A 41,071-nucleotide genomic window follows, 5' to 3' on the forward strand; every position below is an offset into this window, starting at 1 on the left:
ATTTAAGTTCTGGCCGTTCAGAGGCTGGTTTGGGCAAACGTTTTATATCGAGCTTACCGTTGGGTAACTTAGGAAAGCGATCAAGATAAACAAACTGAGCGGGCATCATAACAGGCGATAAGTAGTCGCTCAGATACGTTCTCAAATCCCACGCGGTCGGTTTTTTGCTGGTGAGAAGATAGGCTATTAGCCCATCACCCGCCATGTTCACAAGCGCATCTTGTACGCTAGGATGCCTACGTAAGCAAACCTCAATATCACCTAGCTCAATTCTTACACCGCCTACCTTGACCTGACGATCTTTGCGGCCAAGATAGACCATCTCTCCCTCAGCGTTAAATTGACCTAAATCACCGGTACGATGAGCCCTATGTCCTTTATGGATAAAAAATCGTTCTTCGCTCAGGTCAGGAAGGTTGGTATAGCCTCGCGAGACACCAGGGCCTGCAATACAAATCTCTCCAACCTCATTCTCACCCACCTCAGCCCCATTATTATTGAGCAAGAAAAATTCACTGCCTGTTATTGCCTTACCCAAAGTGACGGGAACATCGTTTTGAAGCTCAATAAACGAACAGTTTGCCACCGTTTCTGTTGGGCCATAAAGATTGAAGAGTCTGACGTGTTCATTTTCAGCAAAAGTGCGTTGTTTGAGATCTTCTGCAACCGCTTCACCCGATAAAAAGACCGTATTAGGAAAACTCACTCGAGGATCGACAGATTGTTTATACACCAGCAGTTCTTTCCAAATCGTAGGCACGCAGTAAATCGCTGAGTTTGTGTGAGATGCAAACCAGTCAAACAAAAATTTCGGGTTGTTGAGCGAACCTTCGGGAAGGATATGAAGCGTATCTCCACGCACGAGAGGAGAAAATAGTTGGCTAACCGCAGCGGCAAAACTAAGTGAAGATGTTAAAGGTAACAGTGATTGCGTTTTTGACCACAAGTCGTGATTAAAACAATTGACGTAGTAAGCCAAATTACTGTGTTCAACTTCAACACCTTTAGGCCGCCCAGTCGAACCCGAGGTGTAAAGTGTGTACGCCAAATCAGAACCATCAACCTCAGGCCTTTGCTTGGGAGCAAACTCGGTATTTAGTGTAATACTGTCGATATTTAATATTGTTGATTGATCCAACTGAAGCTTAGATTTGCTATATGATGAGCGATTAGTGATGACTAGAAATGCTTGTGAGTCGTCAATTATCTGAGCGATACGCTGAACAGGTTGAAAAGAAGACAGTGGTACATAACTATAACCTGCTTTCATAATAGCCAATATCACCACAGGTAAATCTATGCCGGGTTTCAAATAAATAGCTATTTTGCCTGAATTTTTATTATCGTAGTTTTCACACAAATAAGCAGCCAAATTATTTGAACGCTCGTCTAACTCAGAAAATGTCAATGTTTCATTTTTATATACAACGGCAATTTTTTCCGGAGTGAGTGATGAATAATTTGAGATAGTTTCAAACACAGGCCTAACATTTATCATGACACTCACCTCTCATAAAATTTATTTACAATTTTATATAAGTAATATTATTTTCTTTCCGACTCATTAGAAAGTTAGCGGTGAAAACTTAGGATTTATTTAAGGAAATCAATTCTAACTATTTGATAGGTTATAAAATTATTTTAAAAAGAAAAATACTCATAAAATTCAAATGATTACAATTACAACAATAAAAACAACACAGTATCCTAATTTAAAATTGACTTACATATGACAAAAGCACTGTTTTTAACTCTATATGTCAAAAAGAAATTTAAATTTCATTTTTAATTATATTTCTTCGTATGAAAAATTTTCAACAATAGGATTGAATCTTAATTAAATATTAAGAAATACAAGCTAGCTTTCTACCTAATAAATTAACAGACAGTAGTGATATTATGAATAATGTAGAGTCTACAAAAAAGTTATCAGAGATAATGATGATGCCTCTCGCTGCAAAAAGCCTTTCTACCCTTGCTGAATTAGGCGTGGCCGATTTACTAAAAGAAGTGCCTTTAGACATAGCGACCATAGCAAACGCATGTAACGCAGATAAAACGATCCTCCTCAATATGTTTAAAATTGTTGAGCTGTTTGGTTTTTTCTCAATTAACCCAAACGACGTTATCGAAAATAACACCGGATCTGACCTACTTACCTCCGATCACCCACAATCAATGCGCCACTTCTGTATGCTATTTGGTGAAGAATATTATCGTGGCTATGAAGGATTACGCCACACCTGCCAAACTGGCCAATCTGGCTTCAAAAATGTCTATAACCAAACCTTATATCAATACCTAGATAACACACCCGACAGAGCCTCGGTTTATGATTTGGCCATGCGTGATTTCTCACGCCCCGTTGGTACTCTGCTCGCAAGAACATTTCCTGAGGTATTCAATCAAGCGAAAAGTGTGATTGATATCGGAGGTGGAAGTGGCGTGATCTCTACCGAGCTAGTAAAACAATATCAACATCTTACAGCCTGTATTTTCGACAGGGAGGACGTGTGCCAACGCAGCGCTAAATCCATCCCCGCAGAACTAAAAACGCGTATCCAAACTTACAGTGGCGATTTTTTTAAGCACATTCCAGAAGGTTATGACATCTACCTACTAAAGAACGTATTGCACAACTGGAATGAGCCATCATGTGGCGAGATTCTTAATAACATTGCCCAATCCCTAGAAAATGGCCGCTTATTGATCATAGAGCCTTTAGTCGAGCGTGAAGAGTCATCACCAAGGCTCCTTTTCAACGCGCTGTTTCAATCTGTGATATGTGAAGATGGTACCTATCAGCGAAGCTTAAGCAGTCTAGAAACTCTGTTTTCACAATCTGGATTGAAAATGGTCCAGACAAACAAACTTGCAACTGGGCATACTGTCATCGAGCTCAGCAAAATCCAGTAACTCCATCACCAAAATCAACGCCGCTTAGATTCTATCCATGTTTTATCCTGCCAGGGTCTAAGTGCCACTTTACATTCTAAGTCTATTCGAGTACTCAAAAAACAAATCAATCATTAACTAACCCGCTATAGCTCAATAGTAACTTGTGAGACGACACGTGGAAAACGATCACCCCCTTACCTCGATTTCATTGTTCTCATTGTCATTCCTTGACATGCATTCATATTCATAAAAATTTGCAACAAGTATGATTATTACCACCTAGTTTTTTGATTAAAGATAGAACCGGTTGTTCAATAAGGAGTCAAAAATGCAGGTAAGCAAAACAACACAACGATCCATTCTCGCCACCCTCATCAGCAGTACACTACTCACAGGATGTTTCTGGGATGATCCACGTCGAGGTGCTAATTACGTCAGTGATAAAGTAGACAGAGAGCGGCTAATCGGTCATCTCGTCACACTCGAAGGCTTAGCCTCTAAAACCACAGATGGTAAGTCCATTACCAGAGCCGCAGGCACTCAAGGTTATCAAAACTCAACGGAGTTTATTATTGCAACCTTAAAAGAGCGTGGTTTCATTGTCACGACTCAAGAGTTTGACTTTAGAACTTGGCAAGAACTCGCTGGCTCGAAAGCGAAAGTGGATGGAACCGATCTTATCAGTGTCAAAGACGCCCCCGATGGCATTGAGCCTGATTTTGCATTGATGTCGTATTCAGGAAATTCAAATGGCCAGCTCGATGGCATGCTCGCCTTTGTCACCCCTGATTTTAGGTTTGATGCTCCAGATTACGATAGTACTGATGGCTGTGAAACAGACGATTTTTCCGGTAAGGATCTCACTGGCAAAGTCGCCGTCATTCAGCGTGGTGGATGTGCATTTGATACCAAGGCCTTTAATGCCCAAAGTGCAGGCGCAAAAGCGGTGATCGTCTTTAACCAAGGTAATGACGAAGGAAGAAAATCCGTTGTCAGCGGAACCTTAGGCAGCACAACTCAAGTCACAATACCCGTACTCGGGGCTCGCTTTGCACTAGGACAAGATTGGTACAATAAAACTCAGTCTGGTCAAGTCGCAGCAAGTCTGACCGTCAATACCAAAGATGAAGATGTCGTAACACAAAATATTCTTGCCGAGACTCCAATTGGTAACCCAGAGCAAATCGTGATGCTTGGCGCGCACCTTGACTCCGTCCCTGAAGGGCCAGGAATCAACGACAATGGTTCAGGCAGCTCAGGTCTACTTGAATACGCCATCACGTTATCGGAACTTGAAGTACCAGTGAAAAACAAAGTTCGCTTTGCTTGGTGGGCAGCCGAAGAGGCAGGACTTGTTGGCTCTGAGTATTACACTGAGAACTTATTTGCCCCGATTTACAATAAGGCCCAACAACAAATCCTCGATGAGCTAGGACTGAAAGACCCCAGTGAATTAACGCCGGATCAAGTGGAGTTGGTGGAAGCAAGATACACTCATATCAACCGAGTTAAGATGTATCTAAACTTCGATATGATTGGCTCTCCCAACTACATTTATGGTGTGATGGATGGTGACTTATCCGATACCAAAGACAGTCCAGATAATGCCTATAAGGGCGATTTCAAACCCCCATATGGTACCTCCGATATCGAATCCATCTTTCATGAGTTTTTTACCGACAAGGAAGAATCCACCATACCTCAGGCATTATCCAAACGCTCAGACTACGCTGGCTTTGCTGACTGGGGAATCGCTTTTGGTGGCCTGTTTACGGGCGCTGAAAAAGTAAAAACCGCCGAAGAAGTCGAGAAGTTTGGCGGCGAAATCGATGTGGCTTACGACAAGTGCTACCACCAAGCCTGTGATGATGTGAATAACATCAACCAATCTGCGATTTACAAAAATACTCAAGCGATGGCGTATACCACAACCTACTATGCGTTAAGCGAGCAGTTGTTCCCTGATAAAGAGGACGAAGCTAAGCCAAATGCAATGGCAAACACACTCACATCGCAACCCAAGGTAAAACTGCGTATTGGCGAGAAACTCAAAGCGGCAGAAAGCACGTCTGACCATGATCATTTCCATGGCGATTTTGATCAAGATAGGCAATAGCACAGACATCCACCCCACAAAAGCTCTCGATTGGGAGCTTTTGTTTATTTCTGGGTACCGTCTAAATTCACCATCTCGATTCAGTGGATGTGAAAGAGGTTTGGACATTTCTGTGCTCGCGATTTTATCGCTAATTGGTGAATGTCGGGTAACAATTTACATGGTTTAATACTGCATTAAGGGGGAAACAGCGCTACGGTCCAATCTAACCCATTGTGCGGCAGACACCAGAATCCGATTCAAACCAAAACCGCCAAGCGTTGTTAATCTGCTTAAATGATATATATGTCCGTGTTCAAATTCTTCGCTTAATCTGGAACTATTATCAGTCCTAATTGTTCTAGTAACTGCTCTTGTTGCCAATTACATATTTTCACACCTGTGAGATCTACTTTTCTTGGATTTAGTCCATATAATTCAGAGTGACTAAGGTCGCAGCCTTGCACTCCAAACTGCTCCCAACAGTCTTCCGAGAATACACCTCGACTGAGGTCCGATCCTTTAAATGAAGTACCTCTTAAGTTTGCACCAATCCAGCGGTTTTCGAATAAATCACACTTTTCTAGGATCTGTTTCTCAAAGTTCACATAGGATAGATTGCAGCCTGTGATGTACGCAGAGCAAAAGTACATGTTATGAGATACTTGATTCACGAAGCTAGCTTGAGAAAAATTAGCTCCTTTTAGATCACATCCCCTCAGTTCAAGACCGAAACAATTTGCCCCAATAAAACACGACATAGCAAGCTTACATTCCTTGAATGACGCATCTCTAAGATCGGAGTATGAGAAATCGCACCCTTCTAACTCTCCTTGTTCAATAAAGTTACAGTCTACGAACTGAGCATCTCGTAGATTAGCGCGCTTAAAGCTACAACCATAGAACTTGCAGTTAGAAAAAGTGTATCCACTAAAATCTTGGTTGGCAAAATCCATGTGAGAATAAGATTGATCGGTTTCTTTCATTTTCCAGCCTCTTTAATACCTTGAATTGAAGACTATCATTTACGAGAAACTTCTCAAGCAAAACAAAGCCAGATAAAACAACCACTTAAAACCATGAGAAATAGACAAAATAAGGCATCAAATTGGCTCTCTAGGGGGGCCATTTTCAGGCCATTGCACGCGCCAGTAGAAAAAAATTTTTGGACTCATTGCAAGCCACTCAGAGATAGAGCGATTTCGATAGAGACCAATTCCAACGATCAGCCAAACTACCAGTTCAGCTGGAAGTTTTCTCCTTCTTATACTTACTTTGTTGGTTTGCTCCAGTGCCTGCTCAATCCACTCTAACGGCAGCTCTTTTTGGAAGATGGACAACGCTTCAGGAGTGGTAAGTAATTCTTTATCAATTAGCCAGTTAGACAGCATAAAAAATGACCCGATTAAAAAGAAGGGGGGCATTTTCGTAGGATCGTTTTCTGTCAACTGTTCAGCTTGTTAACTGATTGGGAGCTTTTAATTACGCTCTGACCATTCTGAGCGCAATAATCCATATTTTACCGAGTCATAGTACTCACCATCGTAGTAACGGACTTTTCTCAGCCTCGCTTCTTGTTGGAAACCCAGTTTCAAAGCCAAAGACATCAGTGTACAACGCAATACCGCAGCCCCGCGCACCACCTTAAACACAAAACGCAACACATAGACAAAATGCCAAGCGTTGTGAATCACTCTTAAACAGATTGTATGTGTGCTTAGCATCCATCACTTCAGACTAAGGTTTACTGGCTCTCTTCATAAATCGGTCCACCATATCTTCAGCCATCCAACCGTGAGCAGCTACTAGAGCTAATAGCAAACAATCCTTCATAGCAAACGGCTTTGCCGCCAAAACGTCGGCATATGTTCCAATGACAATAAGTGTACCAATTAGAACTGTGGCCCAAACTCTTTCTCGGGAAACGGCATTACTACCTCGATCCTTTATAAACAAGTAATATGCGAAATTAAATGAGAGAGTGACCGTAGATGCCCAGAATAGGGAAATTAGCTGAGCATCCGATATCTGAACAACTGTAAATCCAAGATTAATGTCCATTATCAGTCCCTACAATTTCTTTTATTATTACCTGTATTGAATCGCTTTTCCCTTCGACTCCTCCATAAATCCAAAGTGGGCCTATGTCTGATGTTTCTAGATCATTGACTGATTCAACTTGATACCAAACGTTAGTCCCCGAAAAGCCGCCGTAAGTTTTTTTACCAATGATTTTAACCTGTTCGTTTAGCACTGTACTTTCAATCTCTTTCCCCACGAAGAGATTGAATAGACCATGAGGGGGAGCTGACCTTATAGGTGACGGGCTTACAATTATTCCTACAGCATTCAATGAAACCGCATCTCGGTCTAATTTTACTTCTGCATATAAAAAACCGGAGTATAACAACGCACTAGCAAACGTAATAAGTTTCATATGTCCTCCTATCCTTCTTAAGGGTAGTCAAAAATTAGAGACTCTAAATATGATACTTCCACAGAGTAAAATGTGATGGGGTTAGATCTTGCCTTTTGCCAATCATTAGCTTTTCTATATCATATCTAGCCGATGATCTTTGCTCAAACTTCGACATGTAACCCAGAATGGGGCAGCTTCGTGCCAGTCTAAGTCAACCTAGCAAGTCAATGGACAAAAGTCATTTAGGAAATGGTGAAATAGTAGTAAATAATGGATAACTAGAAGTATTGCAAACCGCTTATTGAATGCTAGCGCACAGGTTTACATACGCTAGCAGGTTGTTGTGCGACAAGAAAACGAATGACAATCTATTCACACAGACTAGAGTCTAAAACATACGTCCGACTTGAGGATTTCAAAGTCACTTCTCTCTTTGTTGGGCATTCGACATAGTTGTTGCCTCTGATTTCTTGCCTTAGCATAGAGTCAAAGTAGTGACCTAACACAGCAAAAACCAATGCTCCAAATAACATTAATCTAAGTGTTAATTTTGGTAGTTGTACATTTAAAAATATATTGAGTAGTGCCATTGGTATACAAGGAAGAAAAAAGCCAAATAGTACAAATGAAGATGTATTGTTAAAGTATCCCGATACTTTAATGATGGGCTCAATACCTACGCTTTTTACTAAATTGCTGAAGTCATAAACACCAAAAGCGCACCATAGCGTTATGGCGATAAAGAATAGCAAAGCAGAAAGCTTCTTCAGTAAGTCTGTCATATTAATCAATTAACTCTTCTACTGCTTCTTTCATTGGTTCGGTAAACTTATATTCATCGTCTAAGTCTGAAATATAACCACCAATCTTGAAGGCGGAATAAGCAAACAAGCCCAGCCCAACGGCAACTGGTAAAGAAAAACCAAAGAGCAATCCTAGTGCCGCGCGTGAGCCGAGTAAAATACCTTGAGCGACGACACCTGCAACAACCCCCTTGGCCACGTCAGCAGAATATTGACCGACAACTTCCCCCAAGGTTTTTTCATCATGCAGTATGTAATCTACGGCATTAACTGCACCACTAAACACAAGTTCTACATAGATGTTGCCTTTCAAAAAATTAATATTGCCTTTAACGGTGTTCAGAGCGTAGCCGATTTTTAGCATTTGAGGTGTCGCTTCCTGCCAGCGAATACCGAGATCTAAATATCGAGGTTTGTAGTTCTCAACCACAATATTTGTTACTCCATTGATATTGACTGCTTTAGCCGTTACTCCCCACCCACCAAGCTCTTTGGCGACTTCATAGGCTCCTTTTAAGCCCATACTAACGCCTGTGTAGTCTTTGCCTGTAGAAAGTTCTCCGTGAGTGTCTTTCACGAGCAAATCTAAATACTCGTTTGCTTCTTCAACTGTCATAACAGCAATGCTGACATTGGTCTGTTTAGATGTATCCCACCGATATTCTTTCGCTTGCTCTTGTAACTCCTTATGCCACTCTTTTTCAGTAAGATCGTAGGCCTGTTGTGCAGCGGCACGCTCTGCAAGAACACGTTCTCTATTTTCAGCCCAACGTTGATAATCCTTAGCGGTGTAAGTTAATTCCGCTCTGCGCTCTTGACGTTGCCGCTCTGCTCTTTCTCTTGTGGTTTCTTGCCTTTCTTCGGGGGCATATGGGAAAGATTCATACCGCATTTAAGTTCACTCACACAAAAATAAGGTCAATGGTATCAATAATTTCAGTAAGTTATAATCTCCAACAAGGCATTTTTATACATTAGTCAGCCAAATAGTTATTTTGACTATCAAAACGCTCGAAGTGACATTTTTAGTCGCTATTTTTGAGAAGAACACTGATTGAGTGGGATGCACTTACGAATGGACATTTCTGTGCTAGCTTCTGGAGCTATTATCAGTCCTAATTGCTCTTATTGCTATATTTGGGGAACCAAAGTTCGTGATATGTATTTTTGTCAATTGAATCGACTTGTGAGCCAACTACTACTCGATGCACCTAATTTACACCTATTGACAACATTGTAAAATAGCTAATGGTTAACTAATATAAGTGAACTTAGTTTCATATCAATAGGAGATTTCCAATGCCAACATTGGGTGTAGCTGAATTTTCTAGAATCGTCGTGACAACTGGAAAACCAAAACAATCGAGAGTTAGAAATATTTCTACACGTAAAGAATACAACCCAGCTCATGACTACTACGGTCCTTTACGCAACTCTATAAAACACCTATTTACGGGAGGAAGACATATTTCTCATTTATACACTATATGCAACCGCCAATCCGGAACAAAAAAGATAAAATATGAATCCATTGTAAACTTATTTAAAGACTGGCAATCAGGGAAAGCCATAACCGCATTTACACCACCGAGAGAACTTTACGACTTTTCTCAAACAAGTATTACTTGTAACCCAGAATTACATGTAAATCTAAATGGGCAAGCCAGATTAGTAAAATTACATTTCAACTCTACTGACAAAATGACGCAGGAAAGAGCAAACATTATATGCACCGTTATGAAAGAAGCTATAAATGATGATGGATTCGAACACTCTGTATTAGATCTATCGACAGGTCGAGAGCTATTTTTTAATGGTGATTATGAAAAAACTTACGACCGTATTAACAGAGAAATCAAACTACTCGAAGGCTTCTGGGTAGAAGCCGATAAATAGTAAATACTGGCACAGATGCCTGCTAGTTCGAACCAATTTTATTAGGGTGAATAAACTCGGGACACTTTTCTAGGAACTGATTGCAATCCCCTGCCTAAATGCTTGCTGACTTCTTAACGTATTGCTCTTTGCCCTGTTTCCATTTTTCTAATGAGCAAGGTTACTCTGTATATTATCCAATAATGATACCAATATCACATTAAAATATAACAAAATCAATCATTTATATATATCAGTCAACTTGATTATGGGGACGATAAAGTCAATAATTGCCTAAATTTGTCAAGCGAGAATTTAAAGGAATAAATAATGATCCTATACGAAGTCAACCTTACCATTGCCAATGAGATTTTTAACCAATATATGGCTTGGCTAAGGCCACACATACAAGAAATGCTCAACTTCGAAGGGTTTATTAAAGCGGATATTTACGAAAATGCAGAGCAAGAAGGCGATAAGACGACAATAGTTGCTGCATATTACGTCAACAATCTAGACAACCTTCAACGTTACCTCAGTGAAATGTCAGCCAGCATGAGAGCGGATGGTATTAAACGGTTTGGGGATAAATGTGTTGCCACAAGAAGAATACTGACCCTGACCGAAAGCTATGTCGCTGACTAAGATGCTATAGATATCGAGACAATACCCATATCGCCATAGAATGCTATAAACGGGTTAGAAAGATAGGTACTGACAATAAAAAAGGCAGATCACCCTGCCTTTATATGGTCTTAAAATTCTATCGCTTAGCGCTGGCGACGAGCATCAACCGCATCGGCAAGTTGGCGAAGTACTTTTTCAGTATCTTGCCAGCCAATGCACGCATCAGTGATTGACTGTCCGTAGGTTGCCGCTTTACCATCAACCAAATCCTGACGACCTTCAACCAAGTGTGATTCAATCATCACCCCGAAGATCGCATCTTCACCAGATGCAATTTGGCCCGCCACATCTTCAGCAACCACCATTTGACGCTGGTACTGCTTAGAGCTATTCGCATGGCTAAAGTCAATCATCACTTTCTGACGCAAACCAGATGCCTCTAGCTGAGACTTAATCTCGCTCACATGTTCTGCACTATAGTTAGGCTCTTTACCGCCGCGCAGAATAATATGACAATCCGAGTTTCCAGCCGTTTCGACAATCGCAGAGTGACCATACTTAGTCACTGACAAGAAGTGGTGAGACGCACTTGCACTTCGAATCGCATCAGAAGCAATTTTAATGTTTCCATCGGTACCATTCTTAAAGCCAACAGGACAAGAAAGACCAGATGCAAGTTCACGGTGAACTTGAGATTCGGTTGTGCGCGCGCCAATCGCGCCCCAGCTGATAAGGTCTGCAACGTACTGAGGCGTGATCATATCAAGGAATTCGCTTGCGGTTGGCAGGCCAAGATCCGTCAAATCAAGCAGCAATTTGCGTCCAATGCGCAAGCCATCATTGATTTTGAAAGTATCATTCATGTAAGGGTCATTAATGAGCCCTTTCCAACCCACCGTGGTACGAGGTTTTTCAAAGTAAACTCGCATGACCACTTCAAGTCTATCACCGAGTTCATCACGCAATACTTTTAACCGTTTTCCATATTCGATCGCCGCTTGAGGATCATGAATCGAACATGGGCCAACAATCACAAGCAATCTATCATCTTCACCGCTAAGAATTTTTGAGATATCTTGACGAGATTGGAAGGTTGTAGAAGACGCAGTCTCTGTAGCAGGAAATTTCTCTAAAACCGCTACTGGTGGTAATAATTCTTTAACTTTACTAATTCGTACATCATCAGTCTGGAACATTGCTTACGTCTTCCTATTTATTGTAGCTAGAGTCGTGCACTTCAAATATGATGCACTTAAATACTCAGTTATTTTCTTGGGCTTTGGTGTAACTTATCTATCAAAAACGAAGCTTGCAACCATTTTTTTTAATAAAATGCAATATAGTTTCTGTCTTTGAATTGTACAGAGCGCGTAAACTAAAGGTTACATTTGGAAAAATATGAATTAACACAATATTTTACCGACAACTTCGTTCACGGTTAGGTACAATTTCGCTATGATGTTGGTAAGGTACCAATACAACAATATGCACAGTTGGTTTTTGCATGAATGCGATTGAATTCATAGATGTGGGTAAGCAATACGGTGAGCTTGAAGCTCTTTGCGATATTAGACTGTCGGTAAAAAAAGGCGAAACCTTGGTCATTTGCGGTCCCTCTGGAGCAGGCAAGTCGACTCTTTTGAGGGCGTTAAATGGGCTTGAAAGCATTTCTCGCGGCGAGATAAAAGTTTTTGGTCAACCGATTGCTAAAGCTCTACCGGAAAAAGTCGCTATGGTGTTCCAGCACTTTCACCTGTTTCCACACCTCAGTATTGTTGATAATTTGATACATGCCCCGATTCGTGCATTGAAACTGTCTAGACGAGATGCCATTGCAGCGGCTATGAGAGTGCTCAATCAGGTTGGTATTGCCGATCAAGCAGACAAATATCCACCTCAACTTTCTACTGGACAACAACAACGTGTGGCGATCGCCCGCTCACTCTGTATGCAACCTGATTTACTCTTATTCGATGAGCCGACCTCCACCGACACCACACAAGAGGTGATGAAGGTGATGACAGACATTGCAAAATCTGACATAACTATGGTCTGTGTTACTCATGAAATCGATTTTGCTCGAAAAATTGCCGATCGAATAGTATTCATGGATAAGGGTAAAGTGGTTGAAATTGCACCTCCAGAGCAGTTATTGACCAACCCCCAGCATCCAAAAACTCAGCATTTCCTTGAGCAGCTGCTAAGTTACCAATGATACTAAAAGCGTTTAAACCCATTCTCTCTGCCATTGTACAAATTCTTGCCTTGATGCTTATCTTAGGCTGGGTGCTAGACTCAGGCGCAAAAGCAATGAATTATCAATGGCAATGGCACCGAGTTCCTGATTTCATACTATTTTATGAGCAAGAGCAATGGTGGCCTGCCGAGCTGCTCGACGGTCTCTTCGTCACCATAAAAATTTCGCTAATCAGCCTATTCTTCACTTTATTGATTGGCATCGCCACAGCATTGCTAAGACTTTCAGATTCCATCGTCGGCAGAACACTCGCAACCCTCTATATTGAATTTATTCGCAATACGCCACTTCTGGTACAAATCTACCTGCTCTACTTTGTCTTTGGACCGGTATTGGGATTAGACCGAATGACCACTGCAATTCTTGCGCTGTCTATTTTCCAAGGTGCCTATACGGCTGAAATTTTTCGTGGTGGTTTGAATAGTATACCAAGAGGTCAATTTGAAGCGTCCTTTTCTCTTGGCTTGGGCACTTTTGTGACCTATTACAAAGTGATTTTTCCACAATTGCTGCAACGCACCTTGCCCCCTTTGACCAATGAGGTAGTATCTTTGGTGAAAAACTCATCGATAGTGAGCGTCATGGCGATCTTCGATTTGACCACAGAAGGGCGAAACATTGTTTCTGAAACGGCGATGCCGTTTGAGATTTGGTTTACCGTCGCAGCAATATATTTGGCGCTTACGCTCTCATTATCGGGTATTTCTGTCTGGTTGGAATACAGGCTAAGCGCTAGCTGGCAGACATCAAGGTAGGAAAAAAATGAACATGTTTATACATCACAAACTTTCTCTGCATACTGTGTGGTTAACACTGGCCGCGATATGTGCTTTGACGGCTTCGTATACCCAAGCAAGCGATACGCCAAACTTAGATGAAATTAACCAAAGGGGCACTCTGCGTGTCGGTATGTCAACATTTGTACCTTGGGCAATGCGCAACAAGCAGGGAGATTTAATCGGGTTTGAAATCGATGTTGCCAAACGTTTAGCGGCTGACTCCGGCTGGAAAATTGAATTTGTTCCTACCGCTTGGGATGGCATTATCCCCGCTCTTTTGGCTAAAAAGTTTGATGTCATCATTGGTGGAATGAGTGTTACCGACGAGCGTTCCAAAAGCGTACTGTTTACCGCCCCCTACTCGCATTCTGGAGTACAAGTCGCGGCAAACAAACACCTCGCTTCAGGCTTGTCGAAAATCAGTGACTTTAATTCACGACGCATTAAAATTGCGGCACGAAGGGGCGCATATACTGTTCAAGTTGCCCGAGAGGCTTTTCCAAAAGCGAAAATTCTTCAATTTGATGACGATGCTCAGGCGTTTCAGGAAGTGCTCAACGGTAATGCTCATGCTGTCATTGCATCGAGTCCCAAGCCAGAGCATGAAGTAGTTAAACACGCCAACACCTTATTTATTCCCTTTAGCGAACGTTTATCCAAAGGAAATGAAGCATTTGCTGTTCGCTTAGGCGAGACAGACAAGCAAGCTTTCTTTGATCATTGGATCAATGACAGAATTGAAGACGGTTGGCTTGAGCAACGTTATGAATACTGGTTCTCAACATTAGACTGGCAGCAACAAGTGACGAATTGACACTGCATCAAGTCGTTGAATACCTAATATAGAACGAGGATGAGATGTTAAGTGGATACCACCAAAACCCTAAGATCCGAACCTAAAGCTAAGTCTTACCTAAAGCTCAATAAGCTCGACCTAGCACTTTTAATGCTTATTGCTGTAGCGGGAGTTTGGCTTTATCACAGTTCTTCTGTTGGCGTCCACTACACCTGGCGCTGGGAAGAAGCCTTAACGCTTATATTCACCCCCCAATCTGATGGCAGCTTACCCTATTTCTTTCAAGGTGTGATTGCGACACTGAGGCTCAGCTTATGGGGGATATTGTTCGCGATTCCTGTCGGTGTATTAGTCGGTATCTCTAGGCACTCATCCATTTATGTACTGCGCTCGACCGCCAATATATACATCTTACTCATTCGCAATATTCCACCTCTTGTCTTTGTATTTATATTTTATTTTTTTATTTCTAATCAACTGATCCCAAACTTGGGTTTAGATGACATCCTGCGTAATTCACCAGAAAACGCTCACTATTGGCAGAGATTACTATTTGGCCCCAAACCATTATGGGAAAATTTGCTCTCTGGTGTTTTATGCATCAGCATTTTGTCTTCAGCCTATATTGCTGAAATCGTTCGATCCGGACTCGCAAGCATACCCAAAGGACAATGGGAAGCTGCCGATGCGCTGGGACTATCAACATGGGTCAAATACCGGTTTATCATAGCGCCGCAAGTGCTCGCAACCATTACCCCTGCATTGGCCGGACAAGCAATTTCCTTAGTGAAAGATACGTCTATTGTTTCTCTTATTTCGATTCAAGAGATGACATTTGTTGGTACTGAGGTCGCGAATTCTTCAGGACTGATCTTTGAAATATGGCTCATTGTGGGCGCTGTCTATCTGATGTTTTGCGCGGTACTCTCCGCTTTATTTAGAAAGCTTGAGTACCGCACTCTCAAACACCAAAAAGCCCGCTAGTCCATTGTTAAAATGGCTCAAGTTAGACAAAATAGTGCTCAGCTAGCAACGCTGAGAATAAAAGCATTAAGTGCCATATAGAAAATTTAAACGTTGCCATAGCTTGTGTGGCTGAAGTTTCATACTTTAGCTTCCAAGCATGATAAATGAACAAAACCGATAAAATAGTGGCACAAAGCAAATAGAAAACACCTGCCATACCCACTAAAACAGGCATCAAACAAACCACAAATAGTAAAATGGTATAGAGCAAAATCGAGGTTTTGGTATAGTCATCCCCATGAGTGACTGGCAGCATAGGGATATCTGCTTTGGCATAATCGTCTTTACGATGAATGGCCAACGCCCAGAAGTGTGGCGGCGTCCATATAAAAATGATCATAACTAAAAGCCATGCATTGGCGTGCAATTCACCGGTCACAGCCGTCCAACCAAGCAAAGGTGGCATAGCACCCGCCATCCCTGCAATCACAATATTTTGTGGCGTTTCTCGCTTGAGATACATGGTGTATATCACAGCGTAACCAAGCAGACTGGCGAAAGTCAGCCAAGCAGTGAGAGTATTCACCCCCACATATAACACTAAAAATCCAGCGGCCCCTAAACCACTCGCAAAGGTTAATACACTGCGGGTATTCAACTCTCCAGACGGTAATGGACGTCGATAAGTTCGAGCCATAATGGCATCAATTCGTCGATCAATTAAATGGTTAAATGCCGCAGCGGACCCAGCCATAAAAGCAATTCCGATCAAGCCCAATACGGCTTCTCTTATTGGCAATGTGTTTGGTACCGCTAAACACATACCCACTAGAGCAGTGAGCAGCATCAACGCCACGACTTTAGGTTTAGTCAGCGTTAAATAAACACGCCACAACGAGCGGTCTGGATAAGATACACGACTGATGGAATTGTTCATGACTCACTCTCCTTACCAAGCAGATTAGGAACTTTAAGATCATCGGTAACGTCTTTCTGCCACAACTGGTAATTAACATATAAAATAGAAATCAGTAATAATGCAGCAACCAAGTTGTGTGCGACGGCGACAAATAGTGGCAAGCCAAATACAACGTTGGTGACTCCCAGTCCTATCTGCAACGCTAATAAAATAGAGACTCTCAACGCAGACCGTTTCAAACTGGCCATTTTTGTCAGCAATAAAGACGTAATTAAACACACAGACACCAAGGTTAGAAGTACTGCACCCAACCTATGGGTAACATGAATTGTCATACGAGCCCCATAATCGAGCGTGCCATATTCATAGCTTGGCTGCTCTGGTTGAATAAGCGTAAAGGCACCTTCAAAATCGAGATGTGTCCGCCAATTCCCATCGCAGATTGGCAGATCCGTGCACATCAAGGCGGCATAGTTTGAAGATGTCCATCCTCCGAGAGCAATTTGAATGACAACCAAACATAATGCAGCTGAAGCCAGCCACTTTATACCTCTTGCTTCCGAGAAAAGCTCGACTTTAGCACTTAATTGCCAATGGATAAGCGCCAGTAAACAAAACAGTGTAAAACCACCAAGAAGATGCCCCATAACCACAATAGGCATTAGCTTCATCGTCACTGTCCACATACCAAGTAAGGCTTGAAATACCACCACAACTGACAACGCAATTGGCAAACGATTTGGTACTGCGTCGTGTCTTAGCGCTTTAATCACAATTACCAATACCAGTAGACCTAAACTGCCGGCAAAATAGCGGTGAATCATCTCTAGCCATGCCTTGTTAGCCTCAATTGTTAGCTCAGGATATAAAGCATTCGCAAGCGCTATTTCGTGGTGCTCATTTGGTACGGTGAAATGCCCATAACACCCTGGCCAATCTGGGCACCCTAGCCCAGCATCAGCCAATCGCGTATAAGCTCCTAGCATAATAACAATAAACGTTATGACTAAAGCTAAACGAACTAAATTGGTCAATCCCATAACCAAACTCCTTCCCTGTGATTCCACGCTCTAAATCGGGCTTATTTGTCAGAATAAATATGAGAATAAAAAACTCGCCAGTTAGCCTACTCTCGATAATTTCAGTAGTTTTCTTAAATCCGCCAAAACATCTTTGTTTTGGTTGATTAAATCATCCTTGCTTTCAACCAAAGGATAACGCATGACCAATTGGCCCAAAGGGTCAACGATCACCAATTCAAAATCAGACACTAACTGGTGAAAAGCGTCGTTGACTTCTATTGATTGAAAGGAATTTGTCTCTAGCACCGTTCTGTCACTGAGATCAGAAACTAAAAGTACAGGCGTCACGCGAGCTTGATATTTGCCAAGAGCTATGTGGCTTTGTCCAAGTAAGTAAATTTGCTGATGGCAAAATTCATTACATTGTGGAGGAACTAAGTATCCAAGTTGCCATTGTCGCCCTGCGTATGGGTTGACGATGCCTAAACCTTGATAACTCTGTCTTGGCTCAATCAGCTGACCTTTGTTTGTAACACCCGACTCGTACCAGTTATTGACGAGAAAGATTTTTGCAATCAGAGCGGGTAAAACAAAAAGTGCAATCAAGGCTACAAAAATTATCCGACTTCGCACGACCTTACTCATCATATTTTCTCCCTACTTATCAATAATCTGTATGCAACCCAACCGCCCAAAATGAGTAATACTGATGCCATACTGAACCACTGAACGGCATACCCCAGATGTTTCTTTGCGCTAAGAGGCACAGGTTGCCAAGGCTGAGGATAGGGCCAATCAGAACTCATCGGCTGAAGGACATAGGGCTCAATATTTTCTTCCCAAATCTGACCAATCTGCTCAATGTTTAGGTTTTGAACTCGATGGGGGCTTGCAGTCTCCATATAGAGCCTGTCACTTAAGGGGTTAACAGAACGTTGATACAATCTTGCAACAACATAGATGGGTTCGTTGATCCAGACCACATCAGGTAATTGGTCACGCTGGGCTTTTGCCGGAACAAATCCTCTTTCGAGAAATACCTTCAATCCGCTTCTTGATGTCATCAATTGATAAGCTAAGTAACCCACTTTTCCCTGAAAAACTTGATTGTCGAGTAATAAATACCTTCCCTCTAAAGGCGTTAAATCGGCGCTCACTTTAGCCCCAGTTAAATACTCAAATTCTACCGCGTGTAACTCGTCTATTTTTATGGCAGGGGCCTGCTCCCTTACTTGCAACAACTGCTCGATAGCCGCTTTTTGTTCTGATCTCGATAACTGCCAAAAACCTAGGTTGACCAAAATGCAAAACACGGCCAAAGTTAATAGCAATACAACCCACATAGAATATCTTTTCAGCGGCATTGGTAAGGAAAACTTCATGGTATTCATTTTTAAATCGTTATTAGTACTGCTACTACTCTTTGTCATCATAAATCTCGCGAAAGCGATGTTTGAAATGGTAAAAGGACCTCAATCAGACGACCAAGAACACTCAGACGGAGATAAACCTATGAGCCACTACCTCGGTAGACGAGTATTTCTTTCGGCTCTTGCCGTCGTACTATTAATAGCGGCTCTACTCTCTGGCCTAATAGAGCCAAATTCACGGCCCTACTAGTCGCGGTTAAAGCACATAGACAAAAATAAACAGACTCAACCAAACCACATCAACAAAGTGCCAGTACCAGCTTCCAGCTTGAAATGCAAAGTGGTCTTTGGGCGTGAAGTGATCCTTCGCGATGCGAGCAAGCAATACGATAAGAATCGTCGTACCCAAAAAGACGTGCATGCCATGAAAGCCTGTTAATAAGAAAAAGGTATTCCCATAAACCCCTGACTGTAGGGTGAGATCTAATTCATGGTAAGCATGAGCATACTCAACACCTTGGAAGTAAAGGAAAAAGCCAGCAAGCACGATAGTCAGTTCAAGCCAGACAATCAACGCCATACGTTTGTTCTGCTCCAAGCTAATATGAGCCATGTGCAAAGTAATCGACGAAAGCAATAAAATAATCGTGTTCGCCAAAGGAATACCTTGCCAACCCATAGATTGAGTTTCTGTTCCATCTGGCGTTGTCGTCAAGGGCCAGAGTGCTTCGAATGTTGGCCATAACACTTCATGAGTCATAGCGTTATTGCTTGCTCCTCCAAGCCAAGGCACAGCGACCATCCGGGCATAAAACAGAGCGCCGAAAAATGCGCCGAAGAACATTACTTCAGAAAAGATAAACCAGCTCATCCCTTGTCTAAATGAACGCGATATTTGATCAGAATACTTGCCTGTCATCGACTCCGTAATCACACTGCTAAACCAACCCGCAAACATGTAAAGTAGAAACAGGAAACCAGAGAGCAGCACCAGCTTACCAAAAATACTTCCCGCACCACCTTCAGCCATATTTTGTACGGTCAAGCCGGCACCTACTGCAATAAGAAATAAGGAAACAGCACCAACAATTGGCCAACTACTTTGTGCTGGAACATAATAGGATTGTTTTTTTGAACTCATGGCTTTGCTCCTTGTTGTATGAGAGTGCCACTCGGTTCAACTCTGGCCAGTTCTGCAGGCTGAGGAACCTTATCTGTAATATCATAGAGGGTGTACGACAACGTTAATGTGTTTATCGAGTCTGGTATGTCTGGCTCAATGTAAAAAATAAGCGGCATCTCTGCGGTAGCTAAACTATCAAGAGGTTGATGGTTAAAGCAAAAGCACTCGATTTTGTTAAAGTACGAAGCAGCGATTCCAGGTGCAATGGAAGGCACCGCTTGACCGACGATCGCCGCCGATGATTGGTTTTTGGCGGTAAATGCCGTCTGGATGACTTGACCAGGATGCACATCCAAATATTGCTGTTGTGGCTCAAACACCCAAGGAATTCCTTTGTTGAGATGAGCCATAAATTCAACTCTCACTAACCGTGATGTGTCTGGCATCATGCCTTGAGGCTGCAAAGACGCTTGACTATTGGTCTTACCATTAATCCCTAAAGTGTCACACATGATGTCGTAAAGAGGCACGAGGGCAAACCCAAAGCCAAACATAACTAATACAGCAGCAACGAGCTTTAGAGTCAGTTTGTTATTTGATTGCGCTTGTTCATCCATCCTAGACCCTTAGTCCACTTTTGGTGGAGTCGAGAAGGTATGATGAGGAGCGGGGCTTGGGACTGTCCATTCCAAACCTTCCGCTCTGTCCCATACTTTTGCCTCAGCTTTTTCGCCTCCACGGATACATTTAATGACCACCCAGAGGAAAATAAGCTGTGACAAACCAAATGCAAAACCACCAATCGACACAATCTGATTGATGTCGGCAAACTGAATTGCATAATCCGGTATACGCCTAGGCATGCCAGCTAACCCAACAAAGTGCATCGGAAAGAACAACACATTAACTGAAATCACTGAGCACCAAAAATGCCATAAGCTCAACCGGTTGTCATACATATGACCGGTCCATTTAGGTAACCAGTAATACGCGGCCGCCATAATTGAGAATACCGCTCCTGACACAAGCACATAGTGGAAATGTGCTACCACAAAATAGGTGTCATGATATTGGAAATCAGCTGGAACAATGGCCAGCATCAGGCCGGAAAAACCGCCAATCGTAAACAAGATTATGAAGGCAATGGTAAATAACATCGGTGTTTCAAAGGTCATAGCACCGCGCCACATGGTCGCGACCCAGTTAAACACTTTTACTCCAGTAGGGACCGCAATAAGCATGGTGCAATACATAAAGAAGAGTTCAGCAAAGACAGGCATCCCCGTCGTAAACATGTGGTGAGCCCACACGAGGAATGACAACAAGGCAATACTACATGTCGCGTAAACCATTGAATGGTAGCCAAAGAGCTTTTTACCACTGAATGCAGGAACAATTGCCGACACAATACCAAAAGATGGCAGAATCATTATGTAAACTTCTGGATGACCAAAGAACCAAAAGATGTGCTGGAACATCACAGGATCTCCTCCTCCAGCCGCCTCAAAAAATGACGTTCCAAAGTACTTATCCGTAAGAACCATAGTGACAGCACCTGCCAACACCGGCATGACGGCGATAAGAAGAAACGCCGTAATTAGCCAAGTCCAAACGAACATTGGCATCTTAAACCAAGTCATTCCAGGTGCGCGCAAATTGACGATGGTCACAATAACGTTAATCGCCCCCATAATGGAGCTAATCCCCATAATATGGACTGAAAATACAAATAAAGCGGTACTATCTGGGCCATAGGTTGTGGACAGGGGGGCGTAAAATGTCCAGCCAAAATTAGGCCCTCCCCCTTGAGTAAATAACGAGCTAAGTAGAATTAAAAAGGCAAAGGGTAAGATCCAAAAGCTGAGGTTATTCATCCTTGGCAAAGCCATATCTGGCGCACCAATCATTAAGGGAATCATCCAGTTGGCCAAGCCAGTAAAAGCTGGCATCACTGCCCCAAATACCATAACCAAACCATGAACTGTAGTCATTTGGTTGAAAAACTCAGGTTCCACTAATTGCAGCCCTGGCTGGAAAAGCTCAGCACGAATAATCATCGCCATTGCACCGCCAGTCAGAAACATAATAAAGCTAAACCAAAGGTAAAGGGTCCCGATATCTTTATGGTTAGTGGAATATAACCAGCGAGTAATGCCTTTCGGCGCGTCATGATGATCATGATCGTCGATGGCAATCGCACTGTTTGCGCCGGCAAGTTCTCCGTCCGTCGCTGGTGCTGATTTTACGCTTTCGGTAGTCAAAGACTCAGGTTTGGACGTTTTCATTGTCCCTCCTTGGAAGCTTTATATGCATTCACGTCGGATGCTTGTATAAGATCACCCGTATTGTTTCCCAATCCATTTCGTTGGTATGTCGCCACAGCTGCAATTTCTTTATCTGTGAGCTGATTTGCAAACGACTGCATCGCCGTACCTGGGCGACCATTTACAATCACACCAATATGACCACTAATATCACCAGTAACCACTTTACTGCCCGTTATCGCAGGAAATGCCCCTGGAATGCCTGCACCACTGGCTTGGTGACAAACAGCACATCTATCAACATAGATCTTTTCACCAATAGACATGAGTTCTTCTTTAGATAGTGATGCCGTGAGCGATTCCGCGGCCTCTTGCTTGGCTTTCTCTATTTCGGCCTTCTTCGCTACTAGCCAAGCGTCAAATTCACTCTCTTCCATTGCTTGGACAACAATTGGCATGAAACCATGAGCTCTGCCACACAGCTCCGCACATTGGCCTCTGTAGATACCGGGTTTGTCGATACGGGTCCATGCTTCATTAATAAATCCTGGAACCGTATCTTTTTTCACCGCAAAATCTGGCACCCACCAAGAATGGATCACATCATCAGACGTCATCAAAAATCGAACTTTACGATTGATTGGTAAGACAAGGGGGTTATCAACTTCGAGAAGGTAATGAGCGCCTTTGTCTTCAATACCATCAATCTCTTTTTGACTGGTTGCAAGCAAGCTATAGAATTCTATGTTTTCACCGAAATAACTGTAATGCCATTTCCATTGAGAGCCTGTAATTTTGACCGTCAAATCTGATTGGGAAGTGTCTTCCATTGCAACCAGAGTGCGAGTCGCGGGGATCGCCATTAGAACCAAAATAACAATCGGAATCACAGTCCAAATAATCTCAACTCGGGTACTTTCGTGGAAGTTTGCTGCGACGGCGCCTTTCGACTTTCTATGGTGGTACATAGAGTAAAACATCACTCCAAACACCACCACCGCTATCGCACAGCAAATATAAAAGATAAGCATATGTAAATCATATACTTGACCACTTATACCCGTCACACCTTGGGTCATATTGAGTGAGGGTTGCTCAGCACTCACTTTGGCAGCAAAACCAAACAACAACACAGTGATTAGTTGCCACAGTATTACCTGTAATCTTCTCAAAAGATCTCTCCTCTTTCTTGAGGCATCATCCATGACGATTTAACCAACACGCCTACTGCTTAATGGCGCAAAAAAGTCCTAATGGGCAAATGGGTTGAGGAAATACGTTCTAAACCGTAAATTTGATTAAATTTGTTATAGTTATGTTATCAAAAGCTAGTTGGCGTTTTAGGAATATGCAAGAAAGTGCTACTGGAAATGTCGACTATTTTGGCCGATTAAAGTTAACCTTGATCACAATATCTAATTTAACGATTGCTCTCTCGCAAATGATAACCAGTTTCACATACTATCAAATGATTATCTGCCAAATTTCATTCAAGGCCTCAGTTATCAGGGTAAATAAATTATGATGCAGCAAGTGACCCATTGGTTGGAAAGAGATCCCGACCCACGTACACGTCAAGAACTGAAAAAATTGATAGAACAACACAACGATTTAGAAATTGCCAACCGTTTTAGTCAGAGGTTGGAATTTGGCACAGCAGGATTGAGGGGCAAGGTAGGCGCAGGCCCCAATCGAATGAATCGACTCGTGATTCAAGAAACCGCTGCAGGATTAGGCCATTACTTAATTAAAAATATTGAACAAGCCAAACATCGTGGGGTTGTAATTGGTTATGATGGTCGCATTGATTCCAAGCAATTTGCTCACGACACTGCGTCTGTTCTAACCGCGCTAGGTATCCGAGTATATCTGACTCACGATGTTGCCGCGACGCCTATCGTGGCGTTTGGAGTGAAGTACCTAAATGCCGCAGCCGCTGTTGTGGTCACCGCTAGTCACAATCCACCTGAATACAACGGCTTTAAGGTCTACTGGGAAAATGGGGCTCAAATTATTCCGCCCCATGATTCTGGGATTGCCGAGGAGATTAGTTGCGCGGCAAGTATGCCAATCCCGTCAATTCCCCTAAAAAAAGCAGAACAGGATGCTCTTCTATTATGGCTAACTGAGGAATATTATCAGACTTATCGTCAAGCGGTTAACCACAATCCTGCCCTAATTTCACCCACCAAACCAGAGCCCATCTCTATTGCCTATACTGCCATGCATGGCGTAGGAGCTAACATGGCGAAAGCCTTACTGAGCGATGCGGGTTTCACCTCGGTGTATAGCGTAAAAGAACAAGAAATGCCCGATGGGACATTTCCGACGGTAAACTTCCCTAATCCGGAAGAAACGGGAGCAATGGACATGGTCATCGCCCTTGCTAAGGAAAATAACGCCGATATTGCCTGCGCCAATGACCCTGATGCTGACCGTTTTGCAGTTGCAGCCTTAAAACATGATGGCAATTATCAGATGCTGACTGGAGATCAAGTCGGGACTTTATTTGCTGATTATCTGTTAAATAAAACTCAAGCATCGAAGCAACTCGTTGGTAACACAGTCGTTTCGTCCAGCCTATTAGAAAAAATTGCCCACTCTCACAATGCAAATTACTACCAAACCTTAACAGGATTCAAGTGGTTAACCAATGTTGCGATGAAAAATGAAACAACTGACAAACCGTTTCTTTTTGCCTACGAGGAAGCACTTGGTTACACCATAGGAAACACCGTTTGGGATAAAGATGGGTTATCAGCGTTAGTGGCTTTTTCCCAGCTAACCGCAGAATTGAAGAGTCAGGGTAAAACCCTTTGGGACCAACTCGAAAATATTTACCGTCAATATGGCATGTATATCAATTCACAGCACAGTACTGGATTAGATCCTAATGCTCCTCCAATTGGAGATAAACTCCGTGCTGAACAACCTACTCATATTGCTGGTAGACAGGTGACAGAAATAGACGATCTTCAACGTTCCATACGCTATTATGCCGATGGTAGAACCTCTACAATAGATCTTCCTCCTAGTGATGTGTTGATCTACCGATTAGCTGGTGGTGCCAAAGTTATTGTAAGGCCATCAGGCACCGAGCCCAAGCTAAAATGTTACTACGAGGTGGTAGAGGCGTTTAATGCACAGGACACCCTTTCTTCAGCAGAAAATCGTGCCGAGCTTGCCCTTGATGTACTCATTAGTGAGCATCAAACAAGCCTCGGACATTAGGAGGGGTCTCTTTAGTAGCCAAAATGCACATCGATGGCGGGGTGAGATGCCCCGCCGGTAGCAAACTATCTATCCCATCACATCGCACTATCTCAAACCGGCATTCGATTAACAAAATCAAACAAATAGTTTTAGCATGGCTATACTTATCATTAACCATAGACATCGTATTCACTACAAATGAAATCACAAACTTACTACTGCCTTATGTTATTTTTCTTGGCCTCAAATGCCTTGGCTAATGCTGACCAATTGTCAGGCTCCCATTTAAATGTCTGCGGAGACTCGATTGACTGGGAACCCTATACCTATGTGCAAGACGAAGAGGTAAAAGGTTTTGACCTCGATGCTCTCAATGAAATATTGCCAAAAGAACGCATCACTTTCGACTTCACCATGTCCTCTTGGTCCCGATGCTTAAAAGGGACCAAATCCGGCGACTTTCAGCTCGCCGTAAGCGCCACCTACTCAGATGAGCGCGCAAAAGATTTCCTCTATACGACTTGGTATTATGCAACAACGCCTTCTTATGTGTTTAAAAAATCAAAATTTGCTAAGGGCCTTAAAATCACACAAGGCTCAGATTTAGAAGCGTATAAAGTGTGCGGAATCTTTGGCTACAACTACAGCGACTTTGGATTAAAAACGATAAATCAAACCGCGCATAGCATGCACGAACTGGTCGAAGAGCTAAATGCAGACAAATGTGATGTCATCATTGTATGGAAAGAGATCCTAAATGGTATAAAAAGCATTTGGGGTATTGACTATCTGGGTGACAGTTTAGCAATAGAACTTGTGCCAAACATGTCTAAACACAAGTTCCATATGCTAGTGTCGAAAAAGTACAAATATAAAGATCAGCTCAAACAATTACTCGACGAAGGGCTAGTAAAATATCAATCTAAATCCTTCTAGAATCACAACAGACGGCGCCGTAGTCCTGCCTTTTCAAGGATGCGTGTTGATATTTCCTCAACCGACAAGGCAGAGGTGTTAATGTAGGGTATGGCTTCACGTCTGAACAAAGACTCAACACTTGCCAATTCACTGATGCACTGTTCTTCACTGGCATAGTCGCTCCCTGCGAGTCTATTTTCCCTAATTTCATTTAGCCTTTGTGGATCAATAGTTAAACCAAAAAGTTTATGCCTATGAACTTCAAACTCAGGGAGCAGCCTCAAACGGCGAATGTCTTCTTCAATAAAAGGATAATTGACCACTCTCAGCCCAAATTGCATGGCCATATACAAGCTGGTAGGCGTTTTTCCACTGCGGGAAACACCAAGTAAGATAATATCAGCTTCGTCTAAACCTTTCAGTGTGATCCCATCGTCATGAGCTAAGGTGTATTCGATCGCAGCAATACGATCAAAATAAGACGCAGAGTCCTTACTGACACTCCGAGAACGTTGTAACTGTGGTTGAGGGTCCATTTCTATATCACTTTTTACTTGTTCAACGATATCCGCTAGCACATCGTAACTATAGGCTGGTGCCTGCAAAAGCCTCTGTTTAATATCTGGAAGAACAATAGAAAAAAACACCAAGGGTCTAAGACCCGTTGTTTTATAAGACAGTTCAATCTCCCTTAATAAATCGGTGAGTTTGTCCTCGCTCTCAACAAAAGGAAACGTCTTTTCATGAACATTAAGAGGAAATTGGCCAAGTACAACATGCCCCAAGGTCTCACATGTGATAGCCGTCCCGTCAGAAACATAGAATACATCACGACTTTGAATATCAATTTGCATTTTTTATTTAAACTTTAAAATTATTTTGAGTAGGATGGATAGCATAATAATATCGATAATAAAGCATAGCTAACAGTTACGTACCGCACAGCTTTTAAATTTGCTGCGTTTTTTTATGTACAAACGTAAACGTTTGCTCTATTCCTACAAAACTGCAATGTTTCTGGAGAAAGACATGCAAAAGAACACCCTCTGGTTCAATAGCCTAACCATGGCAGACGTCGACAAAGTCGGCGGTAAAAATGCCTCACTTGGAGAAATGGTTTCCAATCTCTCAAACGCTGGAGTTTCAGTGCCCAATGGTTTTGCCACCACCTCTTACGCTTTTAACCAATTCCTAGATTTTGAAGGTCTTGACGAACGGATACACCAATTACTCGATGAACTGAATGTTGAAGATGTCGATGCTCTCAGAAAAACAGGGGCAACTATCCGTCAATGGGTACTCGATGCCCCTTTCCCTGCTGATCTTGAGCAAGATATACGAAATAATTACCAACAGCTGATAGAAGGTAATACCGAATTATCGGTTGCTGTTCGCTCTTCGGCAACCGCAGAAGATTTACCCGATGCATCATTTGCAGGCCAGCAAGAAACCTTTCTTAATGTTAGTGGAATAGACGCAGTACTTGAAGCGACTAAGCATGTTTATGCGTCTTTGTTTAATGACCGGGCGATTTCATATCGAGTCCATCAGGGTTTTGATCACAGAGGTATTTCACTGTCGGCGGGTATCCAGAGAATGGTACGCTCAGACAAAGCCTCCTCCGGCGTAATGTTTACTTTAGATACCGAGTCCGGGTTTGATAAGGTTGTGTTTATCACATCCTCTTGGGGACTCGGTGAAATGGTAGTACAGGGCGCAGTAAATCCTGATGAATTTTACGTTCACAAACCTATGCTTGAAGCGGGCGAGCAAGCGATCGTAAAGAAAACATTCGGCTCTAAGCTGATTAAGATGATCTATTCAGATAACCCTGAGATAGGTAAACAAGTCAGCACTATTGATACCTCTGACCAAGAGAAGCAACAATTTTCTCTCAGTGACAGCGAGATTGTAGAACTAGCCAAACAAGCGATGATCATAGAGAAGCACTACCAGCGTCCAATGGACATTGAATGGGCAAAAGATGGTATTGACGGCAAACTTTATATTGTTCAAGCCAGACCTGAGACCGTGTGCTCACAAAGCGAGCAAAATGTTATTGAGCGCTATGAATTGAGTAACAAAGCAGATGTGTTAGTAGAAGGTCGTGCGATTGGCCAGCGTATCGGCTCTGGCCCTGTTCGCTTAGTCGACTCTTTGGACCAGATGTCTTTGGTTCAAGACGGTGACGTGTTGGTAACCGATATGACGGACCCTGATTGGGAGCCTGTAATGAAAAAGGCCTCAGCAATTATTACCAATCGTGGCGGTCGAACTTGCCATGCTGCTATTATTGCCAGAGAACTCGGTATTCCGGCCATTGTTGGCTGTGGCGATGCAACATCCCGCCTGACTGATGGAAGCCTAGTCACCGTTTCATGTTCTGAAGGTGAAACAGGGTATGTTTACAATGGCAAGCTAGATTTTGATATCAAGCGCTCAACTGTTGATGAGCTTCCAGTACTACCAACCAAAGTAATGATGAATGTGGGTAACCCAGATCGCGCCTTCGATTTTGCCCAGATTCCGAATGAAGGCGTTGGTCTCGCTCGCTTAGAGTTCATCATCAATAAAATGATTGGCATTCACCCCAAAGCCTTACTTAACTTTGATGCTCAAACCGATGAGCTTAAAGCAGAAATTAACGAACGTATCCGTGGCTATAAAGACCCGATCGATTTCTATGTCAGCAAACTCACCGAAGGTATTGCGACCATTGCTGCGGCTTTCTGGCCAAAACGCGTTATTGTCCGTATGTCTGATTTTAAATCTAACGAGTACAGTAATCTAGTCGGTGGCAAAGGCTATGAGCCTCACGAAGAAAACCCTATGCTGGGTTTCAGAGGTGCGTCTCGCTATATTTCACCGGTGTTCGAAGACTGTTTTGAATTAGAAACACAAGCGATCAAACGTGTCCGTAACGAAATGGGGCTTAAGAATGTCGAAATCATGATCCCATTCGTTCGTACTCCTAGCGAGGCTGCTTCAGTCATCGATATTTTGGCTAAGTATGGGCTGCGTCGGGGTGACCAAGGACTAAAAGTCATCATGATGTGTGAGCTGCCATCCAACGCGGTACTTGCAGAAGACTTTCTTAAATATTTCGATGGCTTCTCTATCGGTTCAAACGATATGACTCAGCTTACACTGGGCCTTGACCGAGACTCTGGAGATGTGGCTCATCTATTCGATGAACGTAATCCTGCCGTCAAAGCCATGCTCAAGATGGCGATTGATGCAGCAAGTGAGGCGGGTAAATACGTAGGTATTTGTGGTCAAGGACCATCAGATCATGATGACCTTGCTGAGTGGTTGATGGAACAGGGGATAAGTTCTGTGTCACTCAATCCAGACACAGTGATCGATACTTGGCTAAAACTTGGAAAAGTGGCTAATAGGTAAGTCTCAAAACGGACAATAGAAAACCGCCCAATGGGCGGTTTTCTATTTGATAAACTAATAATTATAATGATTTCTATCACATTTATTGACGTCTAATGTCTAACAATAGAAAAAACCAACTTGCAACACAAAGTTAATCAATTTAACATCCTTGAAACAAAACACCATTAATTCACACAAGCGTCATATTAAATTGTGCATATTTAGGGAAATTTATTGAATAGTATTGCAAGAATACTCAATAAGGATTACTCTTCGCCAAGGATGACTATATAAAGATGTTTAGTGAATAAGTATGCTGGCTAGTTCATAGCTTCTGTTCATTAGCAGTAACATGAGATTTGTAATGCAGAATAACGCTCAAACCATCAAACAAACAAACACCAAATCCAATCTTTGGATGTTTCTTATCCCTTCACTACTGGGTTTATTCCTGTTCATGGCACCTATTAGCTATGAAGGTGATATCACTATTCCTGTGGCCATTCTTGCGAAAACCATTCAAGCATTATTCGGCGACCATTTAGTTGGCATCGTCACTGGGATCATTATCTTTATGGCATCGGCTTCAGTCCTATGTCGAATAAAAAATCCTGCATTTATATCTCGTAATGCCTTCTTAAATGGGTTGTTCAATCCGAGTCCGCTTTGGCTCATGGTGCGCGTCATTGGCGGTCTTGCAGTCGCTATGACATTTTTTCAGATAGGACCTAAGGCCATCTGGGAAGAAAACACAGGTGGACTGGTACTTGAAGGCCTATTACCAACCTTATTCTCGGTATTCATCTTCGCTGGCTTGCTCCTACCTCTGCTTCTCAATTTTGGCCTGTTGGAATTGTTTGGTACTTTGCTTAGTAAAGTCATGCGTCCTATTTTCAACCTTCCTGGTCGCAGTGCGATAGACTGTATCGCATCATGGTTAGGAGATGGTTCTGTTGGTATCCTTCTGACCAGCAAACAATACGAGACTAAATTTTATACTCAAAGAGAAGCAGCGGTTGTCGGCACGACGTTCTCTGCCGTATCGATTACATTTAGCTTGGTTGTGCTGGCGCAAGTTGAACTCGAACACTTATTCCTACCGTTTTACGGCGCTATCTGTCTAGCCGGTATTGTCGCTGCAATCATCATACCGCGCATTCCACCACTGAGTATGAAAAAGGACACCTTTATTGATGGTAGCAAGCCAAAGGAAGATGCGGATCTCGTCCCTGTAGGACATACCAATTTCTCTTGGGGCATGGAATTAGCACTAGAAAAAGCGGGAAAAGTAAAGTCTATCGGCTCTGTTTTTGGCGAAGGTGTTCGTAATGCCATCGATATGGTGTTTGGCGTTCTTCCTGTCGTTATGGGGCTTGGAACCATCGCTTTAGTCATTGCTGAATACACGTCTGTGTTTAGTATTCTCGGCCAGCCGTTTATTCCTTTCCTAGAGCTGCTAGGTGTACCAGAAGCTGCTGCCGCATCGGAAACCATAGTGGTTGGCTTTGCTGATATGTTTATTCCTGCAATTTTAGCAAGCTCAATCGATAACGAGATGACTCGCTTTGTTATTGCAGCTATGTCTGTCACTCAGTTGATTTACATGTCTGAGGTGGGTGCGCTACTTCTTGGCAGCCGTATTCCTGTTAATATCTTTGAGCTGTTCGCTATCTTTATCTTGCGAACTTTAATTACTCTACCTGTCATTGCTGGTATTGCTCATCTGATTTTCTAACGCCCTTTAACTGAATAAAGGCCCTACTCGGGCCTTTATTCATTGTTATACTATGGCATTACAACTCATTACCAGTAGCGCTCAAAAGTAATATTGCCACCTGTCGCTCTACGAAACTTCTCGAGCCCCATAGCTTGCAATGTCTGAGTGGTTTCTTTAATCATGTCGGGATTACCACACAGCATCACAAAGCTGTTTTCCTTGGTGAGTTGCGCTTTTACCGCAGTTTGCAGCTGGCCTTCTTCAAGTAGCGTAGGAATTCTACCTTTAAGTGCGAATGAAGATTCCTCTCGGGACACGATTGGTAGATAGCAAAGACGGCCTTCATATTGCCCCACCAATTGATCAATCAAATAACGATAAACTAGATCTTTTTCGTGTCTAACACCATGAGCTAAAACTATTTTTTTATATCCTAGCCTAAGATTGATGTCATCCAAAAGTGATAAAAATGGGCCTATGCCTGTCCCCGTTGAAAGGAGCCACAAATCTTGAGTTGATTTGGGAATAGAGCTAAGAACCAAATCTCCATGTGCTGTACTGCCCACATAAATTTGGCTCCCTTCCTCTAAACAGTGCAATTTGGGAGTAAGCTTACCCTGAGGATTTGCAACTACTAGAAACTCTAGCATGTCACTGTCATTTAATGGCGCATTGACAATGGAGTACGCACGACTAATCAATTGACCAGCATCATCATACATTGCCAGCTTAGTGAATTGCCCCGCTTTAAAATCAAGTGGCGCGCCAGTCACACGCAAACTAAACAACTCACTTGTCCAGTCAGTACGTTTGTCTATACGGGCGAGATTAAAACCAGGTGGTGCTGTCATACCAGATCCTCCATCAGGTTAATAATCTTAAACTACTCTCCTAGATCATCGATGTAAAGTCGAGAGATAGCCACTCCTTTAAGGTTCACATTTTCATAACATTTCTTATCCTTTTCATGATTTTGCTTTACACTCAAACATTCTGAGCTGAGCATAAAGGACTATTCATGGACCAATTACTAGAAGCATTTCCCGTTGTCACTGAAGTTAAAGTGGCTTGGGGAGAAATGGACGCCTTGCAACATGTCAACAATGTGGTCTATTTCCGATATTTTGAATCCGCTCGCCTGTCCTACTTTCAAAAAATCCATCTATTAGTCGACTCATCTCAAACCACTATTGGGCCTGTACTGGCAGAAACCAGCTGCAAATACAAACTGCCAATTACCTACCCTGATACCCTTTTGATCGGCGCTAAGGTTGTCGATCTGAAAAAAGACCGATTCACGATGGAATATCAAATTGTCAGCCAAAAGATGGGAAAAATCTGCACCCAAGGGCAAGCGACCTGTGTGATGTTTGATTTTGAGAATAAATGTAAAGTCCAACTCCCAAGTGAAATAAAACAAGGGATTTTGGACTTGGAGAGGGACTATAGCTAAATTATTCAGCAGACTTTATTTACGAATAGTGGGATGATTAGAATTAATTGAACTATTGACACTTAAGAGTAGAACTGCCTATACATCTTTTTTATTGACTCCAATACATTATGGAAGTTGCGTCCAGACATATCACTCCTACTCATTAAAAAGTGCCCCATTGGCCAGTGTGAATTTAAAAAATTAGCCTCTAACGTTGTGATCTTAGGGTTACTTTCTAAACTCTGGCTGGATGGTAGATAGGCCCAGCCATCTTTCTCGATAAACTTTTCAATTAACTCGACACTATGCAGCACAACTTGTCTGCCTGAGTAGGAGGCTCTCTCTCCAATTCCAATCTCAGAAGAGCTTTGTAAAAAGTACCTAATACTACCAATAAGATCACTAAAATTAACTGGACTTAAAGCCTTCAGCGGCGAATCTACTCCTGTATAAAGTTTTCCTCGAACTTCACCTAGATAACACGCAGTCAGCTCTCCTCTAGGCATTGATTTTAGGCTAAACTCATCCCGAAGAACAATTGCAGCGTCTATAGATTGATTAACAAGGTCTTCTAAAGAATCAGCCCTATTCCTGTATATCCAATCAACCACTATATTGGGGTTTACATCCCTCACTGCCATATCAGTATCCAAAATAAAATCATTAGACAAGTGGAGGTCAATCGCAATTCTAAAATGAGTTTTATCTGACACAGACAAAGAATCTGCGAAGGTTTGTAAACCCTGCGCATGCCTAATTAAAGCACGAGACCATCGCAACAAAAGCTGTCCCTGCTCAGTGATGACGAGCTTATTATTACCTCTTTCGAACAAATTCGTATTGAGGGCGATTTCGAGATTATTAACATGCTCACTTATGGTAGTCCTATCTTTACCACTTGCTCTCGCCGCTTTAACAAATGAGCCATGTTCAGCTGTTAGAGCAAAAGATAAAATTTGATCTAAAGTATAATGAATCATTAAACTTCCTAAATAAAGAATCAATAGTATAAATTAATACAAGTATAGATAAGTGGAGATGTACTTACCTCAGTTAACGTTTAACTCAGTTGAAACCTAGAAAAATCACAACTCCTCTTTCTAAACTCCTGGGGCTAATCAATGAAAAACTTGAATTAAAATCACAACTTATGGAACGAAGTGCAAAATACTAATTTTTATTTGATGAATTATCACAGCACCGTGAGAGGGCTAGGCCAACAGCAAAATAAATGTAATAAAAACCTTACAAAATCAAAATGACCGACTGTATTGGGTAAAAATTTCGTTACGCACCCTCAAGAAAAGGGCAAAAAAGCATGATAAAAAAGCCCACTAAGGTCAGTGGGCTAATAAAAGAAGTGTGCTACTAGGATAATTGAATAAAGAGTATTTGTACTATTTAAGATGAAATATTAGAATTGTTATTAATAAATCTTTTTTACTTAAGTAAGACTTCCTGCGTAGTCCTCGAGACATGAGCTTCAATACGTCGGTTTACCTCATTAGCTGTTGCACTAGAACCCGCCATTTTAGGCTCCGAGCTGCCAAAACCTTTAGTTTCAACACGTACTTCATCAATGCCATATTTCTCAATCAAAATCCTCGCCACGGAGTTAGCTCGTTGCAAAGATAACTTGATGTTGTATTCTTCATTTCCTACTTTAGACGCATGGCCAGATATAAGTACTGTTGATTGTGGGTAGCTATTCATATAATTGGCTAACTCTTCTATATACTTGTAAGAGCCTTGAGTGACTACTGAAGAATTGTTGGCAAATTGAATCATCGCTAAATCATGTTGTTCTATTTTTTTTACATACTCGCTACATCCTCTTGAATCTACTTGATGAGTAGTAGGAGTATTTGGGCAAATATCCAAATCATCGTTTACACCATCGCCATCTGTATCAAGTGGTGTATTCATCGCATCTGTTGGTGCTACGCCTAGATTTTTGCCGCTAAAACGATAGCTTAGTTCTAGTCCCATGTAATTGCTGTTCATTTGAAACGTGTCCCAACTACTTTCATAACGTCGATACTGAGCTTGAAGTTTGACATTCTGAGTAATGTTATACCCAACGCCAGCTCCTAAATATGGTGCTACACCATTATCATTGGTATATTCAGAGCTATCACTTGAAATTTGATAGTTCATCGCGCCAGCTTCTGCAGATAAACTCCATTTGGAAGATAAGGGCAAGAATGCCACTAAGCCAGCAGTTATCCCTTTCGTTTCTAAAGTATAGGAGGTGCTGGTGCTATCAAGCATTTCAGCTTCACCTAGATATCTGTAACCTAGCTCAAAGCCAAAATTTTCGTTGAAAAAGTAGCCTGCAAACATATCACCAGCAAAAGTGGTGTCATCATCTGAACTTACCTTACCAACTTGATCATTACTAACCTCATAATCATTAATACCCATACCAGCACCAAAATACCATGGACTTAATACGTGGTGGGCATGTGCCGCAAGCGGTACTGTCAAAGTTAATAACATAAGTTTTCGGATGCTACACATTTTTTCTCCTTAGTGAGATGGTATTGCATTAGTGGATACTAAGTCCAATCTAAAATGATTATTTCAATATATTAACTTCACCAGCTATTACTGTCGAAAAACGAGAGTAAATTTTTATTGGTATTCTACAGTTATATTAATGGGTACACTATTCACAATCCCACCATGAGGGTTACCTGTTAACAAATAATAATTAAAATAAAACCTTAAAGGATTTAACGTCCCTTCAGAAAAAAGCTTACTGTAACTGTTAGAAATATTGACTCCATTCTTATCCCTCAATATAAAGCCATAGTCAACCGAATCACTCCTAACAACATAGTCACCTGCGCTGCTAATAGTCTGTTGAAAGTCAAAATCAATTTGTGCCTTAGTATAGTTCTTGCACCCCTCATCTCCATCGGTATCGACAATGAAGGAGGATCCTCCATATGTAGGAGGTTCTCCAACTGTTAGCCACTTAGCAATTCTATCTAGTGAAAATGTCCCATTGCTATCTTGGTTATTTTCATCTTTTAAAACGGCACCACAAGCTAACGAAGGTACAATTACATTGGAGGTGCTATTATTTGGCTCATAATAATTCCTCCGAGTATCGTTATATGGTAGGCTGTCTTGGCCAGAGCAAGAGGAGCTGCCAGTATTGGTACAAAACTGAAACTTTGGAAACCTAAGAATAGCGTCGCTTCCTGTATTCCCCACTTTTCTTAGCTTCATTTCAAACAGCAAATACCAATGATGCTCCCTACCAGAAGTAGGGTCTTGTGTTACATATCCATCACTATAATTACATTTTTTCACAAGGGAACCACTGACGTATAGCTTAAATTTGTAATCTGGGTTACCAGAATCTATCAAACCATCAGAAGCGATACTACGTGAGGAGTAACTACAGTTAAAGTTTCTATTTCTTATATTACTAGGGGTATTGTCCCAAATAAATAAATCATTCGTCTCTGAGAAAATTAAAGTTTCTTGACCAACTGTGAGATTGCTTAGATCGTATTTGTTTTTATTGTAGTAATAAGCATCAGAAACCCAATCGGTTCCAGCCTGTGCAAAAACTAATGACGGGATAAAAGAAAATATAGCCCATGTGATTCTTATCATAAAAATACCTAAATTATAAAACCTTATATAGTCACTACATCATACTTAACTAATTAACCTTATATGTATATAGCCTCTCTGAACCATAGTCATCAATGAAATTGAAGGAAACTTCTTTTCCACAGTTAATATCAGTGGTGTTATTGCCAGGATATATTACATCGATAAATGAATTTTCTTTACCATCAATACTTACGTTAGTAGGTGAGAATATATAGGGTGTTTTATTATTTATCGTTAGGTTGTTATTAGAGCAAGATAATACTATATTTTCTTCTGCACCATCTCGCTTAATAATATCTTCTAATCCTTCAGGTCTATAAAAAACTTTTATCTTTACTGCTTGTGCAATACTTATTGCAGGTTTGCCCTCTGACTCTTCAGATAAAAGAGGTATTTTTCTAGCCGTTATCCAGAAAATAGATTCTTTATCTTGAGGTAGATTATTTTTTCCATCAGCACCTTCTAAAAGGGAGATATACACATATTTAGGATTTCCATCATTTATTTTTATAACATTAGGAAAAACTACGAGGGATGGTTTCTTCTCTTCCAAAGGGGTATCCGTTTCAATAAAATCTGATATCCAGAATTGAATCACCTCGTCTGTTTTTGACGTACTTTTTACCAATAAAGGAGCTTTTTTTTGCCCTCCGGAGTAAATAACACGGGTATTAGATAACATAAATGAATGGACTGAAAAAGGTACAAAAAAAACAATAGCTAAAATAAGTAATCTATAATTCACAACGCACTACTCCTAAATCAATAATATTACCAGATGTATTTTCTTTTAACCTAGGTAATTGACATTCTTTTCCCGAAACTTTAAAGCTAATATCATCCATTACTAATGGTGATTTGATATCAAAAATTGCTCCACCATCGTTATCAATGTAGACAGTGTCATCATTGACGTCAACCGCGGTACCCAAAGGTAAAAAACCTTCGCTCGTTACGATGCGAGCGTAAAACTTATTTACTTTTTCTATATCATAGCTAATCAATGAAAAAGTACCATCTGCACCCGGAGTTATAATGTGCTTAGGGTTTTTGATATCTATACCGTTTGATACATTTCTGGTTGATAATGTGTATTCAGCTTCACGATATTGAGTTCCAGAGTTAATCGCAAAGTAGCCATCACTGTTTACTTCTGCTCCTAGCTGTTTACTCCCCTCCAACCCCTGAGCTTTAACCAGTAAGGGTTTATTTATCTTGCCATCAGATAAGACTAAACCCGTTTCATCAGTGTATATGACACTACCGTAACCACCAACACTTGCATACTCATTATTAAGTGAAGATGTTAATGTGGTTCTTCTACCAAAAGATCGATTTTGTAATGACATACTATAAGTACTATCATCTGAAGCCCTTGCATTTATACTGCCATTCTCATTATTAAAGCTACCATTCATATCTATCTCATTTATATTCTTCTGGCTATCATTAGAATAACGACTCGTAATACCCACACTTGACACTGACAATGTTTTGTTACCAAACGAAAATGGTATTCTAATACTAAAATACACACCCAGCTCATCATCACGTTGTAAGTTTACGCTATCATAAGTTTCGTAGGTCATATCGGTCGAATATGTGATGGGCAGGCCGTAAAGACTCGTAGGTAAGCTACCAAACATAGAGAGTCTAAATGTCTGAGATACATTATCGTAATCTTCATCTTTAATAACGCTGAGTTGATTCTCTTCTGAGTGGTCATAATTGATACTGACTAAGTCTAAATATCTATAATCAAGTGACCATTGAAGCCCAATGCTGCTGGCAATACGACGGCTTTGATTAGAAGTACTTTTGTCCTGATCAATTATGTTGGAATACTCACTTGCGCTAATAAAATTATCAGATAGGTAAGTGTTATTGAGAAAATAAAAATTCACTTTATCACTCAAATCTCTCGCATAACTTATACTGAATGCATAGTCCACTTCATCACTAACGTCAGAATCAACTCCAGCAAAAGATAAAGTGATATTATCACCCCACGGCGATATAACGCTTGAACCAAGCTCAAAGTTAGAATATCCATCCATAAGAGTAGAAGAGACAAAGGGAGAGAATACATCTAAGCCATATTTGTAACCAGCATAGATCACCTGGCTACCAACTGAGTCACTACTATTTTTGATATAACCAGCGTTGAATGTAAAAAAGCTTTCACCAGTGTTCAGTAAATCATTGCTGCCTGAGAGAAAATATTCTCTGCTTACTTCATCACCCCCTGATAGTGACTTTTCTACTACTTTGATTTTGCCTGTTAAGCTCGTTCCCCCCATCAAAGAATCAAGGTCATAGTTTCCCGCTTGCACATATTCCGTCCTAACTAAGCGATCATCTTGATAAATTTTCAGCTCGGACGGCGAGCTAACGTAACCACTAATCGGAATGTGTGATTGAAAACCACGAGGATTAAACAAACTACGAACTGATGATATACCCACACCACGAATATTAACCCCGGATGTAACACTCCCAATAGTGTTAGTATTATAATCACCCCAAGCAAGATCTGAGTTAAGTGAATAAATAGACTTTTTGAAATAAGCGTTGTTATAGTTTAGCTCATCATTTTCATAATTGAGCGATGAGTAAAATCGTACTTGAGATACATTAGCATAAATCTGTGAAGAGCCATAAAGTCTATCCGTATTATTATCAGATAAAGAAATTGTTTTTTCAAAATCATAGTTAACAGATACACCATTGATTATATTTTCTTGTACTCTACGCTCTAAGGTTTCTCTATCATCTTTTTGATATAGATATTGGTTTGGGATCGAATAGTCAAATCTTTCATGCTCTTTATCAAACTCAGCCTTAGCACCAAATGTCTCATCAAGTGCACCACAGTCATAAGTGTTATCTTTGTCTATATATGCTTCTTTAATATTCAGTGCACTCATATCCTTACAAAATATAGGTTCACCATATTTATCTAACTTTACATCAATATCAATAAGTCTATAGTAGTTTTCATTTACATATAAAGCAACATTATATACACCGGGTAAAACATACCTCTCGCTATTGATAAACTTATTTAAATATTCTTCCGACACTCCAGAACTAGCATTTATAAAATCAGGATTAATTCTCATTCCTTTGGCAATAGAATCAACAGGAATAAATAATATTATTAACAAGTATAAAAATGCAGGCATACTAAAAAATCCAAAGTATCTCTAATTAAACAATATAAATACATTTATAGGTATAGTTGAAAGATCTAAACTCTTATTTCTATCCAATAAGCATTCTAGTTAATGCCAATTGGATAAAAAATTCTCTTATCTACAAGTGATATCTCACTATAAATAAGAGAATAATAGTTAGGTTGTTAAATCAGTGGGTGTTAATTTGATATATTATTGATAAGTAACAACAAAAGTAACTGGCGCTGCAACTGTACCTGCATCAGTAACATCAGCAGTATCTGTGTGATACATTTGTGCTTCGAATTGGACAGCTCCAGTCGCAGTATCAATGTCAACACCTGCAAATGAGTTGATGCTATTGATGAGTACGTCCGCACCATTATGAGTTAGCAGCATTCCCATATTATCAATATTACCAGCAGTATTTTTTAGGACACTTGACTTGGCTAAACCAACCAGTGCATCACCTTGAATAAGCATTTGAGCACTTGTTGGAACCGTACAAGAAACATTATTTGATGGTGCGATAAAGAACTGTTTTGCCGTTCCCACAGCACCTTCTGCACTTGAATTAGAAGCTTCAGTTTTAGTAACACTATCAACATTAACAACAGCGTTACTTATTTCTACACCATCAACCCAAAGGCCTGGTTCACAGGTTGACTCAGTGACACTACCTGTTAGATAAACCTCTAAGTCAGTACCAGCCGCGTTTGCGCCAAAAGAAGCCATCATCATTCCAGAAACTATTGAAGCTGCGAGTAATTTTTTCATTTCTATAATACCTTGTATCTATATATTAAAAACAACATCCAAAAATTAATGTCACCTAAAATAAATTTTGTTCGACATTGCTTTTGGTTATAAACACACATATCCGTGGCTATACCTACTACTTAAACCAAGGGAGTGCGTTTCTTGGATTCGCATAATAGATAGAAGTATTAGTAAGATCACATCACTAGCAGAGGATTTTTCCCTCAGGTATAAAAAAAACCAAAAAAAAGCAACAAAATACCAAAGGAATAAACAAGTTTAAACGTATGTTTTCGCACCATTTCAGCAATATACGCATAAAAATTCACAAAAAAAGCATCAAAAGTTATTTTTAAAATGGCCTTATTTCTGGTAAGTAACTCGAAAGTTATTTAAAAAATTTCAGAAAAATCATTAATACGTGGCCATATTTAAAAATCCATAATGAACCACAACTGTAATAATTTTATTATTATGTAAAAGATTGAATATGCTGAACACATCTGTATAGCGCAAGTAGAAGTAACTTATCGCTCAAACCAACACAAAGTTGGTTTACGGTGCATATTTCGGAGCATTCCGATCAGTTATTTCGGGATTATCCGATCACCCATTTCGGTTTA

Annotated in this window: 37 protein-coding genes and 2 pseudogenes (1 of these 39 running past the window's edge); 14 read left to right on the top strand and 25 right to left on the bottom strand. The window is 41.2% G+C overall.

What is annotated here, in order from left to right; genetic code table 11:
* On the bottom strand, positions 1–1,498 hold the beginning of the coding sequence (locus QQK21_RS13200) for a non-ribosomal peptide synthetase (protein WP_284192660.1). Its footprint begins 1,556 nt before the window's first position; 1,498 of the gene's 3,054 nt are visible here — the first part of the coding sequence; its start codon is at positions 1,496–1,498; the stop codon falls past the left edge of the window.
* Positions 1,499–1,899: 401 nt separating this feature from the next.
* On the opposite strand from QQK21_RS13200, the gene QQK21_RS13205 reads away from it, so the two are divergent.
* Together QQK21_RS13205 and QQK21_RS13210 are read left to right on the top strand one after the other, a co-directional pair.
* Positions 1,900–2,916, top strand: coding sequence for a methyltransferase (locus QQK21_RS13205; RefSeq protein WP_284192661.1), 1,017 nt, complete (start codon positions 1,900–1,902; stop codon positions 2,914–2,916).
* Between the two features lie 310 nt (positions 2,917–3,226).
* Entirely contained in the window at positions 3,227–5,014 is a 1,788-nt protein-coding gene (locus tag QQK21_RS13210) for a M28 family peptidase (protein WP_284192662.1), read from the top strand.
* Between the two features lie 308 nt (positions 5,015–5,322).
* Here QQK21_RS13210 and QQK21_RS13215 read toward each other — a convergent pair whose 3' ends face one another.
* From QQK21_RS13215 to QQK21_RS13250, 7 genes and pseudogenes are all read right to left on the bottom strand, one after another.
* On the bottom strand, positions 5,323–5,979 hold the full coding sequence (locus QQK21_RS13215; RefSeq protein WP_284192663.1) for a Qnr family pentapeptide repeat protein: 657 nt from the start codon (positions 5,977–5,979) through the stop codon (positions 5,323–5,325).
* Between the two features lie 198 nt (positions 5,980–6,177).
* Positions 6,178–6,384, bottom strand: a pseudogene (locus QQK21_RS13220) (transposase domain-containing protein); the annotation flags it as partial.
* A gap of 87 nt (positions 6,385–6,471) precedes the next feature.
* Positions 6,472–6,603, bottom strand: a pseudogene (locus QQK21_RS13225) (GNAT family N-acetyltransferase); the annotation flags it as partial.
* Positions 6,604–6,730: 127 nt separating this feature from the next.
* Positions 6,731–7,054 (bottom strand): hypothetical protein, encoded by a 324-nt coding sequence (locus QQK21_RS13235; protein ID WP_284192664.1) that lies wholly within the window; start codon positions 7,052–7,054, stop codon positions 6,731–6,733.
* Positions 7,044–7,430 carry a hypothetical protein gene (locus QQK21_RS13240; protein WP_284192665.1) on the bottom strand — a complete coding sequence of 129 codons (387 nt, stop codon included), beginning with the start codon at positions 7,428–7,430 and terminating at the stop codon, positions 7,044–7,046. The genes QQK21_RS13235 and QQK21_RS13240 overlap by 11 nt, the downstream gene beginning before the upstream one ends.
* Positions 7,431–7,780: 350 nt before the next feature.
* Positions 7,781–8,194 carry a DUF1240 domain-containing protein gene (locus QQK21_RS13245; protein WP_284192666.1) on the bottom strand — a complete coding sequence of 138 codons (414 nt, stop codon included), beginning with the start codon at positions 8,192–8,194 and terminating at the stop codon, positions 7,781–7,783.
* A gap of 1 nt (position 8,195) precedes the next feature.
* Positions 8,196–9,107, bottom strand: a complete 912-nt coding sequence (locus QQK21_RS13250) for a hypothetical protein (RefSeq protein ID WP_284192667.1) — start codon at positions 9,105–9,107, stop codon at positions 8,196–8,198.
* Positions 9,108–9,514: 407 nt separating this feature from the next.
* On the opposite strand from QQK21_RS13250, the gene QQK21_RS13255 reads away from it, so the two are divergent.
* A complete protein-coding gene (locus tag QQK21_RS13255; protein WP_284192668.1) occupies positions 9,515–10,111 on the top strand; it encodes a hypothetical protein in 597 nt (198 codons plus the stop codon).
* 309 nt (positions 10,112–10,420) lie between these two features.
* The gene (locus QQK21_RS13260) at positions 10,421–10,735 is read left to right on the top strand and encodes a DUF4286 family protein (RefSeq protein WP_284192669.1); all 315 of its coding nucleotides are present in this window, start codon (positions 10,421–10,423) and stop codon (positions 10,733–10,735) included.
* A 125-nt stretch (positions 10,736–10,860) separates the two neighbouring features.
* On the opposite strand, the gene aroG is transcribed toward QQK21_RS13260, so the two are convergent.
* A complete protein-coding gene (gene aroG, locus QQK21_RS13265) occupies positions 10,861–11,913 on the bottom strand; it encodes a 3-deoxy-7-phosphoheptulonate synthase AroG (RefSeq protein WP_284192670.1) in 1,053 nt (350 codons plus the stop codon).
* Positions 11,914–12,221: 308 nt separating this feature from the next.
* Here aroG and QQK21_RS13270 point away from each other — a divergent pair, with 308 nt between their 5' ends.
* Genes QQK21_RS13270 through QQK21_RS13285 form a run of 4 tightly spaced genes read left to right on the top strand, consistent with a single transcriptional unit; the run spans position 12,222 to position 15,533 of the window.
* Entirely contained in the window at positions 12,222–12,932 is a 711-nt protein-coding gene (locus QQK21_RS13270; RefSeq protein ID WP_284192671.1) for an amino acid ABC transporter ATP-binding protein, read from the top strand.
* Complete coding sequence (locus QQK21_RS13275; RefSeq protein WP_284192672.1) at positions 12,929–13,729, top strand: amino acid ABC transporter permease; 801 nt, start codon at positions 12,929–12,931, stop codon at positions 13,727–13,729. Before QQK21_RS13270 ends, QQK21_RS13275 begins: the two co-directional genes overlap by 4 nt.
* Positions 13,730–13,736: 7 nt before the next feature.
* On the top strand, positions 13,737–14,567 hold the full coding sequence (locus QQK21_RS13280) for a transporter substrate-binding domain-containing protein (RefSeq protein ID WP_284192673.1): 831 nt from the start codon (positions 13,737–13,739) through the stop codon (positions 14,565–14,567).
* A 51-nt stretch (positions 14,568–14,618) separates the two neighbouring features.
* Positions 14,619–15,533: an amino acid ABC transporter permease gene (locus QQK21_RS13285; RefSeq protein ID WP_284192674.1), complete on the top strand. Its 915-nt coding sequence runs from the start codon at positions 14,619–14,621 to the stop codon at positions 15,531–15,533.
* A gap of 22 nt (positions 15,534–15,555) precedes the next feature.
* Here QQK21_RS13285 and cyoE read toward each other — a convergent pair whose 3' ends face one another.
* From cyoE to QQK21_RS13305, 4 genes are all read right to left on the bottom strand, one after another.
* Positions 15,556–16,452 carry a heme o synthase gene (cyoE, locus tag QQK21_RS13290; RefSeq protein ID WP_284192675.1) on the bottom strand — a complete coding sequence of 299 codons (897 nt, stop codon included), beginning with the start codon at positions 16,450–16,452 and terminating at the stop codon, positions 15,556–15,558.
* Positions 16,449–17,474: a COX15/CtaA family protein gene (locus QQK21_RS13295; RefSeq protein WP_284192676.1), complete on the bottom strand. Its 1,026-nt coding sequence runs from the start codon at positions 17,472–17,474 to the stop codon at positions 16,449–16,451. Before QQK21_RS13295 ends, cyoE begins: the two co-directional genes overlap by 4 nt.
* 81 nt (positions 17,475–17,555) lie before the next feature.
* Positions 17,556–18,104: a hypothetical protein gene (locus QQK21_RS13300; RefSeq protein ID WP_284192677.1), complete on the bottom strand. Its 549-nt coding sequence runs from the start codon at positions 18,102–18,104 to the stop codon at positions 17,556–17,558.
* Positions 18,101–18,838: an SURF1 family protein gene (locus tag QQK21_RS13305; RefSeq protein ID WP_348541504.1), complete on the bottom strand. Its 738-nt coding sequence runs from the start codon at positions 18,836–18,838 to the stop codon at positions 18,101–18,103. Before QQK21_RS13305 ends, QQK21_RS13300 begins: the two co-directional genes overlap by 4 nt.
* Between QQK21_RS13305 and QQK21_RS13310 the strand changes: the two genes are divergently transcribed.
* Positions 18,837–19,076 (top strand): DUF2909 domain-containing protein, encoded by a 240-nt coding sequence (locus tag QQK21_RS13310; RefSeq protein ID WP_284192679.1) that lies wholly within the window; start codon positions 18,837–18,839, stop codon positions 19,074–19,076. The genes QQK21_RS13305 and QQK21_RS13310 overlap by 2 nt on opposite strands.
* Positions 19,077–19,082: 6 nt before the next feature.
* On the opposite strand, the gene QQK21_RS13315 is transcribed toward QQK21_RS13310, so the two are convergent.
* From QQK21_RS13315 to coxB, 4 genes are read right to left on the bottom strand one after another with little or no spacing between them, the layout of a single operon-like run.
* Positions 19,083–19,967, bottom strand: a complete 885-nt coding sequence (locus QQK21_RS13315; RefSeq protein ID WP_284192680.1) for a cytochrome c oxidase subunit 3 — start codon at positions 19,965–19,967, stop codon at positions 19,083–19,085.
* A complete protein-coding gene (locus QQK21_RS13320) occupies positions 19,964–20,566 on the bottom strand; it encodes a cytochrome c oxidase assembly protein (protein ID WP_284192681.1) in 603 nt (200 codons plus the stop codon). The genes QQK21_RS13315 and QQK21_RS13320 overlap by 4 nt, the downstream gene beginning before the upstream one ends.
* A 9-nt stretch (positions 20,567–20,575) precedes the next feature.
* Positions 20,576–22,234: a cytochrome c oxidase subunit I gene (gene ctaD, locus QQK21_RS13325; protein ID WP_284192682.1), complete on the bottom strand. Its 1,659-nt coding sequence runs from the start codon at positions 22,232–22,234 to the stop codon at positions 20,576–20,578.
* A complete protein-coding gene (coxB, locus tag QQK21_RS13330) occupies positions 22,231–23,346 on the bottom strand; it encodes a cytochrome c oxidase subunit II (protein ID WP_431313119.1) in 1,116 nt (371 codons plus the stop codon). The genes ctaD and coxB overlap by 4 nt, the downstream gene beginning before the upstream one ends.
* A gap of 388 nt (positions 23,347–23,734) precedes the next feature.
* On the opposite strand from coxB, the gene QQK21_RS13335 reads away from it, so the two are divergent.
* The gene (locus tag QQK21_RS13335; RefSeq protein WP_284192683.1) at positions 23,735–25,444 is read left to right on the top strand and encodes a phospho-sugar mutase; all 1,710 of its coding nucleotides are present in this window, start codon (positions 23,735–23,737) and stop codon (positions 25,442–25,444) included.
* Between the two features lie 180 nt (positions 25,445–25,624).
* Entirely contained in the window at positions 25,625–26,362 is a 738-nt protein-coding gene (locus QQK21_RS13340) for a substrate-binding periplasmic protein (RefSeq protein WP_284192684.1), read from the top strand.
* A gap of 2 nt (positions 26,363–26,364) precedes the next feature.
* On the opposite strand, the gene ppsR is transcribed toward QQK21_RS13340, so the two are convergent.
* A complete protein-coding gene (gene ppsR / locus QQK21_RS13345) occupies positions 26,365–27,198 on the bottom strand; it encodes a posphoenolpyruvate synthetase regulatory kinase/phosphorylase PpsR (protein ID WP_284192685.1) in 834 nt (277 codons plus the stop codon).
* 175 nt (positions 27,199–27,373) lie between these two features.
* On the opposite strand from ppsR, the gene ppsA reads away from it, so the two are divergent.
* Positions 27,374–29,746 carry a phosphoenolpyruvate synthase gene (gene ppsA, locus QQK21_RS13350; protein WP_284192686.1) on the top strand — a complete coding sequence of 791 codons (2,373 nt, stop codon included), beginning with the start codon at positions 27,374–27,376 and terminating at the stop codon, positions 29,744–29,746.
* A gap of 346 nt (positions 29,747–30,092) precedes the next feature.
* Positions 30,093–31,463, top strand: coding sequence for a YjiH family protein (locus tag QQK21_RS13355; protein WP_284192687.1), 1,371 nt, complete (start codon positions 30,093–30,095; stop codon positions 31,461–31,463).
* Positions 31,464–31,531: 68 nt separating this feature from the next.
* Here the strand turns inward: QQK21_RS13355 and QQK21_RS13360 are convergent, their stop codons facing one another.
* Complete coding sequence (locus tag QQK21_RS13360; RefSeq protein ID WP_284192688.1) at positions 31,532–32,296, bottom strand: ferredoxin--NADP reductase; 765 nt, start codon at positions 32,294–32,296, stop codon at positions 31,532–31,534.
* Between the two features lie 167 nt (positions 32,297–32,463).
* On the opposite strand from QQK21_RS13360, the gene QQK21_RS13365 reads away from it, so the two are divergent.
* Entirely contained in the window at positions 32,464–32,898 is a 435-nt protein-coding gene (locus QQK21_RS13365; RefSeq protein ID WP_284192689.1) for an acyl-CoA thioesterase, read from the top strand.
* Positions 32,899–32,960: 62 nt separating this feature from the next.
* Here QQK21_RS13365 and QQK21_RS13370 read toward each other — a convergent pair whose 3' ends face one another.
* The 6 genes from QQK21_RS13370 to QQK21_RS13395 form a co-directional block, all read right to left on the bottom strand.
* The gene (locus QQK21_RS13370) at positions 32,961–33,860 is read right to left on the bottom strand and encodes a LysR family transcriptional regulator (protein WP_284192690.1); all 900 of its coding nucleotides are present in this window, start codon (positions 33,858–33,860) and stop codon (positions 32,961–32,963) included.
* Positions 33,861–34,320: 460 nt separating this feature from the next.
* Positions 34,321–35,400: an OmpA family protein gene (locus QQK21_RS13375; protein WP_284192691.1), complete on the bottom strand. Its 1,080-nt coding sequence runs from the start codon at positions 35,398–35,400 to the stop codon at positions 34,321–34,323.
* Positions 35,401–35,514: 114 nt separating this feature from the next.
* Positions 35,515–36,510, bottom strand: coding sequence for a hypothetical protein (locus QQK21_RS13380; protein WP_284192692.1), 996 nt, complete (start codon positions 36,508–36,510; stop codon positions 35,515–35,517).
* Between the two features lie 49 nt (positions 36,511–36,559).
* A complete protein-coding gene (locus tag QQK21_RS13385; protein ID WP_284192693.1) occupies positions 36,560–37,258 on the bottom strand; it encodes a fimbrial biogenesis chaperone in 699 nt (232 codons plus the stop codon).
* A complete protein-coding gene (locus tag QQK21_RS13390) occupies positions 37,248–39,698 on the bottom strand; it encodes a fimbria/pilus outer membrane usher protein (RefSeq protein ID WP_284192694.1) in 2,451 nt (816 codons plus the stop codon). The genes QQK21_RS13385 and QQK21_RS13390 overlap by 11 nt, the downstream gene beginning before the upstream one ends.
* 204 nt (positions 39,699–39,902) lie before the next feature.
* Positions 39,903–40,466, bottom strand: coding sequence for a fimbrial protein (locus tag QQK21_RS13395; RefSeq protein ID WP_284192695.1), 564 nt, complete (start codon positions 40,464–40,466; stop codon positions 39,903–39,905).
* Positions 40,467–41,071 lie beyond the last annotated feature (605 nt).

This window comes from Vibrio zhanjiangensis (assembly GCF_030161235.1).
GTDB lineage: Bacteria > Pseudomonadota > Gammaproteobacteria > Enterobacterales > Vibrionaceae > Vibrio > Vibrio zhanjiangensis.

Coding starts and splice junctions, on each gene's coding strand:
- QQK21_RS13205 (WP_284192661.1), top strand. CDS start 1,900: ATGAATAATGTAGAGTCTACAAAAAAGTTATCAGAGATAATGATGATG.
- QQK21_RS13210 (WP_284192662.1), top strand. CDS start 3,227: ATGCAGGTAAGCAAAACAACACAACGATCCATTCTCGCCACCCTCATC.
- QQK21_RS13215 (WP_284192663.1), bottom strand. CDS start 5,979: ATGAAAGAAACCGATCAATCTTATTCTCACATGGATTTTGCCAACCAA.
- QQK21_RS13235 (WP_284192664.1), bottom strand. CDS start 7,054: ATGGACATTAATCTTGGATTTACAGTTGTTCAGATATCGGATGCTCAG.
- QQK21_RS13240 (WP_284192665.1), bottom strand. CDS start 7,430: ATGAAACTTATTACGTTTGCTAGTGCGTTGTTATACTCCGGTTTTTTA.
- QQK21_RS13245 (WP_284192666.1), bottom strand. CDS start 8,194: ATGACAGACTTACTGAAGAAGCTTTCTGCTTTGCTATTCTTTATCGCC.
- QQK21_RS13250 (WP_284192667.1), bottom strand. CDS start 9,107: ATGCGGTATGAATCTTTCCCATATGCCCCCGAAGAAAGGCAAGAAACC.
- QQK21_RS13255 (WP_284192668.1), top strand. CDS start 9,515: ATGCCAACATTGGGTGTAGCTGAATTTTCTAGAATCGTCGTGACAACT.
- QQK21_RS13260 (WP_284192669.1), top strand. CDS start 10,421: ATGATCCTATACGAAGTCAACCTTACCATTGCCAATGAGATTTTTAAC.
- aroG (WP_284192670.1), bottom strand. CDS start 11,913: ATGTTCCAGACTGATGATGTACGAATTAGTAAAGTTAAAGAATTATTA.
- QQK21_RS13270 (WP_284192671.1), top strand. CDS start 12,222: ATGAATGCGATTGAATTCATAGATGTGGGTAAGCAATACGGTGAGCTT.
- QQK21_RS13275 (WP_284192672.1), top strand. CDS start 12,929: ATGATACTAAAAGCGTTTAAACCCATTCTCTCTGCCATTGTACAAATT.
- QQK21_RS13280 (WP_284192673.1), top strand. CDS start 13,737: ATGAACATGTTTATACATCACAAACTTTCTCTGCATACTGTGTGGTTA.
- cyoE (WP_284192675.1), bottom strand. CDS start 16,452: ATGAACAATTCCATCAGTCGTGTATCTTATCCAGACCGCTCGTTGTGG.
- QQK21_RS13295 (WP_284192676.1), bottom strand. CDS start 17,474: ATGGGATTGACCAATTTAGTTCGTTTAGCTTTAGTCATAACGTTTATT.
- QQK21_RS13300 (WP_284192677.1), bottom strand. CDS start 18,104: ATGATGAGTAAGGTCGTGCGAAGTCGGATAATTTTTGTAGCCTTGATT.
- QQK21_RS13310 (WP_284192679.1), top strand. CDS start 18,837: ATGGTATTCATTTTTAAATCGTTATTAGTACTGCTACTACTCTTTGTC.
- QQK21_RS13305 (WP_348541504.1), bottom strand. CDS start 18,838: ATGAAGTTTTCCTTACCAATGCCGCTGAAAAGATATTCTATGTGGGTT.
- QQK21_RS13315 (WP_284192680.1), bottom strand. CDS start 19,967: ATGAGTTCAAAAAAACAATCCTATTATGTTCCAGCACAAAGTAGTTGG.
- QQK21_RS13320 (WP_284192681.1), bottom strand. CDS start 20,566: ATGGATGAACAAGCGCAATCAAATAACAAACTGACTCTAAAGCTCGTT.
- ctaD (WP_284192682.1), bottom strand. CDS start 22,234: ATGAAAACGTCCAAACCTGAGTCTTTGACTACCGAAAGCGTAAAATCA.
- QQK21_RS13335 (WP_284192683.1), top strand. CDS start 23,735: ATGATGCAGCAAGTGACCCATTGGTTGGAAAGAGATCCCGACCCACGT.
- QQK21_RS13340 (WP_284192684.1), top strand. CDS start 25,625: ATGAAATCACAAACTTACTACTGCCTTATGTTATTTTTCTTGGCCTCA.
- ppsR (WP_284192685.1), bottom strand. CDS start 27,198: ATGCAAATTGATATTCAAAGTCGTGATGTATTCTATGTTTCTGACGGG.
- ppsA (WP_284192686.1), top strand. CDS start 27,374: ATGCAAAAGAACACCCTCTGGTTCAATAGCCTAACCATGGCAGACGTC.
- QQK21_RS13355 (WP_284192687.1), top strand. CDS start 30,093: ATGCAGAATAACGCTCAAACCATCAAACAAACAAACACCAAATCCAAT.
- QQK21_RS13360 (WP_284192688.1), bottom strand. CDS start 32,296: ATGACAGCACCACCTGGTTTTAATCTCGCCCGTATAGACAAACGTACT.
- QQK21_RS13365 (WP_284192689.1), top strand. CDS start 32,464: ATGGACCAATTACTAGAAGCATTTCCCGTTGTCACTGAAGTTAAAGTG.
- QQK21_RS13370 (WP_284192690.1), bottom strand. CDS start 33,860: ATGATTCATTATACTTTAGATCAAATTTTATCTTTTGCTCTAACAGCT.
- QQK21_RS13375 (WP_284192691.1), bottom strand. CDS start 35,400: ATGTGTAGCATCCGAAAACTTATGTTATTAACTTTGACAGTACCGCTT.
- QQK21_RS13380 (WP_284192692.1), bottom strand. CDS start 36,510: ATGATAAGAATCACATGGGCTATATTTTCTTTTATCCCGTCATTAGTT.
- QQK21_RS13390 (WP_284192694.1), bottom strand. CDS start 39,698: ATGCCTGCATTTTTATACTTGTTAATAATATTATTTATTCCTGTTGAT.
- QQK21_RS13395 (WP_284192695.1), bottom strand. CDS start 40,466: ATGAAAAAATTACTCGCAGCTTCAATAGTTTCTGGAATGATGATGGCT.